This is a genomic window from Hyphomicrobium sp., from assembly GCF_051860585.1.
Taxonomy (GTDB): domain Bacteria; phylum Pseudomonadota; class Alphaproteobacteria; order Rhizobiales; family Hyphomicrobiaceae; genus Hyphomicrobium_C.
This window is the reverse complement of the sequence record NZ_JBHYDS010000011.1, coordinates 57,033-106,638: the sequence shown is the minus strand read 5'-3', so window position 1 is coordinate 106,638 and position 49,606 is coordinate 57,033. Positions and strand designations below refer to the sequence as shown.

General features: G+C 63.0%; 40 protein-coding genes and 2 tRNA genes (1 of these 42 running past the window's edge). 19 read left to right on the top strand and 23 right to left on the bottom strand.

The genetic code is table 11. The features are described from left to right. Positions 1-356: 356 nt before the first annotated feature. Positions 357-1,205, bottom strand: a complete 849-nt coding sequence (locus ACTIFK_RS16625) for a LysR family transcriptional regulator (RefSeq protein WP_439544126.1) — start codon at positions 1,203-1,205, stop codon at positions 357-359. Positions 1,206-1,487: 282 nt separating this feature from the next. On the opposite strand from ACTIFK_RS16625, the gene ACTIFK_RS16620 reads away from it, so the two are divergent. After that, a complete protein-coding gene (locus ACTIFK_RS16620) occupies positions 1,488-1,838 on the top strand; it encodes a hypothetical protein (RefSeq protein WP_439544125.1) in 351 nt (116 codons plus the stop codon). A 73-nt stretch (positions 1,839-1,911) separates the two neighbouring features. Here ACTIFK_RS16620 and lipB read toward each other — a convergent pair whose 3' ends face one another. After that, positions 1,912-2,628: a lipoyl(octanoyl) transferase LipB gene (gene lipB, locus ACTIFK_RS16615; protein ID WP_439544124.1), complete on the bottom strand. Its 717-nt coding sequence runs from the start codon at positions 2,626-2,628 to the stop codon at positions 1,912-1,914. Positions 2,629-2,802: 174 nt separating this feature from the next. Between lipB and ACTIFK_RS16610 the strand changes: the two genes are divergently transcribed. The 4 genes from ACTIFK_RS16610 (at position 2,803) to ACTIFK_RS16595 (ending at position 5,550) form a co-directional block, all read left to right on the top strand. Further along, positions 2,803-2,889 (top strand) — tRNA-Leu (locus ACTIFK_RS16610). Positions 2,890-3,401: 512 nt separating this feature from the next. Beyond that, positions 3,402-3,914 carry a TadE/TadG family type IV pilus assembly protein gene (locus ACTIFK_RS16605; protein ID WP_439544123.1) on the top strand — a complete coding sequence of 171 codons (513 nt, stop codon included), beginning with the start codon at positions 3,402-3,404 and terminating at the stop codon, positions 3,912-3,914. 13 nt (positions 3,915-3,927) lie between these two features. After that, positions 3,928-4,566, top strand: a complete 639-nt coding sequence (locus ACTIFK_RS16600) for a TadE/TadG family type IV pilus assembly protein (RefSeq protein ID WP_439544122.1) — start codon at positions 3,928-3,930, stop codon at positions 4,564-4,566. Positions 4,567-4,929: 363 nt separating this feature from the next. After that, positions 4,930-5,550 carry a TetR/AcrR family transcriptional regulator gene (locus tag ACTIFK_RS16595; protein ID WP_439544121.1) on the top strand — a complete coding sequence of 207 codons (621 nt, stop codon included), beginning with the start codon at positions 4,930-4,932 and terminating at the stop codon, positions 5,548-5,550. Between the two features lie 80 nt (positions 5,551-5,630). Here ACTIFK_RS16595 and ACTIFK_RS16590 read toward each other — a convergent pair whose 3' ends face one another. Beyond that, complete coding sequence (locus ACTIFK_RS16590) at positions 5,631-6,461, bottom strand: metal-dependent hydrolase (RefSeq protein WP_439544120.1); 831 nt, start codon at positions 6,459-6,461, stop codon at positions 5,631-5,633. Positions 6,462-6,732: 271 nt separating this feature from the next. Between ACTIFK_RS16590 and ACTIFK_RS16585 the strand changes: the two genes are divergently transcribed. Together ACTIFK_RS16585 and ACTIFK_RS16580 are read left to right on the top strand one after the other, a co-directional pair. Further along, positions 6,733-7,656: a cation diffusion facilitator family transporter gene (locus ACTIFK_RS16585; RefSeq protein WP_439544119.1), complete on the top strand. Its 924-nt coding sequence runs from the start codon at positions 6,733-6,735 to the stop codon at positions 7,654-7,656. Between the two features lie 221 nt (positions 7,657-7,877). Further along, on the top strand, positions 7,878-8,933 hold the full coding sequence (locus ACTIFK_RS16580; protein ID WP_439544118.1) for a FecR family protein: 1,056 nt from the start codon (positions 7,878-7,880) through the stop codon (positions 8,931-8,933). A 15-nt stretch (positions 8,934-8,948) separates the two neighbouring features. On the opposite strand, the gene ACTIFK_RS16575 is transcribed toward ACTIFK_RS16580, so the two are convergent. From ACTIFK_RS16575 to ACTIFK_RS16545, 7 genes are all read right to left on the bottom strand, one after another. Then, a complete protein-coding gene (locus ACTIFK_RS16575) occupies positions 8,949-11,144 on the bottom strand; it encodes a CHASE2 domain-containing protein (protein WP_439544117.1) in 2,196 nt (731 codons plus the stop codon). A gap of 234 nt (positions 11,145-11,378) precedes the next feature. Then, positions 11,379-12,137 carry a hypothetical protein gene (locus ACTIFK_RS16570; protein ID WP_439544116.1) on the bottom strand — a complete coding sequence of 253 codons (759 nt, stop codon included), beginning with the start codon at positions 12,135-12,137 and terminating at the stop codon, positions 11,379-11,381. A gap of 102 nt (positions 12,138-12,239) precedes the next feature. After that, positions 12,240-13,619 carry a 30S ribosomal protein S12 methylthiotransferase RimO gene (rimO, locus tag ACTIFK_RS16565; protein ID WP_439544115.1) on the bottom strand — a complete coding sequence of 460 codons (1,380 nt, stop codon included), beginning with the start codon at positions 13,617-13,619 and terminating at the stop codon, positions 12,240-12,242. Between the two features lie 108 nt (positions 13,620-13,727). Continuing rightward, positions 13,728-14,378 carry a hypothetical protein gene (locus ACTIFK_RS16560; protein WP_439544114.1) on the bottom strand — a complete coding sequence of 217 codons (651 nt, stop codon included), beginning with the start codon at positions 14,376-14,378 and terminating at the stop codon, positions 13,728-13,730. Further along, a complete protein-coding gene (locus ACTIFK_RS16555; RefSeq protein ID WP_439544113.1) occupies positions 14,375-14,863 on the bottom strand; it encodes a hypothetical protein in 489 nt (162 codons plus the stop codon). Before ACTIFK_RS16555 ends, ACTIFK_RS16560 begins: the two co-directional genes overlap by 4 nt. Before the next feature lie 142 nt (positions 14,864-15,005). Then, positions 15,006-17,093, bottom strand: a complete 2,088-nt coding sequence (locus tag ACTIFK_RS16550; protein ID WP_439544112.1) for a methyl-accepting chemotaxis protein — start codon at positions 17,091-17,093, stop codon at positions 15,006-15,008. A 175-nt stretch (positions 17,094-17,268) separates the two neighbouring features. Then, positions 17,269-18,195 carry an oxidoreductase gene (locus ACTIFK_RS16545; protein ID WP_439544111.1) on the bottom strand — a complete coding sequence of 309 codons (927 nt, stop codon included), beginning with the start codon at positions 18,193-18,195 and terminating at the stop codon, positions 17,269-17,271. Positions 18,196-18,293: 98 nt separating this feature from the next. Here ACTIFK_RS16545 and ACTIFK_RS16540 point away from each other — a divergent pair, with 98 nt between their 5' ends. The 3 genes from ACTIFK_RS16540 to ACTIFK_RS16530 all read left to right on the top strand — a co-directional run bounded on the left by ACTIFK_RS16540 (position 18,294) and on the right by ACTIFK_RS16530 (position 20,650). Further along, a complete protein-coding gene (locus tag ACTIFK_RS16540; protein WP_439544110.1) occupies positions 18,294-18,893 on the top strand; it encodes a TetR/AcrR family transcriptional regulator in 600 nt (199 codons plus the stop codon). Positions 18,894-19,222: 329 nt separating this feature from the next. Further along, entirely contained in the window at positions 19,223-20,317 is a 1,095-nt protein-coding gene (locus ACTIFK_RS16535) for a DUF2817 domain-containing protein (RefSeq protein ID WP_439544109.1), read from the top strand. Between the two features lie 126 nt (positions 20,318-20,443). Further along, the gene (locus ACTIFK_RS16530) at positions 20,444-20,650 is read left to right on the top strand and encodes a DUF2905 domain-containing protein (RefSeq protein WP_439544108.1); all 207 of its coding nucleotides are present in this window, start codon (positions 20,444-20,446) and stop codon (positions 20,648-20,650) included. A 17-nt stretch (positions 20,651-20,667) separates the two neighbouring features. Here ACTIFK_RS16530 and ACTIFK_RS16525 read toward each other — a convergent pair whose 3' ends face one another. Together ACTIFK_RS16525 and ACTIFK_RS16520 are read right to left on the bottom strand one after the other, a co-directional pair. Further along, positions 20,668-20,904 carry a hypothetical protein gene (locus ACTIFK_RS16525; protein WP_439544107.1) on the bottom strand — a complete coding sequence of 79 codons (237 nt, stop codon included), beginning with the start codon at positions 20,902-20,904 and terminating at the stop codon, positions 20,668-20,670. Between the two features lie 220 nt (positions 20,905-21,124). Further along, the gene (locus tag ACTIFK_RS16520; protein WP_439544106.1) at positions 21,125-22,126 is read right to left on the bottom strand and encodes a cyclic nucleotide-binding domain-containing protein; all 1,002 of its coding nucleotides are present in this window, start codon (positions 22,124-22,126) and stop codon (positions 21,125-21,127) included. 1,159 nt (positions 22,127-23,285) lie between these two features. Between ACTIFK_RS16520 and ACTIFK_RS16515 the strand changes: the two genes are divergently transcribed. From ACTIFK_RS16515 to ACTIFK_RS16505, 3 genes are all read left to right on the top strand, one after another. Next, positions 23,286-24,236: a helix-turn-helix domain-containing protein gene (locus tag ACTIFK_RS16515; RefSeq protein WP_439544105.1), complete on the top strand. Its 951-nt coding sequence runs from the start codon at positions 23,286-23,288 to the stop codon at positions 24,234-24,236. A 128-nt stretch (positions 24,237-24,364) separates the two neighbouring features. Next, positions 24,365-24,634, top strand: coding sequence for a hypothetical protein (locus ACTIFK_RS16510; RefSeq protein ID WP_439544104.1), 270 nt, complete (start codon positions 24,365-24,367; stop codon positions 24,632-24,634). 138 nt (positions 24,635-24,772) lie between these two features. Continuing rightward, on the top strand, positions 24,773-26,797 hold the full coding sequence (locus ACTIFK_RS16505) for an autotransporter domain-containing protein (RefSeq protein WP_439544103.1): 2,025 nt from the start codon (positions 24,773-24,775) through the stop codon (positions 26,795-26,797). Between the two features lie 250 nt (positions 26,798-27,047). Here the strand turns inward: ACTIFK_RS16505 and ACTIFK_RS16500 are convergent, their stop codons facing one another. After that, positions 27,048-28,853, bottom strand: a complete 1,806-nt coding sequence (locus tag ACTIFK_RS16500; RefSeq protein ID WP_439544102.1) for a PHA/PHB synthase family protein — start codon at positions 28,851-28,853, stop codon at positions 27,048-27,050. 250 nt (positions 28,854-29,103) lie between these two features. Between ACTIFK_RS16500 and ACTIFK_RS16495 the strand changes: the two genes are divergently transcribed. From ACTIFK_RS16495 to glpX, 3 genes are read left to right on the top strand one after another with little or no spacing between them, the layout of a single operon-like run. Further along, positions 29,104-30,330, top strand: a complete 1,227-nt coding sequence (locus ACTIFK_RS16495; protein ID WP_439544129.1) for an LL-diaminopimelate aminotransferase — start codon at positions 29,104-29,106, stop codon at positions 30,328-30,330. Positions 30,331-30,342: 12 nt separating this feature from the next. Then, positions 30,343-31,677 (top strand): homoserine dehydrogenase, encoded by a 1,335-nt coding sequence (locus ACTIFK_RS16490; protein WP_439544101.1) that lies wholly within the window; start codon positions 30,343-30,345, stop codon positions 31,675-31,677. Positions 31,678-31,698: 21 nt separating this feature from the next. Continuing rightward, positions 31,699-32,697: a class II fructose-bisphosphatase gene (glpX, locus tag ACTIFK_RS16485; protein ID WP_439544100.1), complete on the top strand. Its 999-nt coding sequence runs from the start codon at positions 31,699-31,701 to the stop codon at positions 32,695-32,697. A gap of 44 nt (positions 32,698-32,741) precedes the next feature. Here the strand turns inward: glpX and ACTIFK_RS16480 are convergent, their stop codons facing one another. Next, positions 32,742-32,873 (bottom strand): hypothetical protein, encoded by a 132-nt coding sequence (locus ACTIFK_RS16480; protein ID WP_439544099.1) that lies wholly within the window; start codon positions 32,871-32,873, stop codon positions 32,742-32,744. A gap of 173 nt (positions 32,874-33,046) precedes the next feature. Here ACTIFK_RS16480 and recJ point away from each other — a divergent pair, with 173 nt between their 5' ends. Beyond that, a complete protein-coding gene (recJ, locus tag ACTIFK_RS16475) occupies positions 33,047-34,906 on the top strand; it encodes a single-stranded-DNA-specific exonuclease RecJ (RefSeq protein ID WP_439544098.1) in 1,860 nt (619 codons plus the stop codon). Positions 34,907-35,061: 155 nt separating this feature from the next. Continuing rightward, positions 35,062-35,136: transfer RNA gene (locus ACTIFK_RS16470), tRNA-Glu, on the top strand. Between the two features lie 83 nt (positions 35,137-35,219). On the opposite strand, the gene ACTIFK_RS16465 is transcribed toward ACTIFK_RS16470, so the two are convergent. From ACTIFK_RS16465 to ACTIFK_RS16425, 9 genes are all read right to left on the bottom strand, one after another. Then, positions 35,220-36,263, bottom strand: a complete 1,044-nt coding sequence (locus tag ACTIFK_RS16465; protein ID WP_439544097.1) for a tyrosine-type recombinase/integrase — start codon at positions 36,261-36,263, stop codon at positions 35,220-35,222. Between the two features lie 388 nt (positions 36,264-36,651). After that, positions 36,652-37,767 carry a hypothetical protein gene (locus ACTIFK_RS16460; RefSeq protein ID WP_439544096.1) on the bottom strand — a complete coding sequence of 372 codons (1,116 nt, stop codon included), beginning with the start codon at positions 37,765-37,767 and terminating at the stop codon, positions 36,652-36,654. A 200-nt stretch (positions 37,768-37,967) separates the two neighbouring features. Next, entirely contained in the window at positions 37,968-38,849 is an 882-nt protein-coding gene (locus ACTIFK_RS16455; RefSeq protein WP_439544095.1) for a hypothetical protein, read from the bottom strand. Beyond that, positions 38,836-39,351, bottom strand: a complete 516-nt coding sequence (locus tag ACTIFK_RS16450) for a Pycsar system effector family protein (protein ID WP_439544094.1) — start codon at positions 39,349-39,351, stop codon at positions 38,836-38,838. The genes ACTIFK_RS16455 and ACTIFK_RS16450 overlap by 14 nt, the downstream gene beginning before the upstream one ends. A 1,206-nt stretch (positions 39,352-40,557) precedes the next feature. Continuing rightward, positions 40,558-43,707: an efflux RND transporter permease subunit gene (locus ACTIFK_RS16445; protein ID WP_439544093.1), complete on the bottom strand. Its 3,150-nt coding sequence runs from the start codon at positions 43,705-43,707 to the stop codon at positions 40,558-40,560. Further along, positions 43,704-44,816 (bottom strand): efflux RND transporter periplasmic adaptor subunit, encoded by a 1,113-nt coding sequence (locus tag ACTIFK_RS16440; RefSeq protein WP_439544128.1) that lies wholly within the window; start codon positions 44,814-44,816, stop codon positions 43,704-43,706. The genes ACTIFK_RS16445 and ACTIFK_RS16440 overlap by 4 nt, the downstream gene beginning before the upstream one ends. 241 nt (positions 44,817-45,057) lie before the next feature. Next, positions 45,058-46,566 carry an efflux transporter outer membrane subunit gene (locus ACTIFK_RS16435; protein ID WP_439544092.1) on the bottom strand — a complete coding sequence of 503 codons (1,509 nt, stop codon included), beginning with the start codon at positions 46,564-46,566 and terminating at the stop codon, positions 45,058-45,060. A gap of 481 nt (positions 46,567-47,047) precedes the next feature. Continuing rightward, the gene (locus ACTIFK_RS16430; protein ID WP_439544091.1) at positions 47,048-47,677 is read right to left on the bottom strand and encodes a flavodoxin family protein; all 630 of its coding nucleotides are present in this window, start codon (positions 47,675-47,677) and stop codon (positions 47,048-47,050) included. 221 nt (positions 47,678-47,898) lie between these two features. After that, positions 47,899-49,038 (bottom strand): DUF1116 domain-containing protein, encoded by a 1,140-nt coding sequence (locus ACTIFK_RS16425; protein WP_439544090.1) that lies wholly within the window; start codon positions 49,036-49,038, stop codon positions 47,899-47,901. 205 nt (positions 49,039-49,243) lie between these two features. Here ACTIFK_RS16425 and ACTIFK_RS16420 point away from each other — a divergent pair, with 205 nt between their 5' ends. Then, positions 49,244-49,606, top strand: partial view of a TetR/AcrR family transcriptional regulator gene (locus tag ACTIFK_RS16420; RefSeq protein ID WP_439544089.1) — the beginning only. 414 nt of this gene lie beyond the right edge of the window; only the first 363 of its 777 coding nucleotides appear in the window; the start codon lies at positions 49,244-49,246; its stop codon lies beyond the right edge, outside the window.

The following is a 49,606-nucleotide window of genomic DNA, read 5'->3' as shown; positions in this document are numbered from 1 at the left end:
GCCTTGACTTCCAAACCCCAGCCGAGATCTTTCTTGCTCAACTGTTGCACTTCGAATGTGAATCCACATCCCGGCCTTCGCCGGGATGACGGAGTATGGGGAAACCGGCCTGGACGAACTTTGACGCGTTGGCTGCGTCACGGCGCAGCCCGTTATTATTGGTGGCATGGACTGCAACAAACTCTTCGTCATGTCGGCGTCATGTCGGCGTCATGGCGGAGCCATGCCTCGCGTCACGGCGAAGCCGTGCTCCGCACGGACGACGGCCGGGGCCCACGCAAGTTTCCACAGACGCGGCGGTAGAGGCGGGCGGCATCGCCACATCGATGGTGGTGCCGAACCGAGCCGCAGGGAAGCTAGCCGATCCGGGCGGCGGCGCTGCGCAGGCCTTGGATGGTCTGTTCGTAGGTCTCCTCGTCGCGGGTCTCCGGATAGACCATGTAGACGGGATAGACGAAGCGGCGGGCGCGTTTTGGCTGGCGCAGGCGGCCGCGGGCGACGTGCTGTTTGACGATGCGGGCCGGAAAATAGGCCGATGCCTCGTTCGCGAGCAGGTAGTCGATGCTGATCGAGCCGAGGTCGAGATGCAGGCCGGGGTTGGTCAGTTCGGGATAGGCGGCGGCGTGGTCCTGCTGGAAATCCGGGCCCCAATCGACGAACACATAGTCGCTCGTGGAGCGCCGGCTTGACGGCTTGGCGCTCGTGACGAGAACGAATTCCTCATCGAAGAGATGCTCGACGACGTGGCCGGGCGGCTGAATGGGCCGGTACATGACGGCGAGATCGAGTGTGCCTTCAATGAGGCGCTGGGTCAGCGTCGCGGACGGCGCCGAGATCGCCGTCACGGCGATGTCAGGGCTTTGCGCGCGCAGGCGGGCGACCCATTTCAACAGAAATCCTTGCCACAATCCCATCGTCGCGCCGACGGCAAGGTGGTCGCGATGCTGGTCGGAGAGGCTCACCTCGAGCTGGGCTCGCTGCCAGACGCGCACGAGGGCAAGGGCGTGCTTGCGGAACTGCTCACCAGCGGTCGTGAGGTCGGCGCCGGACTTGGATCGTTCGAAAACGGGACGACCGAGCAGGTCTTCGAGACCTTTGATGCGGGCCGAGACCGTCGATTGCGTGATGTTGAGCTTGGCGGCGGCCTCGATGAAGCTGCCTGTTTCCGCGACCATCAAGAAGGTTCGCGCGAGGTTGATATCCATGGGTACTCGCAACGCGCTTCAAGCGCTGAAATCTATCTATCGAAATCTTCGATAGCAGTCACCGGAAAAATCCGTTTGAAGAGGGGATTGATTCTCACCACATTGAAGCTCGGCCCGTCGATGAGTCGGGTCAGATTCGGCTCAGCTCAGCTGGGCGTTCAATGGAAGGACTACGAAGATGGCTAAAGCTGCAAAGAAGCCTGCCGCGAAGAAGGCTGCTAAGAAGCCTGCTGCGAAGAAGAAGAAGTAAAGAGTTTCTGCCTCGAGCTCTCGGAGCTGGCCGTGAGAGTTGATCGCGTCATTCCGGGGATCCTGATCGCACTTTGTTTCTTAGCCTCGGCCGCTCACGCGGCCTCGATCACAAATCGAGACGACACAGACCGCACGGTCACGGTCGTCGAGGGCAGTACCCAAAAAGGCCATGTTCTCAAGCCGAACGAGGCACTTCGAGGGATCTGTGAGACAGGATGCTTGATCCGGCTCGGCGCCAGTCGAGATGACCCGTTCGAGCTGACTGGCTCGGAGAATACGTCGATCGAGGAAGGCGAGCTCTACGACGACGAGGTGGACGTGCCGTCAGATCCTGCACAAGGCGCTGACGTCCGGCCTTCTCAGCCCACCTCTCGTTGGTAGATGAGGGCTCGTAGTAGTGAATAGGAACCCGGTCCCGCTCGTCGCGGGGCCGGGTTTTCCTTTTCCGGGGAGGTCAGGCGCCTGGCGCCGATCGAGCCGCGGCGGCCGCATCAAGCGGGGCATCCGACGCAACACAAGGGCCGAAGAGGGCGGTGAAGCTCCGCTCAAGTGCTCTATCCACAGTTTTCATGGATGTGGTGCGCCCGAGGTCGGCGAGGCTCGTGACGCCATGATCGGCGATCCCGCAGGGCACGATGCCATCATAATGCGTGAGGTCGGGCGCCACATTGAGGCTGATGCCGTGGAAGCTGACGCCGCGGCGGATGCGAATGCCGATTGCGGCAACTTTGCGCTCTCCGCTTGCAGGATTGGGATCCACCACCCACACGCCGACGCGGCCGGGGCGGATCTCGCCCGTCACGCCGAACTCGCCCAGCGTGTCCACGATCCAGCGTTCGAGCGTGGCGACGAAGGCGCGCACGTCCGAACCGAAGCGGCGTTGAACGTCGAGCATCACGTACGCGATCCGTTGCCCCGGGCCATGGTAGGTGTACTGGCCGCCGCGGCCGGTCGCGAACACGGGCAAACGTCCGGCGTCCTTCAGGTCTTCGGCGCGCGCGCTGGTGCCTGCGGTATAGAGTGCGGGATGTTCCAGCAGCCAGACCAATTCGGAGCTGCGCCCGTCGCGAATTTCGGCCGCGCGGCGCTCCATGGCCGCGACCGCCACGGGGTAGGGAACGGGGCCTGACGTGACCGCCCAGCCGATCGCGCTTCTATCGAAATCCATCATGGATAGAGACCTAACACCGAACTTCGGGGCTGTGGGATGCTTTGCCTCGGCAGGTCGCTCGCGGCGTCGGTTTGGCGCTTGCCTTGGGGCGCTGGCTCTGTTAGTTCGGCGGCTCTCAGGTGCCTCTTGTTCGCCCGTCACGGGTTGGCTATATGGGGCGCTTCGAGCCATGATGCGGTCGTGGCGGAATTGGTAGACGCACTACCTTGAGGTGGTAGCGCTGGAAACGGCGTGGAAGTTCGAGTCTTCTCGACCGCACCATAATTTGGCGAGGCCTCTACCAAGGCCTTGCAACGAGCTTGGCTCCCAGCCGGGCCACTCGCTCCGAGCCGGGTCTCTAGTTCCCGGCCGGGTCACCAGTTCCTAGCCGGGGCTGGCCATTTCGGACAACAGGCGCATTGTCGGCCGTCAGAGTTGTCTCCCGCAAGGGGAGGGGCCGCCGTTCGCCCCGCCTGAGCCGGCGGGCGGCAGCGACGGCTCGGCTGCCATCGCGTTGTCGATCCCTCAAGGCGGCTTCGCAAACTGGGGCCGGACCGGCCGCCGGAGCCTTGCCGCTTTACCCAGGGCGCGGGCTTCGCGGAGGTAAGGGTTCGTTTACGTCGTTGCGCGAAGGCCGGGGCCGTCAACACTTCATAGAGCGTCACACCTCTATCCTGCGCAGTATCGTGTTCCAGATCTGCGGCAGCCCCTCAATGACCGGCATCTCCGTTCCTCCGAAGCGACTGGCCCGCCTTGCGCGGTGCTTCAGACGGTTTGCGCGCGAAAATCGCGGCGTGACGAGCATCGAGTTCGCCATGGTCGCGGCGCCGTTCTTTTTTCTCGTGCTCTCGATCATGACGATCGGCACGCAGTTCCTGACGATGCACTCGCTCGAGAACGGCGTCTCCGAGGCGTCGCGCAAAATCCGGACGGGTGAGGCACAGACGGCCGGCTTGAACCGCGGGGCGTTTCGGCAGCTCGTGTGTTCCTCGGCGGGATCGATGATCAGCTGCGACACGCACCTTGTCGTGCACGTCAAGAGCGCAACGTCCTTTGCCGGCCTCGTGCCGCCGCCGACCTGTACAACGAATGGCAATCTCACGCCTGCCGCCGGCTCCGCGACCGATGCGCTGAGCGCCTCGACCGGCCAGGAGAACATGAAGGTCATCGTGGTCGCCTGCTACAATTGGGAAGCCGGCGTGGGGCTTTGGCAGGTGCTCTGGAATCTCGTCTCGCCGACGCCCCCGGTCCAGGGGAAGACCGTGCTGTCGGCCGCGGCCGTGTTTCAAACCGAACCCTACAAATAAGATGGAGCGCGCCATGACCGGCGGAGCGAATAGTCCTCAGGCCACCAAGGCGAACGTCTCGCGACGTCGCATGGCCCTGGCGAGGATCAAGGCTGCCGCGCGCGATTTCCGGCGGGACGTTCGCGGCATCGCCGCGGTCGAATTCGCGTTTATTGCGCCGATCCTGCTCGTCATGCTGCTCGGCACCGTGGAGGTGACGCGTGCGATTTCGATCGATCGGAGGTTCAGCCTCGTCACGAGCACCGTCGCGGACCTGATTACCCGCGAGGAAGCGCTGACGGCGACGGACGTACGCGCGATCTATGACGTGGCGGCGCAGATCATGAGGCCGTACGACGTTACACCGCTCCAGATTTCCATCGTTCCCGTCGCTGCCATCAGGACCGGAACCAATCTGGTCTATCCGCAGACAGCGAACCGGCCTGGCTACAATGGTGGCGCGGTGCCTGCCCGGTGCGCGGCCTACACGCTGACGACCGGCATGCTCGCGGAAAAGGAGAGCCTTATTATCGTCGAGGGGACTTATACCTTCAGTCCTCTGTTCGCGGGCTTCCTGATGAACGGAGTGAGCTGGACGCAGAAGGCATTCGCACGCCCCCGCAAGAGCGCGTACGTAGATTTCGGCGACAAGTTCGGCACCTGCACGGCCTAAACGGCTTATGGAAGGTTTCCGACCCCAATTTACGCCCCCGGTTCGCCGAACCGGGCCCGCGCAAGCGCGTTAATTCCTTGACGCCGTTGAGCTGATTGCAGTTCACCCTGATCTTCAGTATGCTGCGACTAAAGTCGAAGGTGCGCCTTCTATCGAATGCCGCTTCGGGCGACGGGGTCGCTAAGCCCCGCTCGCGGCGAGTGGATGTGGGGATCCGCTGGTATCCGGGGGGATATCAGCTTGAGACGCGCGGCATGCGCGGAAATTGGGACAAGAACATCGCCGATCGGGTGTTTGTACCCGGCCGTATACGTGCAGCCGAAGTCGGCGAAACGACGTTCGGTCTTCCAGGAAGGGGAGAATATGGGCCGTCGATCCCTTCATACCGCCGATGAGCTGCGGGAACTGATCATCGGTGCATCCACCGATCTTATTCGTGAATCCGGCCTAGAGGGGTTGTCTGCGCGCGAAATTGCCCGCCGCATCGATTATTCGCCCGGCACGATCTACAATTCCTTCGAGAACCTCGACGATTTGGTTCTGACCATCGAGGGACGGCTGCTCGACAGCCTGCTCGACGCGCTCGCGGCGCTGCCCCCTGAGCGCGACGACCGGGTGAGGGTGCAGAAAATCGCCAGCCGGTATCTCGAATTCGTCGCCGACAATCCGAAGCTTTGGAACCTCCTGCTGGAACACAATCTGCCCGCTTCGCGATCGGCGCCCGAATGGTACCGGCAGAAGCTCGAAGCCCTCATGAAAACCGTCGAGCGGGCTCTGTTGCCGTTGGCGAAAGACGGGATCGGCGACGAGGAACTGGCTCGCTCGGCCCGCGTGCTCTGGGCCGGCGTGCACGGTATTGCCTCGCTCTCGACGGCGAACAAGCTGTCGATGGTCGCAAGCGATCACGCGAGCGTGATGCTCGAAGACTTCGTGCGCACCTATCTGGCGGGTTTCGAGCGGAACAAGGACGCCGGTCGCGGCTGAGCGCTTCCGCAGCGCCGGCCATAAGGCTTGGCCGCGCCGCTTTCACACATCGACGTGAGATATCATCTCTAAGGGCTGCGCTAGTGTGCGGGAGCCTGAGGCACGGGCGCGGCCGGCTGGCCGGCCGGCTCGGGCAGCGTTCCCGTGGTGATCGGGCTTGCGGGCGCGGGTGTGCCGGCGATAGCGCTCGGAACCTTCACAACCCCGAACCACGTTTCCTTGGGCAGAAGCTCGGACTTCAGACCGGCCCACATGTCGCGCGAGGACAGGCCCGCCACGAAGACCGTCGGCGAGGGGGCGATCCAGACCGCGAGAGCGAGGGCCGCCGCCATGCCCGCCGAAGCATAAGGATAGCGGCGGTCGAACAGTTTCATGGCGGTGCCGAACGACGCTTTGATGCGCGTGTCCATGACGTCGACCGAGTAGATCTCATCGAGCGTCAGATGCACGAGGTAGCCGACGAACATGAAGCCGCCCGCGAGCCAGGCGACGCCTGCATGACGATCGAGAACGTTGGCGAAGACGACGGTGGTCGCCACGGCACAGAAGAGGGCGGCAAGGATCGAGTGCCAAATGCCACGATGCTTCGCCAGGTTGTGGAAGGCCGTATGCACGCCGTATCGAACGGCGACGAGCGTTCCCAGCCATAGGATCCAGAGCTCGGCGATGGAGTAGCGCCCGGCCGCCGAGAACAGGACCGCAAACGAGAAGAAGATCGCAAGCCCTGCGAAGAGGGCCCGGCTCGGCCGGCTGTCCTTGAGGTCGATATCGGGAAGAACGGATCCCAGGACGCCTGCCAGCGTAACGGGGATGAGGTTTTCCGGTGCGATGACGTTGGCTGCGAGCGTCAGCGTGGCCAGCGTTCCCGCGACCACCGTGCCGACCGCGATATGCGTGGTGAAATTGGCCATGGTGATCCGCTCCCGTTCAAAAGCTCTGCGCCCGCTTCGAGCGCATGGGCAGTCAGGGCTCTCTTGGGACCAGATTCTCGGGGTCGCAGGGAGGCTGGGCCGCTCAAACGATGTGGATAAGGGGCGGCTCCGCCATTTCACCGGTGTGTCATTGGAACGCTGGGCCGAGGTGGACGTGACGCTGGCGCAATCGGGATATCTCTGGCAGGTCTCCTTTTCGTCGTTCAGCAGCGTGGCCAGAGCGGGCGCCACCTATTGTCAGGTTGGATCCATGACGACTGCTTCCGTGCCCAATCGATCCGTCCGCACGCTTCACCTGATCGCGATGGGAAGCATTGCGGTGGCTCTCGCCGTGATGGCGCTCAAATACGCGGCCTTCGTTCTGACCGGGAGCGTGGCGCTCTATTCGGATGCGCTCGAAAGCATCGTCAATCTGGTGACGGCGGTCGCCGCGCTCGTCGCGATCAACGTCAGCACGCGGCCCGCCGACAAGAACCACCCCTTCGGGCATCACAAGGCGGAATACCTGTCGGCCGTGCTCGAAGGCGTGCTGATCGTCGTGGCGGCGATCCTCATCTTCAAGGAAGCCTACAGCGCGCTCGTCGCGCCGCGGATGATCGAGGATTTCGGGGCAGGCGCGGCCGTCAGCGGTCTCGCCACGCTGATCAATGGCGGCTGGTCGGCGTTTCTGATCCGGCGCGGGAAGGCGTTGCGGTCGCCCGCCCTGGTCGCGGACGGCTGGCATCTTCTCTCGGACGTGATGACGTCTGTCGGCGTCATCGGAGGGCTGCTGCTGGCGTACGTGACGGGCTTCAATATCCTCGACCCGCTGATGGCCATTGCCGTCGCCGCCTACATTCTCTGGAGCGGGTCGAAGATCGCGGTGGCGTCGATGAGCGGACTTCTGGACGAGGCGGCCGACGCCGACATTCAGACGCGTATCCGCGAGGCCATCAAGCGCAGTGGCGACGGCGCGCTGCAGGCACATGACGTGCGGACGCGGCAGGCCGGGCGCGTTATTTTCATCGAGTTCCATCTCGTGGTGCCTGGCCGCATGACGGTCGATGCGGCCCATGACATCTGCGACCGGCTCGAGGCCGCTTTGGAGGCCGAGATCGAAGGGTCCGAAGTGGTGATCCATGTCGAGCCGGACCATATGGCCGAGGGGCGGTCGAGCGGCGCCATTCCCCTTTAAGTCTCTCGTCTTTACGTCTCTCGTCGTCGCCGCAATTGGCCGGGTGTTCCCTGGGGGACAGCGCGCCTTTGCGCAGGATGCTTTGGCTTGGGTTGGTGTGTCTGGTATATTGACCAGCACGCCACCTGACTTGATGTCGCCGGTGCGCCGCAATCGCAGCCGGGCGGCTTTCGCCCCTGCCACGCCGGTATCCGGGAGACTGAACACGAGAGTGCGCCGCCATGAAAACCGCTTCCATCCTGCTTTGCGTGCCGATTTTGATGGCGCCCCTCGCCGGCGCGCGGGCGGCGCCTGCGAACCCGGTCGGGTCGGCCGTGCAGGTGGTCAATCTCGTCACGGCGGAGTTCAATCGCGATACGCGGACATTGCAGCGCGGCGACCGGGTGCATCAGGACGAGTCCATCGAGGTGGGGCTCGACGGTTCGAGCGAGCTCAAGCTCGATGACGACACCAAGCTCGCGCTCGGTCCCGGCTCGCACCTGACGCTCGACAAGTTCGTCTACGACGCCGAAAAGGCGAAGGGGTCGATCGTGCTCGATCTTGTGAAGGGCACATTCCGGTTCATGACCGGCGTCGCGGAGAAGCCGACCTACATCATCAAGACGCCGGCCGCCGCCATCACCGTCCGCGGGACGATTTTCGACGTTTTCGTGCAGAACAACGGGCCGACCTGGATCTTGCTGCATGAAGGCGCGGTACAGGTTCGCAGCGCCAAGGGCGTTTGCAAGGATCTTTTCGAGCCAGGGAAATTGATCCGCATCGATAACGACGGTGCAGTCGGGCCGCCAGTGCGCTGGGCATCGCTGCCAGGCAAAGAGTCCGTGCCATTCGACGATGCGTTTCCGTTCGTGGAAAAGACGCCGAGCATCGATCCAGACCCCGTGCTGACGCGCGAGGCAATTTTGACCGGCACGCTCCCGGCCGGCAGCCCGAAGGGCGAGGCGTGCGACGGCAAGTCGGAAGACATCGAGCCCGCGCCGAACAAGGCGACACCCAATAAGGCGGCGCCGAGGAAAGCGAAGCCGACGTACGATGAACCGCCGCCGAAGTATCAGAAGATCAAGAAGCGCGACAAATACAAAGAGAAGCAGCGCGAGGCGGACAACGAGAATGTCAAGAAGGGCATGGGGGCCGCGATCGGGCTAGGGATCATTCTCGGTGCCGGCAAGTACAAGGGCGGCGGCGGCGATTACGGCGGTGGCATGGGTGGTCGCGGAATGCCGGGCCGCGGCATGGGTGGCGGCGGAATGGGCAGCGGCCATGGCGGCAAGTATTAGTCTCGCCTGTTCGGCTCAGCTTTGAAGGCGCGCCCGATAGTGGTCGAGCAGCGCATTGATCGGCATCATTGCCGGATGTGACGCCATGAGCGCGCGTGCCTTGACGCGGGTCGCATCGATATTCGCCTCGGCCGCAGCGCTATCTCCAGAGGCCAGGGCGGATTGGGCCTGCTTGTAGCTTGTTGCGAATTCCGAAAAATCGGCGGCCGCCGCGAGGGCTTCATCACCAACCAGCGCGAAGAGGCGCTCCGGCCGATCCTTGCCGCGCAGGCGAGCCGCCGTGTCGATTTCCAGGAACGCAAAGCCGGCCGCTTCGCGCGCCGTGCGTTCGCCGGCGATGATGGAGGCACCGTAGAGCTTGGTCGCGCCTTCGATGCGGGAGGCGACATTGACGGCGTCGCCCAGCACGGAATAGTCGAAGCGCTGGGGCGAGCCGACATTGCCGACGCAACACGGCCCGGTATTGAGACCGATGCCGATGCGGATCGGCGCGAACGGCTCGGCCGCCGCGGCGCGGCGGGCGGCTTCCTCGCGGTTGAGGCGGATCATGCGCGCCTGCATGGCGAGGGCGGCGCGGCAGGCTTGCGCCGCGTGCGCCGGGTCGGCGACCGGCGCATTCCAGAACGCCATGACCGCATCGCCCATGAATTTGTCGATGGTGCCGCGATGATCGAGAATGATCTCGGACATCGGCGTAAACAGACGGTTGACGAACAAGATCAGCGTTTCGGCGTCCATGCCTTCCGACAGCCGGGAGAATCCGCGCACGTCAGCAAACAGCAGCGTGACGTCGCGGTTTTCGCCGCCGAGCTTCAGGCGCGAGGGATCGGCGGCCAATTCCTCAATCACGGGGGCGGCGACGTAGTGGCCGAAGGCGCGCTTGACGCGGGCGCGGTCCGTCTCCGTCTTGATGAAGGATAGGAGCGAGCCCGCGAGGTAGACCGCGAGGAGCGAGATCGACGGGTAGACCGGGTCGAACAGGTATCCCGCGGCGCTGAAGGCCCACCAGGACGCGGCGACGACGAGCGCAATCGCCGCGGCGCCGATGGCCGCTGCCAAAAGGGCGCCGGAGCGGCGGATCAGCCAGGCGACGAGCGCGCCTGCGAGGACAAGGAATGTCAGCTCGGCGCCCGTCGCGAGCGGCGGGCGAATGAGATGGTCGCCGGACAGCATCTGCTCGACCGCCTGGGCGTGGATCTCGACGCCGGGCACCGAGGACGCGAGGGGCGTCGCGCGCAGATCGAGGAGGCCGGTGGCGCTTGCGCCGATCAGGATATGATGCCCGGCAACGTCGCCCGGCGCGAAGCTTCCGTCGAGAACGCGGTGGGCCGATATGAAGCGGCGCGCGTCGTGCGGCGCGAAGTTCAGCCAAAGCTGGCCGTCGCCGGTCGTCGGCAGTACCGTCTGGCCGACGCGAACGGTTTCGATGCCCACCTGCTGCCCGAACGCGCCGACGCCGCTGCCGCCGGACGCGCGCACGAAGGCCGTCGTTTCTCCCATGCCGACGCGCAGGGACTCGAGCGCCAGGCCCGGGACGAGGACGCCGTTGAGAGCGATGAGGAGCGGCACGTGCCGCACGATCTGGTCCTTGGCCGGGACCCAGTTCACCGCGCCTGCGCCGCGAGCCTTATCGGCGAGGAGGGACAGGGGTTCGATGGCACCGCTGAAGCGAGGGACGAACAGCAGCGGATCGTCTCCCGCGATGGCGAAGCGCGCTTTTGGCGTTCGCGGGGTGCGCCCGGTCGCGGTTTCGCCGGCGATGCCAAGCACGACGGGGGCTTTCGCCAGCGCGGTTGCAAGCATTTCGTCGTTGGAGGGGAGCTTGGCGAGTTCGGAGAGGATCGGCGCGAGGTCGCGTCTCGCCTCGAGCTGGCGGGCGAGCGTGGCAGGTGACAGACGGTCCGGCTCGGACAGGATGAGGTCGATCGCGATCGACTTGGCGCCGGCCTCGGAAAGCCGCTCGACGATGCGGGCGATCTCGGAGCGCGGCCAGGGCCATTGGCCGACCGCGGCGAGGGACGCTTCGTCGATGTCGACGATCCGCACCGGAAAAGCCGGATCCGCTTCTCGCGGTTTCAGGTTCAGGTAGCTGTCGAAGATCGACAGGCGAAGGCGCGCCACGGGGTTGGGATCGAAGATGCGCAGCGCCACCGCAAGCACAAGGATGCTTGCGGTGAGGACGAGGTGGAGCGATGGCCGGCGCAGTTTCATGGCCCGATTGAACCGTTGCATGCCCTGAAACTGGCGTGGGTCCCGGCCTTCATGCGAAGCATGACTTCGTCATGACGCCGGGATGACGTCGAATGGAGGCAGGCGGCCGGCAGCAACGTCATCATGCCGGCATCCACGCTAGTTAGCCAGGAGCCCGACACCGCATGCGTGCTCATTGCTTTTGACCCAGCATGCCATCGACAAAGGCGAACCGCGAATTTTAGATGACGCACCTCAGATCACGACGGTCGCCTTCTGGCCCATGGCAGATTGCACGGCCTTCAGCGGCGTCGAGGCCTTCCAGACGTTCTCGACGCGGAACTGCTCGTGGCCGCCGCCGAAGATCGAGAGCTTGGCGTCGATGTCGCTGGTGCCGAGACCCAGGAAGCCGAGGGCCAGGATCTTGTGGGCGATGAGATCGTCGCTGTAGCGAGCGAGCCGGATGTGCAGCACGGACCAGCTTTCCGGCGCGCGGCCGAGGGCGCTGCCGAACAGCTGCACGCGTTCGACCTGCGTGCCGCGAACGCGCAGGTAGCTCAGCCGGTCGACAATGAAGACAATGACGAACCAGACGAGGAACAGGATCGACGAGATCATCAGGTAGAACGCCAAGTTCATATGCAGGAGCAGGTTCGGCGGCGTCACCCAGAGGCCAGGCGTGTTCATGACGAGGTAGGTCGCGACGCCGGCGCCTGCGAGCAGGGCCATCAGCAAAAGCGCATTGAGGCCGCGGGCGCGCACGGACGTGGCGACGATCACGAGCAGGAGCAGGAGGGTGAACGAGAGGCCGACCCAAGCGCTCGGGTGGACCAAGATCGGCTTCGGGCTGGCGGGAAGCATGAGCGGCACGCCCTGGACATACGTGAGGGCGGCGCAGACGAAACCGTAGGCCCAGATGGGCCACCAGTAGATGATCGGCGAATGGCCGTAGATGCGAATTTCGGGAGTGCTCGACGGCGACGCGGCGCCACCCCCCTGATCCGGCGTACCCATCTGCGCGTGCTCCCCATTTTCGTCCGGGGACTGTCGCATCGGCCGCCGTGGACTGTCAACGCGAGGCGCGGCCGGGACCGCGCTGGCGAGGGTTAATGCTCATCAGGAGCGCGCGGTGACTGTCGCCCAAAGGTCATAATCGTCGGACTCGTCGACATGCGCACGCACGATGTCGCCGGGCTTCAGGCCTTCGCTCGCGGCCAGGAACACGGTGCCGTCGATCTCGGGCGCGTCCCACTTCGAGCGGCCGACGGCACCGTCCTCGTCGACGCTATCGATGAGGACGTCGATCGTTTTGCCGACGCGGCCGGCGTTGATCTCAGCCGAGATCTCCTGCTGGGCGGCCATGAACCGGTGCCAGCGATCTTCCTTGACGTCCTCGGGCACGGCGCCGGGCAGGTCGTTTGCTTTGGCGCCGGCGACGGCTTCGTACTTGAAGCAGCCGACGCGGTTGAGCTTGGCTTCGCGGAGCCAGTCGAGCAGCAGGGTGAAATCTGCTTCGGTCTCGCCGGGGAAGCCGACGATGAAGGTCGAGCGGACGGCGAGATCCGGGCAGACCTTGCGCCAGTTGGCGATGCGCTTGGCCGTCTGCTCCTGGTGCGCGGGGCGGCGCATCGCCTTGAGAATGGACGGCGAGGCGTGCTGAAAGGGGATGTCGAGGTAGGGGAGGATTTTGCCTTCCGCCATCAGCGGGATGACGTCGTCGACGTGCGGGTAGGGGTAGACGTAGTGCATGCGGACCCAGGCGCCGAGCTCGCCGAGCGCGCGTGACAGCTCGAGGAAGCGGGCCTTCAGCGGTGCGCCCTTCCACATGCTTTCCGCGTACTTGATGTCGAGGCCATAGGCGCTCGTGTCCTGGCTGATGACGAGCAGTTCCTTGACGCCGGCCTTCACGAGGCGTTCGGCCTCGGTCATGACGTGGTTGGCGGGGCGGCTCGCCAAGTTTCCGCGCAAACTCGGGATGATGCAGAACGAGCAGCGGTGGTTGCAGCCTTCGGAAATTTTCAAATACGCGTAGTGGCGCGGCGTGAGGCGCAGGCCCTCGGGCGGCACAAGATCGAGATAGGGGTCGTGCAGTGGCGGAACCGCATCGTGCACGGCGGAGACAACCTGCTCGTACTGGTGCGGACCGGTGACGGCGAGCACGCCCGGATGGACCTCGCGGATGCGGCCTTCCTCGACGCCCATGCAGCCGGTGACGATGACGCGGCCGTTTTCGGCCAAGGCCTCGCCGATGGCATCCAGGCTCTCCTTCTTGGCGCTGTCCAGGAAGCCGCAGGTGTTTACCACCACCACGTCGGCGCCGGCGTAATCGGACGCGACTTGGTAGCCCTCGGAGCGGAGCTTGGTGATGATCCGCTCGCTGTCGACCAGCGCCTTGGGGCAGCCGAGGGAGACGAACCCGACCTTCGGGATCGCTTTCGGCGCGCGCGGAGCGGGCGATGGAACGGATGCGGCGCTGGCTGGTGCTTCGGTTGTCATAGGCAGCCTTGATGGGCGGAAAGACGGCCTTCTAGCACATGGGGCGGGGCCGTGGAGCCCCAATGGCGCGCGCGAGTGAATTTGGCGCGGGCGGGGGCCTGAGGCAGTTTACTGCGCCGACAGGGTTCCGAAGAAACTCGTCGTGACCTTCGATCCGTGCAGCACGACGGTCCAGGCCGTAAAATGGCCGGCTTCAGTACAATTTCTGCCGTGCCCGTGCAGGATGAGGGTCGCCTGCTGGTCGCCGCCGGTGACGGCCGCGAACAGGCCGGTGCCGCGCGCCGGGGCCGTCATGCGCCACTCCTTGTAGAGGACCGGGCCCAGCCCGCCGGAAGGCTCTGTTTCGCCCGAAGGCCTTGGGCCACCGGCCGGCGGTTCGCGGGGGTCCACCTCGAATTTGGTCATCGCTTCCGGCATGGCGAAGGTTAGCGTGCCCGCGGTGCCGGGCTGGGTGAAGGTGAACGCCCACGACGCGCCGGCTTTCGTGACGGCGAGCTGGAAGTCCGGGCTGTCCGCGTGCGTCCAGCCGCCGTCGGCATCGCCTTCGCCGGTATAAAGATGAGCGGCGGCATCAAAACGGACGTCCGCCAGGATGCCCGCGGCGAAATCGTCGACGGGCTGGGTTTGCACATTGCGCTGGCCTTCGTTGCTGCAACAGGCGCAAGCGCGCGCGGGGCGGCCGGGAAGCGCGAGCGCGACGGCCAGCACGAAGACGCTCAGGGTCGTGAGGCTCACGACCTTGCAGCGATGCTTTTTCATGAGCCCTCGGGTTTTCTTTTGCGGACGTAGGCGAAGAGCGCCAGTCCAATGCCGATCACGAGGCAGGTGATGGCGGACCCGTAGGCTGCCGTCTCTTCGGTCTCGATCATGCGAACGGTATTTCGATACGTGACGAGATCGATGCCGTCAGATTTCAAATCGTAGATCAGCCCGCGATGGAACGTGGCGGACACGGTTCGTCCGACAAGTGCGCGGAGCGCGTTCGGATCGACCGGATGCTTGACGACATGGAGGCGTAGGGGCGCCTGGCCATCGCTCTGGATGGTCAACGCGAACGACGCCGTTCCCGACGGGTCGCGGGTGTAGTTGCGCGTGTCGGTGGCGTCTTCGACAATGCCGGAGATTTGGTAGAGGTCTTCCCGGCCGGCGGGCGGCGAAATGAACCACCACGCGGCCGCGAGCATGGCCAAGCCGCTGCCGGTGAAGACGAGCGCCAGAAGCGGGATGGTCGAGAGGCGTTTCATCCGGTCCAGTTGGCATGCGTCCTGGGCGGAATGACGGCGATTTCACCCTCATACAGTCGACCGCTCCGCATGCAGATACGATTTCGGGCGCCCGCTGCGATAGGGGGCGCCCGATGTTGCTGTCTTCGAAGGGTGAGGCCGCTTAGGCCGCGCGAACCGTCGCCAGGAAGGTCTCGACCTTGGCATGCAGGTTGCCGCTTTCGCTGGCGAGCTGCTTGGCGGAGGTCAGCACCTGGGACGATGCGGAGCCGGTGTGGGCGGCGCCCTTGGTCACGTCGGTGATGCTGCTTGCGACCTCGGAGGTGCCGCGTGCCGCTTCGGTGACGTTGCGGCTGATCTCCTTGGTCGTGGCATCCTGCTGCTCGACGGCCGCGGCGATGGTGCCCGTGATCTCAGAGATCATGTTGATGGTGCTGGTGATCTCCTTGATCGCTGCGACCGCTTCGCGGGTGGCGGACTGCATGCCCGAAACCTGCGAGGCGATCTCGTTGGTGGCCTTCGACGTCTGGGCGGCGAGTGCCTTGACCTCCTGGGCCACGACGGCGAACCCCTTGCCGGCATCGCCCGCGCGCGCCGCCTCGATGGTGGCGTTGAGGGCGAGCAGGTTGGTCTGCCCCGCAATCGTGTTGATCAGGCTGATGATGTCGCCGATGCGGTCCGCGGACTGCGACAGCGCCGTGACCTGATCGTTGGTCTTGGCGGCCTGGTGGACGGCCTGGGTCGCGATCGTGCTGCTCTCCTGAACCTGGCGGCTGATCTCAGTCACCGTCGAGGCGAGCTGCTCGGATGCGGCGGCGACGCCTTCCACGTTGGCCGACGTTTGTTCGGACGCAGCCGCGGCTCCGTTTGATAGCTGCTGCGTCGTCTCCGCCGTCTCGGTCAACGACAGCGCGGCGCCTTCGAGCTGGCTTGCCGTGGACGAGACCGTCTCGACGATGCTTCCGACCGCCTGCTGGAACTCGTGGGCGAGGCGATGCATCTGGGCCTTGCGGTCCTTTGCCGTCGCCGCTTCGCGCGCAGCCTTTTCGTCCGCCTCGATGCGGGCCTTGTCCTGCAGGCTGTCGCGCAGCCGCAACACGGCCTTGCCGATGCTGCCGATTTCGTCCACGCGGTCGGCGCCGGGTACGTTGGTGTCGAGATCGCCACCGGCCATGCGGTCAAAGGATTTTGTCAGCGCTTCGAGCGGTGTGCCGACTAAGGACCTGAGCGCGAGGAACAGAAGCCCGGCGACGATGACGATGCAGGCGGCGGAGAGGCCGACCATCGAGGTCTGCGTCTCGGTAATCGTCGCCTGGAGGGTCGCCTCGGGGACGGCGATGACGACCGCCCACGTGTCGGCGCTGCCGCCGGCTGCGATCGGCGTCGCGAGGAAGCGCCAGTCCGCGCCGTCGGCGCCGGTGCCATGGGTCGAAACGGCTGTGCTGGTTTCGATCGCCTGCTTGGCGGCCTGAGCCGAGGGCGCGTCGAAATCGGCGAGCGGCTTGCCGACGCTCGCCGTGTTTGGATGCGTGACGGCGAGGCCGGCCTTCGAGACCAGCGTGACGTAGCCGGTTCCGAACGGCTTGATCTTCTGCATGCTCTCGTTGAGGCTCTCGAGATTGATGTCGATGCCGGCGACGCCGAGCGTCTTGCCATCGACGACGATCGGGAGGCTGAACGTGGTGATCAGCACGTCCTTGCCGTCGATCGGGTAGAGGTACGGTTCGATCGCCACGGCACGCTTCTGCGTGAACGGCTGGATGTAGTAATCGCCGGCGCCGGGCTTGGTGTAATCCAGGAGGACGTCGCGCACGAGCTTGCCGCCGGCGCGGTTCCAATAGGGCATGAAGCGACCGGTCGCGTCGTAACCGGCGTGGCCTACAAATTCGCTGTCGCGGCCGTCGAGCGCGTTCGGCTCCCAGCCCGTCCAGGTGCCGAGCACATTGGTGTTCTTGTCCAGCAGCGAGCGGAGCGTTTCGTCGAGGACGGCGCGATCGACGACGCCGGTCGATTTGAGGGCGCTGACGACGGCGGCGATGTTCTCTGCGGTGCGCGCTGCGACATTCAGCGTCTTGCTGGCGTCGAGGGCCTGGCTCTGGGCGATGCTGTTCTGGATCTCAGTGTTCTGCTGATCGATCACGCTGCCGGCGTTGGAGGCCAGGAAGTAGGTGCCGATGCCGAAGACGGTTGCAATCGTGGCGGCGGCAACCAGCGCTATTTTGACGGGAAGCGAACGCATATGCATGGTCATGATCCAAGAATCTAGATTAGGCTATGCGTACAAGTGTCCGAAATAAATGGATAAACACTTAACCTTTCATGGCAGGAAAAAATTTAGCGGGGTTTGCTCGCCCTAGCAGCGCAAGCGCGTCCGGATAGCCGCGAGGGGGCACGTCACGAATGACTGACAGCTGGCGGGTGTCCGTTCAGGCCGCATTGTATTGAAAGGTCGCGCCGGTCAGCCGGCCGGAAACGTCCCAGAGGCGCGCCGCCATTTCGACATCCAATGCTTGTTGCGGCGGCTTGGCTGGCGCCGGATACCCCCGCGTCTCGCTCAACCTGTCCGGACCGTAGTACCCGCCAGCGCGCGCCGTGGGCGAGGTCGCCGCAAACAACGTCGGCAGCGCTCCCCGTTCCGCAGGTTGAAATAAAAACCACATAAACGATCGTGCGAAACCGGCGGCACTGAAGCGTCCGGCGCCGTTGTGAATGAGATCGGTACGCGAGATGCCGGGGTGCGCGGCGATGCTGGCGATACCCCACCGTTCCGCGTCGCTTCGGCGCTGCAGTTCGAACGCGAACATCAAATTGGCGAGCTTCGATTGAGCGTAGACCGATATGGGTCTGTAGGCGCGTGTCGCCTGCAAGTCGGCTAGGTCGATCGAGCCGCTCCGCGCTGCGACGCTCGAGACCGTCACAACACGCGGGCTGCTTCCCTGAACCAGAAGCGGTAGGACTTCGGCGGTCAGCGCATAGTGTCCAAGATAGTTGGTGCCGAACTGCAGTTCGAAACCGTCGGACGTTTCCATCCGAGTCGGCGGCGTCATGACCGCGGCATTGTTGATCAGCAGGTCGAGGCTCCTGCGCTTGCCGCGCAAGCGCTTTCCGAAGGCCTCGATAGATTTCAGGCTGGCCAGGTCGACAAGTTCGAATTGCACGATCGCATTCGGCACGGCGTCGCAAATGCGTGCGACCGTTGCTTGCCCTTTAGCGGGATCGCGCCCCGCGACGATCACATCTGCGCCGGCGCGAGCGAGCACGAGGGCCGTCTCGTATCCCAGGCCGCCTGTGCCAGTGATGACGGCCGACCGGCCGCGCTGAGGAGATAAGTCCGATGTCGTCCACTTGGTCATAAGCTTCGCCCTTACGCCGAAATTGTTACACTCAGTGCAAACTATTTATGCACTAGGTGTAATTTTGCAAGGGGTGCGATTCATGGCAACATTCGGGCATGGAAAATGACCCGCCGGGCGAAGAGCACGAAGGTCTGCGCGAGAAAAAGCGCAGGGAGACACTGCAACGTATCGCGGAAACCGGACTGAAACTTTTCGTGGCCAATGGCTATGAGGCGACGACCCTCGATGCCATTGCCGAGGCAGCGGGCGTCTCGCGGAGGACCATCTTCTATTACTTCAAGTCGAAGGAAGAGATCCTTCTCGCGTATCAGAGCGGCATCGGGGACATGATCCACAATGCCGTGCTTCTGGAATCCACGGACCAGGCCCCGCTTGACGCCGTGCTCAATGCGCTCCTGAAGCTGAACTCGCGTTTCGACTCCGAACACTTGATCGTCATAGATCGGCTGCTGCGCTCCACGGAGCGGCTGCGCGCAAGCAAACAGGCCAAGTATATGCAGCAGGAGCAGGTGCTGTTCGAAGCGCTATGCCAGCTCTGGCCTCAGCCGAAAAGACGAAATGCTCTGCGTGTCGTGGCGATGGTTTCGATCGGCGCGCTACGTCTCGCTATCGAGGCTTGGGTTGAGGCGGGCGGTAAACGATCCCCCGAGAAACATCTGCGTGACGCCTTCGCGGACCTGAAGTCGGAGATCTGAGAACACTCAATCTTCGGCGCGCGTCATGGCTGATCGGCAGTGCGGGCGGACGGCGCGGGTTGGTCAAAGGGCGTGGTTGTGGCTGGCTCAACATCGGCCTAGGCCGCGTTCGACTCCGGGAGCCCAGCTCGCAGGTCATGCTGGACGCATGCATCAAAGGTGCATCCCGGATTGTGTGGGATGGGCTGAGCGTATGCGGAGAAATGAGGGCTGCGTTTTGGTGGCTCGGCTTCTGTTCTTCATGATATTATGGAGCTTCGGCCGCATGTCAGGTCGGCAACGGTCCCACAGTCGCCGACCAAGCTGAGAGTTCTGGGCCAGGATCAGATATGGCGCCGCGAGACTTCAAGCCCGATCGATGCTTTCCGCATGACTACGCCACGGCGCGTAGCGGTTTTCTCAAGGCCGTTGAGAGCGCAGGGGGCACGGTCGCTTCCTATGTGCACACCGCACGCGGCCCATCCGGGGAAGATTTGGCAACGGACGTCGCGCTGCTCGGTAGCCCTCATGCTAAAAATGTCCTCGTCCTTGTGTCGGGTACGCACGGAGTTGAAGGTTTGGCTGGATCAGGGCTGCAAGTCGCTCAAGTGCAATCCGGCCTGCGCCCACCGCCCAACGCGGATCTGGCCATCCTTCTCGTTCACGCCCTCAACCCATACGGCGCCGCGTTCAAGCGCCGGGTCAATGAGGATAGTGTCGACCTCAATCGCAACTTCGCAACTTTTCCGGCCATTCTGCCCAATCCTGCGTACGACGAACTCCATGGCGTGCTGACCATGCGACCAGGTGGATTAACTCGTGTGCGCCGGGGGATCGCATTCGCCTCTTTCGTCGCCAGAAGAGGCAAATGGGCGCTGCGGGAAGCCGTGACCAAGGGCCAATACAATCATCCTACCGGTCTTTTCTTTGGCGGGAACAAACCATCCTGGTCTCGCAACACGTGGGATCGGATTCTCGCGGGCCTGACGGACAAGCACAAGGTCATGGTCGTGGACTATCACACGGGCCTTGGACCTCGCGGCAGCGGACAGCTCATCAGCCAATGGGGCTCTTCCTTCGGTTCGGGATACAGCGACGGGCGTTCAGCCGTGCTGGCAGACTGCTTTGAAAACGACGAAATCATAAACCCGGAGAAGAGCGATGCCGTATCGACCGGCTTATCGGGCGACCTGCTGAGCTATACGCGGAACAGCGGCAATCATCTGTCCGCCGTTGCGCTTGAGTTTGGCACCTACCCGATGCTGCAGGTCCTCAATGCCATGATCAATGAAAACTGGGCCCATCATTCCAGGGATCCAGGCGTCGAGACGTATCGCAAACAGCTGGTCGAAGTCTTTTCTCCTGACGACGTTTCGTGGAGAGAGGCCGTCTACGAACGGGCGCATGCAGTCACTCAGGCTGCGATCCGCGGGTTGTTGAAGTGAGGCCATAGAGTGGAAGGCTCTTCCAAGTTAATCGGATGACGCAACCGCGAGTCGAGGCTCCCGCGCGTAAGCCGGCTCGGGCGTTTGTCCGGTGTCGAAGTACAAACCAGCGTGAGGATCCGCCTTATGCATATATCGAAGTTGCTCATCATCTTCGGCATAGTGCTTATTGCCGTCGGGCTTCTCTGGCCAGTCCTCACCAAACTCGGCCTCGGCCGGCTGCCGGGCGACATCGTTATCGAGCGCGAGAACTTCCGGCTCTATGCGCCCATCGCCACGTCGCTGCTTATCAGCGTCGCGCTGAGTCTCATCCTGTGGCTTCTGAGCCGATAGCAGCGCGGTTCGCAAGATTAGGTGAGGTCGCCCGCCTCCATGGCCAACGGTTCATGCGCATATTTGTCTGCCATCCGCGCGAGCGTCATGAGCATGATGCGGGCGTCGCCTTTCTTTCCCTGCGCAACATGCGCCTCAATGTGCGAGACTGTCGCCCGCAGGACATCCACGCGCGATTTGAGAACCTCCAACTCCGGCTTGCCGCTTTGATAGGCCTTCCGCGCTTCATCGACTAACTTCGCCAGATCGTCCACGATGCTCTCCTATGCAAAATTTGCCGCTCAAAGCCTACGGCCGCTTCCGCGTCCGCAACTCTACCAGTCTATCGAGAATCTCGACCTGCCCCATGAGGATTTTCCTGCGCGCCACATTAAGCCCGATCCATGCCGCCCAATCGATCTCAGTAAACGCCTGCACCCCGCCCGTAGCGTGGCGGCCTTTCCCTAGAAAGGCGCTGCTGGCAAGGACTTCCGGCTAGCGAAGCACAAACCCCGTGAGGCGGTTGATGCGCGGGGCGTAGCGCTCGACGTCGAGCATGAGCGGGATCGACCGGCCGTTTTCGCGGTGCAGGAATGCCGGCGCGCTCTGCCGGAATCCCATCGACATGTAGAACGGCAGCAATTGCGGGATGCAGTCGATGAAGCTTTCCTTCACTTTGGTCCGCATGCCGACCTCCATCGAGGTCGCCATCAACTTGAACGAGGCCTTGCTGTAGCGGTGCGCCTTCCTGACGATGAACTTCGTGCAGATGGAGGTGGCGGTGGGGTGATGCGCTGAGTTCTGCATGCCGTAGAGTTCGACGAGCGGGCCGAGCGGGCCTTCTGCAGCCCTGTTGAGGCGCATCGTGCCGACGGGCTCGTCGCCCTGCAGCGCAATGAGCACATGCGCGAAGCTGTCGAGCTCGTCGGCGATGATCCTGTTTTCCACGTCCGCAAAGGGCGACGTGCGTCCCAGTTCCTCACAGTAGACTTCGTACCGGATGCGCTGGGCCTGGTGGAGCATCTGCGCGTTGCGGCAGAGGCGGACCTCAACGCTTGCCTCTTGTGGCTTGCCGGAGGCGTCCTTATGAAACAGCAGATTGAAACTCTGCCGTCCGTCCGCGACTTCGGCGAGTTGACGGTAGAGGCCGGCCGCGAGTGCCGGATGGTCCCTTTCCAGCATGGCCCACACTTCATCGTTTATGACGAGTGCCTTGGTCGTTGTGCGGGCTGTGACGGTTGCCGTGGCGGGCCGTCCCGTTAGAAAACTGATCTCTCCGATGGGCGAGCCGCGCTGGCGGGTCAGGATCGTGGGATCCGTTCCCATCTTTTCGAGCGCGATCTCCACCTCGCCGTCGGTCAGCAGGTACATGCTTTTGTAGTGCAGGCCTTTGCGGCGAAGAACCTCTCCGGGCGCGAAGGACACCTCTTTGCAAAGTTCCCCGATCGCATCCGGATCGATGAAGGTTTCCGAGTGCGACGGCTGCTCGCTCTCCATCGGGGACTCCAAACTGCTCAGGCTCAAGTGGCCATTCGCCGGAGGCTATGAGCCGGTAACGGCCGGAGCAAGTTTTTTCGGCGCAGAACAGCGTCGCCTCAAGGGCAGCGTGCAACGGGAGTGAGGCAGTCGGCAGTAGGCAGTCGGCAACAGGCACGCTTGGATAGCCGCGAGGGCTCGGTTTCGCGGGGTTCAGGTCGGTTGGGCTCAAAGAGCGGGTGGTGCCCGGGAAAATCCGGGGAGCGGAGCGGTAGGCGCTGAGTTTACGCGGGATGCTTCGCCGCTGCTGCGCATCACCGCGAAATTGATGCCCTAATGAATGGGCCCCGCAGGGATGCAACCTCACCGGCGCGAAGGCGTGTGCGCTCATGGATTGCGCGCCTTCGGCACGACCATCCATCGTGCACACGTTGGCTTTCACGGTCCATCCAACCGAGAAATCCACTTCGAACCTTTCCAGCCTAGCTGATGGTACTAGTGTTAAGGGAGGCGCAGCTCCCGCTCACGTCATGATGAAAGCATGCCTCTGGCATGACACGCCCAGCTCGCGCCGGCCCCCGAATGAGCGGGATGCGGTGAGCGTATACGGAGGAATTAGGGGCGGGGATAGGTTTGTTGTAACACGCAACGTCATGGCCGCGCCATGGCGAAGCCATGCTGCGCATGGACGGCGGCCATCTCCGCAAGTCTCAGCACGTTCTATGCGCGTTGAGGCCCACTGCGTTCACAGGTGTAAACTGTGACTAAGGTTGCCCGTGCGTTTCCGTGTCGTGGATGGCCGCCTGCGCGGCCATGACGTTGGGGCCATGCGGCTGATTTGGAAATGCCGCCATCGTTGAGGAGGCGCGGCTCCCGCTCATGCTCATTTGCGCTCGCCTTCGGCAAGATACGCCCGCTCGCAGGTCATGCTGGAAGCATGCATCAAGGAGCGTCCCCGAATGAGCGGGATGGACTGAGCGTATGCGGAGAAATGAGGGGCGGGGATAAAGTTTTTGGAAGTTGGCTGGGCCAGAAGCGGACCAACTGCCGAAGGCAATCCCCGGTCATCGACATGCGCCCGACATATCGTCGTAGGACTAGCCCGCGCCTGCGCCTAGGTGTGCGTCTAAGGGCATCTTTTCGGCTTGCGGGGCCGATCATTCGCAGGCAAAGGTGCAGCATGCTGACGTTTTCCACCGACGACCTGCCGGCGAAGGAGCGCTTCGACCATTGGGTCGAGGTCAGGGGGAAGCAGCTTTTCGGCGTCACCATCGAGCTCGAGAAGGCGAAGCGGCTCGACTTCAAGGGACGCTTCTCGGCCGTCGCGATCGGCGGCGCCACGCTCGCCGAAATGCACGCCTCCACCTATCATGTCAGCCGCACGCAGGCCGATATCGACCGGCTCGCGAGCGACAGCCTCTGCATCGCTGAGCAGGTGCGCGGTCCCGGCTGGATGGACATTGGCCGCGATCGCATTCGCGCCATCACCAACTCGACGCTGGTCGTCAGTCATTCGGACATGCCCTATGCGGCGATCCCTACGCGGACCGACGGATTTCATTTCCGCGCCCTCAAGATTCCGCTGAAGGGGAGAGACAGTCTCGCCGCAAGCGCACGCAATCTCGATCATGAGCCGCTCGCCGCGGGACTACGACTAACGAAGCTGATCGCGGCCGGCTTTGCGGCGTTGGTGGGGCAGGGGCCGCGCATCGCCGATCAGGCAGCGGCGGTGGCAAACCTTGGGCAGCTCGCCTTGTTGGCGCGCGGGCGCGTGGCGCCGGGCTCGCCGGAAAGCCGGGCCGCACTTCACTTCGGCCAGTATCACGCTGCGCGGCACGTCATTGTACAGAATCTCTTCCGCCCCGATCTCTCGCCCGCGCTCGTCGCCACATTGCTCGGCGTGTCCGTGCGCCAGATCCATCTCCTGTTCGAGCCGACCGGCGAAAGCTTCTCGCGCACGATAACCGCAATGCGGCTCGACGAGGCGCGCCGGCAGTTGCTGGCCGACGCCGCCCGCCCCGTTGCCGACATAGCTTTCGCATGCGGCTTTGAAAGCCTGGCGACGTTCTACCGCGTCTTCCGCCGCGCCTACGGTCTCACACCCGGCGACGTGCGCGCCGCCGAAAGCTGATTGCTCGGTTATCTGAGGTATTTCCGCCACCGATTTCGTGCACCGTCGCACTTTGCGCGGAATGAGATGACGCGCCCCGATTCGCTTGGGCATAGAGCTTCGTCCAATCCCGGATGGAGGAATAAGAAATGAAACGTCACGTAGCCCTGATCGCGATGCTTGCATGCTTCGCCACGCCTGCCCTCGCCGACAAAAAATCCGACGATTCGAAGTGGATCGGCGACTGCGTGATCGAGAACAAGGACGAGGGCCAGCCGGCCGACGTCGTCACCAAATATTGCACCTGCATGAACAACGAGATGTCCGACGATGAATCGCGCTCGGTCACCGAGTGGGAGAAGGCCAACCCCAAGGTGATGGAGAAGTGCAGCAAGGATGCGGGCTGGACGGGCAAGTAAGCGCCTGTCAGTAAGTGAATGTGCCTCGGCACGACGCTTTGCGCGGAATGAGACGACTACTGTTCATTCGTACACGATAATAAAGTTCGATTCGGCCTGCCGATCTGCGACGGCAGGCCGCTTTTTCCAGGGGGGCGAGTGATCCGGTCAAATTGGATTGTAAAGGCGGGCCTGCTCGCGGGCACGGCGCTCACGACGTTTGCCATCACCTCGCCGGCGAAGGCGCTCGATTGGGTCCAGGAAACGGGATCGATACCCGGCGCCCTCTATAACATGCTCTCTGGTATGAGCGGCGATGGCAAGGTGTTGATCGGGATGACCGATACGCAGATATGGGTCTGGTCCAACGGCGTCTATACGTTTCCGGTCGGCTTTGGCGGCTTCGCAGCCCAATTTGCTGCGAACTTTGACGGCTCGGTGATTGTCGGCAACGCGGACACCGGTGGCGGCACTTTTCACGGGGTGATGTGGACCGCCGGCAGCGCTGTCCCGACCGACCTGCACTTCGGCGCGGCATTCGACCCCGGCGGCACGCTCAACGGCTATGCGACCAGCCGCGCCGACGGCGTTAGTGGCGATGGCACTGTGGTGACCGGTTCTGCCACGAACGGAGGCGGGATCGACCAGGCTTACGTCTGGACGCAGGCGACCGGCATGGTGGGCATCGGAACGCTGCCCGGCTACACCGACAGCTTCGGCAAGGCCATCAGCGGCAACGGTAAGGTCGTGATCGGCGATGCGGCTGACCCAACAACGCAAGCCTTCCGTTGGTCTCAGGCCATGGGCATGACCGGCCTCGGTTTCCTGAACGGCGGCACCGTCACGTATGCGCACGGGGTCAACCATGATGGCTCTGTCATCGTCGGCCACGGCGACAGCAGCCGCTCCACTGGGGAGGCCTATCGCTGGACGCAGGCGACCGGCCTCGTCAGTCTCGGCTTCGTTTCCGGCAATACCCGGAGCCTTGCGACTGCCGTCAGCGCCGACGGATCGATCGTCGTCGGCTACAGCTCGGGTGGCGGCCCTACGCAAGCGTTCCGCTGGACCGCAGTGACCGGCATGCGGTCGATCCAGAGCCTCCTCGCCGAATCCGGTGTCAATCTCGGCGGCTGGCAGCTCTGGTTCGCCCAAGGCATCTCCGCGGACGGCAGCATCATCGCCGGCCGCGGCCTGAACCCGGCAACTGTGACCGACGATATCTGGCTGGTGCGCTGCGTCTCGATGTTCTGCCAGGGGCTTACTACAGAAAGTGAGCTTGCGAACTCGTACAGCGGTCAGGCGGCCGTGGGCCACACCGCCAACGCCGCGATCGGCGGTGCGCTCACCACCATGCAGGAATACGCGACGCAGGCCCGCGCTTCGCAGGGCTCGCGCAGCTCGCCGTATTCCGTCTTTGCCTATGGCGCCTACGACAGCGATCCGGTGACGTCCGGTACGCTCGGCATAACGGTCGATCTTCCGGACCAGATGATTGCAGGCTTCTCGGTGTCGGCCGCGCGTGTCGAAACCGAGATGGTCTATGACGGCTCCGCCGATATGCGCGGCGGCGGCCTGTCGGCGTTCCTCGCCCGCGTGCCTGACACCGGGCTGCAATGGCTCGTCGGCGTCAATGGTCTGCTCCTCGATGGCGACATCGAGCGCGGCTACACGAACGGAGTCGGGCGCGTATACTCGAAAGGCGAGACATCGAGCGACGGCTTCGGAGCCATCGCCCGCGTCGGCTGGACCGAGCAATTCGGCGCGCTGCAGCTGACGCCTTTTGCGTCCTACACGTTCTCGCAGACGACCCTCGATGCCTACACCGAGACGGACGGCGTGTTCACATCGTCGTTCGAAGGGATGAAAAGCACGGCGGAGACGGCGCGCTTCGGCGCCGACGCGCGCTACACCTTCAAGCCGGACACCTGGATTTGGGGCACACTGGCCTGGGGCCATCGCCTCGACGGCGGCAAGGGCGCAGACGTCACGGCCACGCTGGTCAATTGGGTTCCCATGAGCGTGCCTGGCGTCGCGGCCACGGAGGACTGGCTCGAGGTCGGCGGCGGCGTGCGCCTGCCGGCCTGGGACAAGGGCGCGATCACAGGCTCGGTCACCGCATCGATCCCCGAGGATGAGGGGGATACCACCTACCTCGCCCGCGTCGGCCTCTCGCAGGATTTCTGAAATCGTCGCTGCAGATTGTGCTTCACGTAAGCTTGTTCGCCGTCACAGCTCTGCCACTGCTGCGGGTCAACCCGGCAGCTTGGTTGCGCCAAGTGGGATCAGGGGGATTGCTCAAATCTCATCGATGGCGCGAACGCTTCGCTAAAGGGCCATTGTCTGCAATGGGTCAGGAGCAGACATCCGCGGTCGTGACCTGCGACGTCCGGCTTGAGCGTCAATTCGGATGCGCGCGAACGCCCCCGCTCCCCACTCAAGACTTCGTCTTGACGTAGCTGCCGGGGGCGTCTTCGATGACGCCGAGGGTTTCGCCGGGCTCGCGCGGGATGGTCCAGTCGCCGGAGTGCTTGGTCACCCATTCGACCCAGTAGGGCCACCAGGAGCCGGGGTGCGTCTTGGCCATGCCGATCCACTCTTCGAGCGTGTCGGCGGCGGCTTTGTTGGCGGTCCAGTACTGATACTTCATCTTGTCGGGCGGGTTGACGACGCCGGCGATGTGGCCCGATCCGGCGAGCACGAACTCGACGGGGCCGCCGAGCATCTTCGAGCCGATGAAGACGGACTTGGCGGGCGCGATGTGGTCTTCCTTGGTGGCGACCTCGAACACCGGCAGCTTGATCTTCTTGAGATCGAGCTTGATGCCCGCGAGCGTCATCTCGCCCTTGGCCAGCTTGTTCGCGTTATAGAATTCGCCCAGGTAGAAGCCGTGGTTGGCGGCGGGCATGCGCGTCGAATCCTGGTTCCAGTAGAGCAGGTCGAACGGGAACGGCTTCTTGCCCAGCATGTAGTTGTTGACGATGTACGGCCAGATGAGGTCGCGCGGGCGCATCATGTTGAACACGTTCGCCATGCGCGAGCCGTCGAGATAGCCGCGCTCGGCCATCATTTTACCGAGCGAGGAGAGCTGGCTGTCGGTCGTGAACAGGAGGAGGTCGCCGGCTTTCGAGAAATCGAGCTGCGTCGTGAGGAAGGTGACGGAGCGATAGGGCTCTTCGCCTCGGGCCGCGAGATAGGCGAGCGTCGAGCCGACCAGGGTGCCGCCGACGCAGTAGCCGACGATGTTTATTTTCTCGACGCCGGTCTCGCGCGTGACGGCGTCGGTCGCCGTCAGCACGCCTTCGAGCATGTAGTCCTCGAAGCTTTTGTGCGCGAGGCGTTCGTCCGGATTGACCCACGATACGACGAAGACCGTGAAGCCCTGGTCGACCGCGTATTTCAGCAAGCTCTTCGGCGGCGTCAGGTCGAGGATGTAATATTTGTTGATCCACGGCGGGACGACCAGCAGCGGCACCTCGCGCACCTTATCGGTGGTGGGCGTGTATTGGATGAGCTGGAAGATGTCGTTCTGGAAGACGACCTTGCCCGGCGTGGTGGCCAGGTTGCGGCCGACCTCGAACGCGGCCGTGTCGGTCTGGCTGATCTTGAGAAGATCGCCCGACTTCTCCATGTCGTCGACCAGGTGCGTCATGCCGCGCACGAGGTTGCCCGCGTTGGTCGCGAATGTCTCGCGCACGACTTCGGGGTTGGTCATCGGGAAGTTGGAGGGCGAGAAGGCGCTCGAAAGCTGGCGCAGGTAAAACTCCGCTTTCTGGCGGGTGGGGCCGTCCAGGCCTTCGGTCTGCTGCAGCACGTCCTCGGCCCAATTGGTGGTGAGGAGGTAGGCCTGCTTCCAGAAATCGAAATAGGGGTTCGACGACCACTCCGGATCCTTGAAGCGATTGTCCGACGGTTCCGGCTCGGCGACGGGCTGGACCTGTTCGCCGAGGAGCTTGCGAAGCGCGTTGTTCCAGAGGTCGATGTAGGAACTGACGAGCGCGCCCTGCGCCTCCGCCAGCTTGGCGGGATCGGTGAACCAGAGGCGGGCGATGTCGGTCAGGGTGCCAATGGCCTCGGTCGCCTCGCTGGCGGCGGAGAACGGGCTGATCTTGGCGTCGGGCCGGTCCAGGAGGTCGCCCATCGCGCGGCCGCCCTGCTCGAAGAGGCGCAGCATGTTGCGCGCAAATTCTTCGGGATTTTCGATGCGATAGGGTGTCGTAGGAATGTGCGGCTGCTCAGTCATGAGGCAAAGATAGGACGTCCCTGCTGGATCGCCTAGTAGGATCAAAGGCGAATGCTCATCGAGGTGTGAACATCACTTGGGCGGCAATTGCGTGACACTAGACGATGATGGGCCGCTTGGCGTAGATATCATCCGAAACCGACCTCGCTTTTATGACGCATCGCGCGTGCCCGGCCGCTGGGGGCCGACTGCGCGCCGACCACGTGGGCGTCACGCATGGGCAGGTCCTAACCGCCAAGAGACGCTCGTGATCGACGACGATTTTCACCGCATCAAGCGCTTGCCGCCTTATGTCTTCGCGGAAGTGAACCGCCTCAAGGCGGCGGCGCGGGCGCGCGGGGCGGACATCATCGACCTCGGCATGGGCAATCCCGATCTGCCGACGCCGCAGCACATCATCGACAAGCTCGTCGAGACGGTCGCCAAGCCGCGCACGCATCGCTATTCCGCCTCCAAGGGCATCCCGGGGTTGCGGCGCGCGCAGGCCGCCTACTACCAGCGCCGCTTCGGCGTGAAGCTCGATCCCGAAACGCAGGTGGTGGCGACGCTCGGCTCGAAGGAAGGCTTCGCCAACATGGCGCAGGCGATCACCGCGCCGGGCGACGTGATCCTGGTGCCCAACCCGACCTATCCGATCCACGAGTTCGGCTTTCTGATTTCGGGCGCGTCGATGCGGCACGTGCAGGCCGGCAACGGGGAGGATTTCCTGCGCGCGGTCGAGCACGCGGTGCGCCATTCGATTCCGAAGCCGCTGGCGGTCGTGCTGTCGTATCCCTCCAATCCGACGGCGATGACGGCCGATCTCGACTTCTACAAGGACGCGGTGGCGCTGGCGAAGAAGCTCGACCTCATCATCCTTTCCGATCTCGCCTACTCCGAAATCTACTTCGACGGCAATCCGCCGCCGTCGGTGCTGCAGGTTCCGGGCGCGATCGACATCACGGTGGAATTCACGTCGCTCTCCAAGACCTACAACATGCCCGGCTGGCGCATGGGCTTCGCGGTCGGCAACGAACGCCTGATCGGGGCGCTGGCGCGCGTCAAATCCTACCTCGACTATGGCGCGTTCACGCCGATCCAGGTGGCCGCGGCCACGGCCCTCAACGGGCCGCAGGATTGCGTCGAGGAGATCCGCAAGACCTACAAGAGCCGGCGCGACTGCCTGGTCGACAGCTTCGGGCGGGCCGGCTTTCCAGTGCCCCCGCCGCCGGCCACCATGTTCGCGTGGTGCCCGATCCCGGAGCCCTACCGCGCCATCGGCTCGGTCGGGTTCGCAAAGCTTTTGATCGAGAAGGCAGACGTCGCCGTATCGCCGGGACTGGGCTTCGGCGAGTATGGTGAAGGTTTCGTGCGTATTGCGCTGGTGGAGAACGAGCATCGCATCCGGCAGGCGGCTCGCTCGATTAAAAAGTTCCTCGCGCAATCTCCGGAAACGCTGCATAACGTCATTCCCATCCCACAGAAAGCCAGCCGCTAGGCATCTCAAGCCATGTCAGAGCCTTTGACCCTCGGCGTCGCCGGACTTGGCACCGTCGGCACGGGTCTCATTCAACTTCTTGCCGCTCACGCTCCGCGCCTCGAAAGGATGCTCGGCCGCTCCATCGTGGTCACGGGCGTCTGCGCCCGCTCGCGCGACAAGACGCGGGACGCTGATCTCGGGCAGGCCCGCTGGTTCGACGACCCGATCGCGCTGGCCACGGACCCGTCGATTGCGGTGTTCGTCGAGCTGATGGGCGGCGACGAGGGGCCTGCGAAGGCGTCGGTGGAAGCAGCCCTGCGGGCGAAAAAGCACGTCGTGACGGCAAACAAGGCGCTGCTCGCCAAGCACGGGCTCGCCTTGGCACGGCTGGCCGAGGAGAACGGCGTCGCGCTCAACTTCGAAGCGGCCGTCGCCGGCGGCATCCCGATCATCAAGATGCTGCGCGAGGCGCTGGCGGCCAACGAGGTGCGGCGCGTCTACGGCATTCTCAATGGTACCTGCAACTTCATTCTCTCGAAGATGACCGACGAGAAGCGCGCCTTCGGGGATGCCCTCAAGGAAGCGCAGGACCGCGGGTTCGCCGAGGCGGATCCGACGTTCGACATCGGCGGGTTCGACGCGGCGCACAAGCTGTCGTTGCTGGTCAGCCTCGCGTTCGGGACGACCATCGCGTTCGACCAGATCGACGTCGAGGGCATCGAGCGGATCACGACGGCCGATATCGAGGCGGCCACCGAGCTCGGCTATTGCATCAAGCTGCTGGGTGTCGCCGTGTCTTCGCCCGACGGGGTCGAAGCGCGCGTCACGCCGGTGCTGATCGACGAGGAATCGGCGCTGGCCGAGGTGTCGGGTGTCACCAACTGCGTCGGCATCGACGGCGACTACGTCGGCAACCTCCTGCTGGTCGGCCCTGGGGCGGGCTCGAAGCCCACGGCCTCCGCGGTCGCCAGCGACATCGTGGACATCGCGCGGGGGCTGGTGATGCCGCCGTTCATCCGGCCCACGGCCGCGCTCGCGACGGCCAAGCGGCTCACGGGCGCGGCGCGCCAGGGTAACTATTACGTCCGGCTGTCCGTTTACGACCGGCCCGGCGCCATGGCATCCATCACGCGACGGATGAGCGACGAGAACGTGTCGCTCGAAAGCATCGTGCAGCGCCGGCATGGACCCGTTCACCCGGGCCAGGCGGGCGAGCCGGCGCCGGGGCATAAGGAAACGGCGGCGAACGTCATACTGATCACGCACGACACGACGGAAGATGCGATGCGCAAGGCGCTCCGGGCGATCGAGGACGACGGCAACGTCACCGAGAGTCCGCAGATGATCCGCATCGAAGACCTCTAGACTTCAGGCAAGGACACGGCGATGGCGAATGGTAACGGGAGCGCTGGGCTCGACCGCATGTTGGTGCTGGAGGTCGCGCGCGTGACCGAGGCGGCGGCCATCGCTGCGGCGCGGTTCAACGGGCGCGGCAATGAAAAGGCCGCAGACAAGGCCGCCGTCGACGCCATGCGCTACGAGCTCGGCCGCGTGTCGCTGCAAGGCACGGTGGTGATCGGCGAAGGCGAGATGGACGAAGCGCCGATGCTCTACATCGGCGAGACGGTCGGCAACGGCACGGGGCCGGAAGTCGACATCGCCGTCGATCCGCTCGAAGGCACAACGATCTGCGCCAAGCTGATGCCGAACGCGCTGGCGGTGCTCGCGGTATCGGAGCGCGGCGGGCTGCTGCATGCTCCCGACATGTACATGAACAAGATCGCCGTCGGCCCCGGCTATCCTGAAGGCGTTATCAGCCTCGATGCTTCGGTGGAAGACAACCTCGCTTCGCTTGCCAAGGCGAAGGGCGTCAAGATCAACGAGATCACCGCGTGCCTGCTCGACCGGCCGCGTCACGCGGACATGATCCGCGCGGTGCGCCGGGTAGGCGCGGCGGTGCAGCTCATTCCTGACGGCGATATCGCAGGCGTCATCTGGACGACGGACCCGGCGGAGACGGGCATCGACATCTATCTCGGATCGGGCGGCGCCCCCGAGGGCGTGCTGGCGGCGGCCGCGCTGCGCTGCATCGGCGGACAGATCCAGGGGCGGCTGATGCCGTCGAACGACGACGAACGCAAGCGCGCCGCTAAGATGGGCATCGAAGACATCGACAAGATCTTCCGGCTGCAGGACCTGGCGTCGTCCGACGTGATCTTCGCAGCGACCGGCGTCACGAGCGGATCGCTGCTCAAGGGCGTGCGGTTCCGCGGCGACACGGCCGAGACAGAGACGCTTATCATGCGCTCGAAGACCGGCACGGTGCGCCGGATCTCGAGCCGGTTCCGCGATGTCGGATTGCGGTTCGCCGAAAGCCGCGACTGACGCGCTTCAGTCGCGCCGCGTCGCAGCGGGCCAAGGTTTATCGCTTACTTGGCTTCCAGCTTGAAGCCAGGCACGTCGATGCGCACGTGGGACTGCTGGCTGTCGTAGTAGAGATAGCCCAGCACCGCGACGCCGATGACCAGAAGGGCAATGACAAGGTTTTTAGGGTCGCTCATTTGGGCGCCTCGGTTTTGTGTGTGGTCGTGTGTGTCTGGCCCACCTCTGCCATAGCGTCAGTCTCCGGACAAGCATGCTCGGCTGTTGATAACATGAGTGGCGGCCTCGCCTGGGGGCGGCTCACCTGGGACGTTACGCTTTTCGGGAACGAATCAGTGCGGGGCAGTTCGGCATGACGGCAGTTCGCAAGATGCGCGTCGGACCTCAAGCGGAGGAGCCCGGCGACGGCGCATTTCTCGGGGTTTCGCGCTCGGCGCGCGGCAATCGCTGGCAGGAGATGCTGGAGCCGGCGCGGGCCAAGGACGCCATCGCGATCAGTCAGCATCACGGATTGCCGGAGCTGCTCGGGCGCGTGCTCGCCGCGCGCGGGGTGGGCCTCGACGACGTGCCCGTGTTCCTGGATCCGACCATTCGCGCGCTGATGCCCGATCCGTCGTCGCTGACCGATATGGACAAGGCGGCCCGGCGGCTGGCGGATGCCATCGAGCGCCGCGAGCCGGTCGCGATATTCGGTGACTACGACGTGGACGGCGCGTGCTCGTCCGCGCTGGTGGCGCGTTTTCTGGCGCATCACGAGACGCCGTCGCGGATCTACATCCCGGATCGTCTCACCGAGGGATACGGCCCCAATGCCGCCGCGCTCGAACAACTCATCGCGGAAGGCGCGAAGCTGATCGTGACAGTCGACTGCGGCACGACCAGCGTCGACGTGCTGGCCGGGCCGGGACGGCGCAACATCGACGTCGTCGTCATCGACCACCATCAGGCGGATGAGGTGCTGCCGGCGGTGCATGCGCTCGTCAATCCGAACCGGCGCGACGACATTTCCGGGCAGGGGCATCTGTGCGCGGCGGGCGTCGTGTTCCTGGTGCTCGTCGCCACGCAGCGTGAATTGAGACGGCGCGGGCTCTACAACGGCGGAGCGGCCGAGCCGCCGCTCATTCGCGATCTCGATCTCGTGGCGCTGGCGACGGTTGCGGACGTGGTGCCGCTCAAGGGGCTCAACCGCGCGTATGTCACGAAGGGGCTCGCGGTGATGCGCGGGCGCGATAACGTCGGCCTGCGGGCGCTGGCGGACGCTGCGAGCCTGAGCGAGGCGCCGACGGCGTATCATCTCGGCTTCATCCTGGGCCCGCGCATCAACGCGGGCGGGCGCATCGGGGACGCGGCGCTGGGCGCGAAGCTGCTGTCGACGGACGACGAGACGGAGGCGGCGCGGATCGCCATCCTGCTCGACCGCCTCAACAAGGAGCGCAAGGAGATCGAGCAGGCCGCGCTCGAGGAAGCCTTGGCGATGGCCGACCGGCTGCTCGAAGCGACGCCCGATCTCGCGGTCGTCGTGGTTGGATCTCCGGACTGGCATCGTGGCGTCGTGGGGCTGATCGCGAGCCGGCTGACGGAGCGTTTCAAGCGGCCGTCGTGCGTGATCGCGTGGGACAAGAGCCCCGTGGATGGGATCATCGCCGGCACCGGGTCGCTGCGGTCCGTGTCGGGCATCGACATCGGCGGCGTGGTGCGTGAGGCGGTGGCGGCCGGTCATCTGCTCAAGGGCGGCGGGCATGCCATGGCGGCCGGGCTGACGGTCGACCAATCGAAATCGGAAACGCTGGCCGCGTTCTTTGCAGCCGCGCTGACGGGCTCTGCGGCGCGGCTCGCGGCGCGGGCGTCGCTCGCCATCGACGGGGCGCTCACTCCTTCTGCAGCCAACGAGGCGCTGATCGATCTGCTCGAGCGTGCAGGGCCCTATGGGCAGGGCAATCCGCAGCCGCGGTTCGCCTTCCCGGCGCATCGCGTGAAATTCGCCAAGCCGGTCGGCACGGCGCATATCCGGTGCGTGCTGGAAGCGGGGGACGGCTCGCGGCTCGATGCCGTGGCGTTCCGGGCCGCCGGGCAACCGCTCGGCGAGATGCTGGTCGCGGCCTCGGGTGGCTTTCCGCTGCATATCGTCGGGCAACTGCGCCGTGACACGTGGGGCGGGCGTAATCGTATCGAACTGCAGATCGAGGATGCGGCCGACCCGCGGGCGCAATAGGGTGCAAGGCGTTGCTCCGTGCGGGGAATTTCCCATGCGGCAGCCGGATTTGCCCGGCGCGACACTGGTGACGCCCGTGAAGCTGAGGCTCTGCTTGCGTCGCCCGGCAAACCTTTCTATATCAGGCCGCTGTCTCGGCGCATGACGCCCCGGACGGTCCCTTCGTCTATCGGTTAGGACGCGAGATTTTCAATCTTGAAAGACGGGTTCGACTCCCGTAGGGACCGCCATCTCTAAAAAATTTCCCTTTCATATCTAGTGGTTAGCAACCGAACTGGCAAACCCAGACTTGAGTTTGCCACTCGGATGTTCGTCATCCCTTCCTACCGAACTTCAAGACCACCGCATCCATTGCGGTTTGCGCCATGCGTTCGCGGTTCGCTGCGCGCGTATAGCGCTCGACCTCTTGAAGGCTTTTATGGCCGCTGATCGACATGATCTCGTGAGATGAGCAGCCCGCCTCTGCGAGGCGGCGGCAAGCCGCCTTCCGCAAGCCATGCGCGCTCAGACCCTTGGGGAGCCTGGCCGCGTCAACGGCGTCGCGGAACCAATTCCCGAAACCGTTCGCCGTAAACGGCTTGCCAAACTCGGTCACGAGAAAATGCGAGAGGCCCACGGGCCCGGTCGCGATGGTGGCCGCGAGATCCGGGTGCATGGGTATCGCGACCTCGGTGCTTGTCTTCGACTGCACGATCGTGAGGACGCCTTCTCGGACGTGCTTTCGCCCCATGCGCACCACGTCGCCTCGACGCTGACCGGTGTAGAGGAGCAGCGCCATGGCGAGGCGCTGCCGGGTCTCCAAACCGAAATGAGCCTCGAACTTGACAATGTCGGCCTCGCTCCACGTTGCGAAGCCATCGGTCTTAGCCCGGAGGGTTTTGAGGCCATGAGTGGGATCGTCTGCGCGGAACCCGCGCTCGACGGCAAAACGCGCGATAGTCCGAATGGTCTTCAGCAGTTCGTTCGCCACACCCGGCCGATCGGCCACGCCGTCGATAAGCGTGCGGATGTGAACAGTTTGGATGTGGGCCCAACGCTTCTCTCCGTGGGCCACTCGGAAACGTTCCAAGCGGTTGCGGTAAGTCTGTTGAGTTACCGGAGCGAGCTGCTTGAAACGAGAGGACAGATAAAAAGCGGCGATCAGCGCGGAAACGGTCCCGGCCGTCGTCCTAGGAGCGCCGATGTCGCTGCGCGGCTTCGAGACTTCGTCCAGGGCGTCCTGGTAGGCCTCCATGAATTCACGGGAGCCGGGCGGGCCAGAGAGCGGAACGCGCCTGCCGGCCTTTCTGAAGTAGCGACGCACGGTCCCGTGGCGATCGGTGAACTCATGAACAAACTTGAGCTTGATCCGCGCCATCGCATTTACTCCCAGTCATTCGCTTCGGAAGGGGGCCTTCCTTCATTAGGGAGTTCCTCGAAAGCCGCGTCCAGCTCTAAGCGATCCCAAATTTTGCGGGCGTCGATGCGCCGGGGCGGCGGCATCCGACGCTCGTGAACGAGTTGGTCAAACTTCGAAGGAGATATACCGACGTAAGCCGCCGCTGCGATCCGGCCGAGGCCGCGCGGGAGAATAAGCGATTGTGGGCTGAGTTTTTGCATTCGACCCCGGCTAGTTGCGGGGTGTCTGCCGACGCCCCGACGCGTGTCTGAGGCCAAACTTATATTTGTAAAAGGCTTGAAAAAGTCAACACCCTAATTTTCCTTCGGGGACATGAGGCTCCGCGCCTCTCCAACTGCGTCGTCGGTCAGCCGTCGCCACGGAAAGCCTGCCTCCAGAGAGATTTGGGCGCCGCTAAACGGTGCATCATGATGTCAACTCTATCAGGATCCGTTTCGAACACGCGAGACACGTGTTCGCGCATTTGATTACGAGACGAATTGAGGTAGTTCGCAACTGGGCGATGCAGGGGTCTTAGCGCTCTCAGTTGGGCTTCGTTGTAGATATCCTTGAGCACGCCGGCTCCGTCCTTAAACGCCCCTGCCCACTCGCCGGTACACAGGGATTTCACAACTAGGCCGCTGCGAATGAGCAGCGCGACCGAAGTGTTGGCTACGTACATGGGAGATGCGAGCGCGGTATTCCACGACATCCTCCATCTGGTTTCCCATTCTTGAATGAGACGGTCGAAATCTTCGAAGGGGGTCGCCGGATCGGAAAGTTGCTCATTCAGGGCGCGCGTCTCATTTCTCAAATCAGTAAGTGCAGCGCGAAGGTCAAGTATCATTTCAATGACCTTCTCGAAGCTAGCGGCCCTCTCAAAGACGGCAAGCGCTAGCGGCGGAAGGTTGAGGTTCACGAAGCCCCTTGCAGGAGGGCCGTACCTCAGAATTTCTCCGTGAAGTGACTGCGCATCCCTGGCGAGCTTTTTGTTCCTTTCCACTAAATCACACAGTACGTGCTCAAATCGGGGGCGGCGAGCCACTCCGAAATTGTGGAGGTTGCGAAGGAGGACCGTGGCCGGAATTTTGAGGTCCGCTTCCGCTCCTAAGAGGCGCGTGATCTCAAGATCTGCATCCGTGATGGTGGACTTCGTAAGTCCCTGGACGTACGCCGAGTGCGACGCATTAAGAGCGGAAGTTGACGGGCGCTCGATCCGACCTATCGGCGTCGATTTCAAGTTAAACTGGAAGACCTGCGCTCTTATCAGCGGCTCAATGGCGTCGACATAATGCTTTGGCGTGGTAGCCCCTTTGCCGATAAGCAAAATATGATCGCGAAGAACAATTTCTTCGATCAGCGTGCAAAGGTCGGCGAACTCGACCGGCAAAAACCTGTATCGAAGATGATAGAAAATCTTCCCAACACCGCTCAGGTCGGCAAGTCCGACGTTCGTTGGGAGCGCATTGGTCGGTGTTCTCATTGGGATCTGCCAGGGATGCGCTAATACTTGAGGCCGAAACCAAGACTGCGGACGCGAACGGCGCGTTCCGCGAGGTCGCCGTTCTGATGGTCAGCGAAGGTGCCTCATGGCCAGAACCGCGCGTCCTCGCCCAGGTTCTCTCGCTCGCGCAGCGAAAGCGTTGGTGGTCCAGCTCGGGCCACATACGCCTCGTCGCTCCGTTAGCTCGCGCGACGCGACTGATCTTGGTCGTATTTAACGATGGATTTACAGAACGCCTTACCGTGGTGTTTGCACCAATCGCTCGTCAGGACGTGAGCGTTTTCGAAGTCGAAGCGATCGTCGTCCTTGACCGATATCTCGCTCCAAAGTTTGGTTCTCACGCCGGTAAACTGCCCGCCAACGCAGCCGCAGGTCACAAGCGAGTTCTCGCCCCACAAGAATTTATGGAAGCGATCCGATACCCAGATCTCGCCGTTGCTCGATCTGCTGGCCAACTTGGCCGCCATGTTGATGGGTTTTCCGGCCCACACCTCGTTCTGCCGGTGAAGGTCGTTGTTGTAGAATTTCAGGCCCATCCGCCGGACCAGCACGTTTTTACGATCAATCCCGTAGTGCCCGCCAATATTGAGTTCCGTCAGCTTCTTGATGCGCGGTGTGAATTCCCTACTGACGAAGTCCTTGAACGACACCGTCGCCGCCAGGGCCGTGTGTGGCCGGTCGCCGTTAAACAGCGCGAACACGCCGTCACCGCGCACGTCAATGTATTGCGCGTCGAAGTCGTCGAAGATGCGGATCGCCGTGTTGGTGAAGTAGCGATACGCTTTTGCCGTCGTCTTTGGATGCGTGGTCGCGCTCAGCTTAGTCGAGCCTTCCATGTCGACGAAGCATGCGATCACGTCCGGGATTTCGAACCAGCTGGTGGCGTTCTGAAGCGGGATCTCGCTGGTCGCTGGAATGGCGTTACGCCGCGTCACCCCAACCGCCTCACCCAATATGCGTGTTTCGTCGTCGATAATTGCCTGCACCGCGTCCGTCCGTAGCCCGACTACTTCTGCGGCCGCTTCGGCGATGTTGGTCACCACATTCCTAAAGTCTGTCATCGCATAAGCTCCAGTAATACAGGAGCGCGCCGACGGGCGTCACGGCAGCCGCGATCGTTAGCATCAGCGCGCAGTTAAAAAGAGCAAACTTCCGTCGTGCAATTTTTGAATTGATGATGATCTGGTCGGCGAGGTCGTCGAGATGCCGGTTGGGAGTGGCCGGATCGTAGCCGTCGATCAAACGCGTCAACACCTCGGAGCGCGTCATGTCCGCCAAGTGGCCGTAGTAAAGGGCGTTCGTCGCGCCGTCGCCGGTGGCCTGCTCGATGTCGAACCCGAACGTTTTTGTTCGCGCGTAGAAAGACGCCAGCCCGACTAGCATTGATGTTGCAAAGAACGCTGTCGCCATCCACGTAAAAGCGTCGAGGAGGCCGGGCCGCTGGTCGTGCCAGTCCAGCATTTGGTGTACGCCCAGGATGAGCGCGCCGTTGATGGTCAACAGCGCGCCATTTTTGACTTCCGCGTACTTCAGCCAGTCGTTGACTTGCCCAAGCACGGCCATCAATTGCGACCCGGGAGGGCTCTCAGCCATACTTTACTATTACGCCGACATCTTCCCCCTCGCACGCAACGCATCGTGGCAATCCCCGTAACTCACAGGCCTTGGTGATATGTTTTACAATTTGGCCCCTGGCACTCGCTACGTGCCGCGCTTGGGTCGCTAAGCCGTCTCGCTCAGCGGGGATCAGAATGGCCCCCGCAGCGAATGATGTCGCTCAGCAGCCACCGGTTCGAAAATGCGAGGTCAAATCGGCAGTGCCTCGCAGAAACGAAACGAAGCGGGAAAATACAATTAGGGAAAACGCTCAAAACCTGGGGGGCCGCGCGCCGCAGGGGGCGAGGAAGGCCGGAAGGACCCGCAGGGGCGGGGGGCCGTCGCCTCGCATTAGGCCCTACGGCTGACGTGCAAGGCCGTGCACGGGCGAGGGGGTGCAGGACAAGGGGGCGCAGACCCTCGAAGGACACGTGCCTCGTTCACCTGATGTGTGGGGCGATCGTTGCAAGCGATACCACCGGTATTGAGGCGCGGGCTTGCCGCTGGCGGGGCTCCGCCCGCCCGGTCGCGGGGCGTTGCCTTCTCTACGGGGGTAGGGGCAAGGGCTTGGTGTTGGTCTATAGGGGCAAGGGGCACGATCGGCCTCGATCTGTAGGGGCACCGGGGCAAGATCGCGAAGGATAAGGGTCTTCGCTCGTTCACCACGGCTCACTTTTCGGAAATCGAAGAGATTAGCGTTCCTTCCGGTCGCGTACGCGATCCGACCACCACGTTGTGCGACGGAACGGTTGCCGACCAGCCTCGCAGCCTGCGGCGCGTGGTCCAGCGGGCCGGTCTCGCCACGCGCGTTGTTACTCGCGCAAGACGCCGCGCTCAAGGCAATCTTAGCGCTAAGGCGAAGTAATCTCGCCAAAGGGAGGAGCGAAAGTCGAGGCTAACAGGTAGCCGTACTTGCCGAACCGCTAAACCGCCCATCACCACGCCACCAATCTCGGTAGGTCGGTTGTTCCGGTCGCTCGCGACCGCAGGGATGGTTTCCGCTCCCGACCCCAAGAACACTTTCCCCTCGCCTCATCGTCACGTCTGCAATGCCGAGACAGCGGAAGTCAGCCTGGTGAGCGTTGTCAGTGCATTCGTCCCGTCCGGGTGATTTCCGCTGCGCCTCAAAGAGCTGACGCTGGCATCCAGCGCGTGCTGCGTATTGCGAGGTCGTCATCCCAACTGAGGGGCCTCGACCTTTGCCGCGCCTTTTTTCCCGCCCCGCCATTCTTCAAATTTCTGAACTACGACGAACAGGGAGGGAACGAACAGGACCGCAAGGCAGGTCGACGCGAGCATGCCGGTGAAAACCGTGATGCCGATGGATTTACGCGCCGAAGCCCCTGCTCCTTCTGCAAGTACGAGCGGCAGTACACCTAATGCGAATGTGAACGATGTCATGAGGATCGGACGGAAGCGCGCGCGCGCGGCTTCAATCGCCGAGTCCAAGATGGGCTTTCCGGCATGGCGCAATTCGCGCGCGACCTCGACGATCAGAATGGCGTTCTTGGCCGACAGCGCGATCAGGAGCACGAGACCGATCTGCGCGTATAGATTGATCTCAATGCGCAAGAGCAGGAATACCAGAACGGGTCCAACCAGAGAGAGTGGAACTGCGAAGAGAACCGTCATCGGCGCAAACCAGCTCTCGTACTGACCTGCGAGGACGAGATACACGAGCAGCATCGCGAGCGCGAAGACGAAATAGATCTGCCCGCCAACCAGCTTTTCTTGATAGGACAGCGCCGTCCAGGATGAGCCCACTCCCGTCGGCAACGTATGCGCCGTGATCCCATCCATGAGCGCGATCATATCGCCGGACGAGAAACCTTTCGCCGGCACGCCGACGACCGTTGCGGATGGGTAAAGATTATAGAGGCTGATCAATGACGGCCCGAGGCTGGGCTCAATGGTGAGAACCGTGCCTAGCGGGATCATGTCGCCGTTCTGATTGCGAGCTTTCAGGCGAAGAACGTCGTCCGGGTTCATACGAAAGCTTGCGTCGCCCTGAACGTAGATCTGGAAGACGCGACCGAATTTGTTGAACTGGCTCACGTAGCTTGAGCCCATGTACGTGGCCAAAGTCGAGAACACCTGATCGGTCGTCAGTAGCAGCGCCTGCACCTTCTCTCGATCGATATTGACCTTGTACTGCGGTGCGCTAGCCCGGAAGGACGTCGAAATGCGCTGAATGCCGGATTGGGTGCTGGCGGCGGCGACGACGGCGGTGGTCGCGCTTCCCAACTTGGAAAGATCAAAACTGCCGTCGCGCAGCTCGATCTGAAGTGTGAAGCCACCCGCGTTTCCGATGCCCTGGATGGGAGGTGGCGGCAAGACGAGTACGTTTCCGTCCTTCATATTGGTGAGCTTGTCGTTGATCGTCTTGTAGAGAGACGCGAGATCTTGTCCCTTGCCGCGCACACTCCAGTCCTTGAGCATGATGTAGGCGACGCCGCCGTTTGCGAGCGAGGCGCTGTTGTCGAGCACCGAAATGCCCCCGATCGTTATGACCCGCTCGACGCCGTCAACCGAGTTCGCGATCTGCTCCACTTGTTGCAAGGTCTTCTGCGTGCGGTCGAGGCTTGCGCCATCCGGAAGCTGTACGGCGGCCAGCAGGTAGCCTTGGTCTTCGATGGGCAGGAAGCCGGTCGGCGCGCGCGACATTCCGTAAATCGCCGCGCCGACGATCGCGGCCGCGATGAGCGCCATTACGCCGCTGTGCCGGACCATGGACCCGATGAGCCGCGAATAGCCTTTCTCGGCGCGGTCGTAGATCGCATTGAAGCCGCGATAGAAGAAGTTGCGCTTCTCTGGCGGTACGGGAGGGCGCAGCCAGAGCGCGCATTGCGTGGGCTTCAGCGTTGCGGCGTTGATGGCGCTGATGAGTGCGGTAGCTGCAATCACGAGGGCGAACTGGGCGTACATCTGGCCGGTCAGGCCGGGCAGAAACGACGCCGGAAGAAACACCGCCATCAGGACCAGCGTAATGCCGATGATTGGCCCCATGAGTTCGTTCATGGCGCCGATAGCCGCGTCGTGACCCGACAGGCCCTTCTCGATCTTGTGCGCAGCGCCCTCGACGACGACGATGGCGTCGTCCACGACGATGCCGATTGCCAGCACGATGGCGAACAGCGTCGACAGATTGATCGAGAAGCCGAGCGCAGCCATGGCGGCGAAGGCACCGATGATCGTCACGGGCACGGTGGTCGCCGGAACAAGAGTTGCCCGCCAGTCCTGCAGGAATACGAGAATGACAATCAGGACCAGCACCGCAGCTTCGAGAAGTGTTTTGTAGACCTCCGATATCGCCGCCTGGACGAACAGGGTCGTGTCGAACGGGATGGAATACGCCATTCCTTGCGGAAACTCGTGCGACAAGACCCGGATCTTGTCAGCTACGCGCTGCGCCACATCGAGCGCGTTCGCGCCAGGCGTCTGAAATATCGCGAGCCCGGCGGCCTGCTTGCCGTCAAGGTTGAAGACTTGGCTGTAGGTCTGCGCGCCGAGTTCCACGCGTCCGACATCCCGCAGGCGCGTCAGATCGCCGTTCGCGCCCGTCTTTACGACGACATTCGCGAACTGAGCCGGGTCATCGAAGCGGCTGACGACATCGATCGTGTACTGAAACGACTGGGTCGACGGCGCAGGCGGCATACCGAGCTGTCCGGCCGTGACCTGCTCGCTCTGTTGCTGAAGGGCCTGGATGACGTCCTGGGCGTTGAGATTGCGCGCCTGCATGCTGGCTGGGTCGAGCCAAATGCGCATCGAATACTGGCCAGCACCGAAGACGTTGACGTTACCCACGCCCGGGAGACGAGCGAGCTCGTCCTTGAGCTTAATCGTTCCGTAATTGCTGAGGTAAAGGCTGTCGAAGCTGTTGTCCGGCGAGGTCAGGGTGATGATCTGCAGGATGGCCGTCGACTTCTTCTGAACCACCACGCCCTGGGTCTGGACGGATTGCGGCAGAGACGCCATGGCCGACGAAACGCGGTTCTGTACGAGAACCTGCGCCGCGTTGAGATCCGTGCCGATCTCGAAGGTCACCGTGAGTGCGTACGTGCCGTCGGACGTCGCGAAGGACTGCATGTAGAGCATGCCCTCCACGCCGTTCACTTGCTGCTCAATCGGGAGTGCAACGGTGTCGATAACAGTTCGCGCACTCGCGCCGGGATACCGCGCTGTCACCTGGACCGTCGGCGGGACGACGTTGGGGTATTGCGAAACGGGCAGGCGGAAAACGGCGACCGTACCGATGACGACCATCAGGATCGCGATGACGTTCGCAAGGACCGGGCGCTCGATGAAGAATTTTGAGATCATTGCGGAGCGCCTTGCTCAACGCCGGATAGGTCCCGCATGACCGGATCGATCTTCTGTCCCGCAACCACGCTCATCAAGCCGGTTATCAGGATGCGGTCGCTGACCTCGAGGCCCTTGGTGATGACGCGCAAGTCCCCTGCCTGCTGGCCGAGCTCGACCTTCCGCTGGGCAACGACATCGTCCTTTCCTGCAACGAGCACGTAGCGCCCGCCCTGATCGCTGCCTATCACGTGGTCCGGAACCAGAAGCGCGTCTGGCTGGCTTTGCAGAGGTACGCGCACGCGGACAAAGTAGCCGGGCAAAAGCTGCCGCTTGGCATTCTCCAGGATCGCACGAACCAGCAATGTGCCGGTTGTCGCGGTGACACCGGGCGTCGCATAGTCGAGCGTCCCTCGATGCGGAAATCCCGTCTCGGTCTGCAGCCCGACCTCGACTGGAATTTTCTTCAGGTCCTCAGGAGTAATTCCGCGCGCCTGGAAGTTGGCGCGAATGCGCTGCACCTCGGTTTCGCTGACGGAAAAATTGACGTAGATCGGATTGAGTTGGACGATCGTGGCCAGCGTCGTGGCGGAACCGGCCCCGACGTACTGGCCGAGCGAAACCTCTCGCGCCGTGACGATACCGTCGAACGGGGCCTTCACTTCCGTGTAGTTGAGGTTGAGCTGGGCCTGCTCGACGTCCACATCCGCCTGCTTCTCCTTTGCAACTGCGGATTGCTTGGAAGCGGTGGATTGATCGAGGGTCGCTTGGCTCGAGATCTTTTGCGCCGCGAGCTCCGACTGGCGTGCATAGTCCGCCTGTGCCTGCTTTGTCGACGCCACGGCACTCGCTTGTCCAGCCTGGGCCTGTTCGAGCGCAAGCTGGTACGGCCTCTGTTCGATGACGAACAAGACGGTGCCGGCTTTGACCGCGTCGCCGTCCTTGTAGTTGATCGCCTGAAGGAACCCGGGAACGCGTGCAACGAGCGATGTGCTGTTAACGGCGGCCGTGCTGCCGGTGGACAGGAGGTACTGCTCGACGGTCTGCTTGAGCGGAAATGCGAGGTCGACCTTCGGCGGAGGCGGGGGCACATAGGTATTGTTTTGGCCGCAGGCTCCGACGGCCAACATTGCTGCCAAGAGGATTGACCCTACGAGATATCTGCGGACGACGATACGTGGAGCGCGACCGGCGCCTTGCGCGAACTTGGTAAATGACAGGAACGATAGATCGCATTCCATGGCAAACCGCATCTTGTATTCACGTTACGCGACGCAGCGTAGGCTATTCAAGATGCTCCGTACAGCTCCGGACCGGTGCTGCCGGCGGCCAGCCTGCGGGTCTCACGCGATACCGCGAAAAGCACCGGTCTCACTCCACGGCTGCGATTAGGCTTGCATCGCTGTCCCACCAGCCGCCACCGAGGGCCTGAAACAGGGCGGCCGTATCCGCGAGCAGTAGCGCGCGCGCTTGAATGACGGAAAGCCTCGACTGCTGATAATTCTGCTGAGATGTGAGTAGAACGGAGATCGCGACCTGGCCTGCTCGCAACTCCGTCTCCACCATGTTCAGAGCCTTCTCGGATGCTTTCGCATAGGCGAGCGCGGCGCGGACGGCATTGTTGTCTGCTTCGATCGCACGCAGGACATCGGCCACGTTCTGCACGGCAGTCAGAACTGTCGAGCGATAGGCGGACGCCGCCTCGAGGAATGCTGCCTCGGCCGCGCGTTTTTGTGCCAGCAGTGTGCCGCCCTTGAAGATCGGCTGTATGATGCTACCCGTGAGTGACCACACGAGCGATTGAGGCGTGAACAGATCCGACAGCAATCGCGCGGAAGATCCGACATCGCCGCTAATCCCGAACTGCGGCAGCAGGTTCGCTGTTGCAACGCCAATTTCCGCGCTTGCGGCGTGGACTTGCGCTTCCGCACCACGCACATCGGGACGCTGCTCGATGAGCTGTGAGGGGAGGATGACGGGCAACTCGCGCTCGAGACGGATACCGTTCAGGCTCGTCGGGGTCCAATCCGCGTCAGCGGGAAAGTTTCCTGTCAATACTGCAATCAGATTGCGCTGCTGCGCATAGGCTTTTTCAAGGGGAGGCAGGAGCGATTGAGCTTGCGCGAGCTGGGCTTCCTGGGACGCCACGTCGAGCCCCGATGCGGTTCCCGCTTTGAATTCCTTGTCGAGCACGCCGAGAATGCGTTTGTTGATATTTACGATATCGCGCGTGGCCGCGATCTGCTCGGCGAGCGAGGCTTCTTCAATCACTGCCACGACGACGTTCGTTGCAAGTGTCAGATAGGTGGCTTCCAACTCGTAATATTGCGCATCCGCGACGGACATCAGAGTTTCGACGGCGCGGCGGTTCTTCCCCCATACGTCAGGAAGGAACCCCACATTCACCTGCGGCGTATGGAGCGTGAAGATTTCGCCTTTGAATCGCGGAGGAGCGGTCTCCGGGGCCGCCAGCTTCTGGCGTGTTGATGCCCACTCTCCGGTGATTTGCGGAAAAAAGGCTCCTTCCTGAGCGCGGACATTCCATTTGGCTTGTTCCAACGCGGCGATGGCTTCGCCGACAGATGGATTTTGCGCAAAAGCCATATCCACGAGGGAGTTGATCTTGTTGGACCCAAACACCAGCCACCATCGCGCGGGCAAACCGCGTGATTCGACAAAGCGCTGGGCATCATTCTTGACCGCCGGTGGTTCGTTACCGGGGAGGTAGGCTGCAGGAAGATTGAGATCGGGTCGAATGTAGTCGGGGCCGACCGCGCACCCGCCGGCCAACAACGCCCAACAAGCAGTCCCGCACCGGAACAGCGTGGCCGCGCGCGACAGTTCGATTCGCGTTTGGTGCTTGCAAGCCTTCCTAGGCATTGAAGGTCCCCACCGAGAGCGACCAAAGCCTTAACGCGAGTCGGACACCTAAATGAGAGGAACACCGAAATTATCCCTTGGACTGAGAATTTTTCGTTTCAAGCCACTCGTTAGCGGATCGACGAGAAGACGGTGCGAGCCGAGGCCCGCACGATCGGTTGCTTGACCCCAAAATCCGGATCTTTTGGTCCGTGACGCTGACCTCGCGCAGGGCAAGTCGAGCGCAAGCCTGACGAGCTGATTCGGCTAGTTTTTCAATCTTGGCCGGGGGTGATATTTGGTTCCCCGCTGTGATGGAGATCAACTCCACCCCGTTCTGCGAAGCTGATGCACGTAGGGCCGAATGACACGAGTCGCAAATAGCGTCATCGGCATTCAAAACCGAACATCCCAACTCTCTCAGAAGCGCGGCGGATACCATTCTCTCTCATGCGGATCATTTTCCCCGGGAACCGGAGCGCTCGCCGGCCGCACGTAGGGTCTAACCCCAAACACGTCCCGAGCGTGGGGTGTCGAGCTGATAGTCCGTGGCATGGCGCGTGAAAAATTCGTGCCCGAACCGGCGCGCGCATCCGACCGGATCAAGCGGATCCTTGTGGACGTCGCCTCGCGCGTTGCCAACCCCATGCACGACGCCGACAAACGTCGAACGCGTGTAGCGCGAAAACTCCTGGATCTGGCTGACGATGCCGCCCGAGACCATGGGAAAGGTCTCTTCCGAGCTCAACACGAGACCGACGCGCTTGCCGAGCATGCCCTCAATCACCTCTGCAGATTGAGGGTGGGATGCGGCGTAGTAGCAGAATGCCCGATCGAAAAAGGCCTTGAGCTGCGCTGCTGCGCCGTACCAGTAGATCGGCGTCGCGGCGATGAAGCCGTCCGCCGGGAGATACCGCTCGAAGAAGACGGAGCGGAATCCGTCGTCGATTGCGCATTCCCCGTCCGGCTTGCGGCATTGTCGGCAATCCCGAAGGAAGGAGCCAATGAAGTCGTCAGCGTAAGCGAACTCGACATCGTGGCCGGCCTCGTTGAGACCATCGCGAACGGCTTGCGCCAGGATCGACGAATTGCCGTTGCGGCGAGGACTCGATGACAGAACGAAAGCCTTCATTCCTATCTCCATTGTGGCTCGGCGCCGACTTGTCGAAATCGCGGACAAACCAATTCGTTCGCAAGGGGGATCCTACGCAATTTGTCGCCAGCTGCGCCACTCTGCAGGGTGTGCTTTGGCTTTGGAAGCGAGCTTGCAACACGATGCGTCGCGCTGATATTGGCATCACTGGAGCGCCTCACCGACGACATTGCAGCACAGGTAGCCTTGGCGCGCATCCATCAGGCGTAGCGCTCTCGATAGGCCGCCGCTGCGGCCTCGAAACAAGCCAGCGGCGCACGTACGATTCCAGCGCCGATCTGGCCTCCGTCACGGCCGGCAATGCCGATGTCCATCGTCGGTAAAACTCCGCTTTCGACGACCTTGAAGATATCGATGCCTGTCGGTGTGCCGCGATAGTCGAGAGCCGCGACGAGGTAGTCCGGGTTCTCGCCGAACGTAATGCGGTAGAGCTCTCTGTTTCGCGCGATCATCGGCTCGTAAGAACCGCCTTGGTAGTTCTGCAATGCAGGCGCGGCCGCCTGTGCAAATCCTCCGAGCCCAATTGTCTCGGTGATGATGCTCTCTCCGCCCATCCAAGTGATCTCGTCCTCGGTATGTCCTTCAAAGAGCTTGGCTTGCACTGTTGCGCTTGGTCCTTCGTACCATGTGTCGCCGAGGCCGCTGACGCGAATGGCGAAGCCTCGGCAATTGAATGCCATGGCCGTAACGATGCTCGATCGCTCGACATTTCGCGCCGCGTCGGCAGTTGTTTTCGCCGCGGCCATCGACAGGCGCAGGAAGAAATACTGGTCATCCGTCATGGCCTGGACAGCGCGCGCGATCCTGCCGGGTCCGGTTGTCGCCATCGAAAGCAAGGCCGGCATCAGTTCCCTGAGGAAAAGCAAGGCTGCGGCCACGTTCCTCGAATGAAGCTCGTCGCCCATGGTGAGCGCTCGCTTCATGATCGGCTTGAGGGGGATGCCACCAGTCTTGCGAACCGCTTCGGCAATGACGGGCGCGACTTCATTCTGCACGAACATGAGCCGATCGCGAACGCCGTCGTCGTAGACGCCGTAGTTGAGGCGGCGAGGATTGCTGCCCTCGTACATATTGCAGAACGCCGTGTTGTCCGCTGCCTTGTTGGTGACGACAAAGACTGGCATCGACGCGGTATAGATGCCTGCCAGCGATCCCACGCACGCGTGGTCGTGGCAGCCCGCAAGGGTGATTTCGCCGGCTTGGAGCTTTGCAATCGCTTCGTCACGATTCGAGGCGAGGCCTTCGAATAATATTCCACCAAGGATCGCATTCCTCTGGCCGCCTGTGTATTTCTCCCACGGCATTGGGGGGCCAGACGTCAGGATCGTGGTTCTCGTCATTCCTGGAACGACATCAATCGCAGGCTGCACGTCCAACAGAACAGGGTCTGCCGTAACCAAAGAGTTGAAGGCATGGGCGTTTGCATCGGATCGAAGATCGGTCCCGTCTTGCATCTTCTCCACCTTCCAAAATTAATTGGTTGTTTAATTAAATAATTGCTCAGCATTGAACCGAAAGCAAGCGTCAGTTTGAATTCGGAGCGGGATGCGCGCTAAGCTCCGGCTGCACTGCGCAGCACGACAAGACCTCACGAGTTATTTCGAAGGCGAAGGGGAACTGATGTCGAACCGGAAATCCAAGGATGCCGCGCGTTCGGTTCGAGTGGCTTCCGCTGCCCGTAAGGCGGCGCTGGCGCCCGCGGCGGCCGAGAGGCCGAAGGGCCGGGAAGCCGAATTCCTAAAAGCAGCGCTCAACCTCTTCGCGGAGAGCAACTTCGCATCCGTCACGATCAAGGACATCGCGCAGTCTTTAGGCGTCAACACGGCGCTGATCTATTACTACTTCGAGAACAAGACGGATCTCTTTCGGGCGGCAATCGACTTCGCCTTGGAGAATGCGTTTGCGAAC

What these genes read in the sequence shown, in the direction of transcription:
- glpX (WP_439544100.1), top strand. Translation starts at nt 31,699, where the DNA reads ATGGCGAATGGTAACGGGAGCGCTGGGCTCGACCGCATGTTGGTGCTG.
- ACTIFK_RS16590 (WP_439544120.1), bottom strand. Translation starts at nt 6,461, where the DNA reads ATGGCCAATTTCACCACGCATATCGCGGTCGGCACGGTGGTCGCGGGA.
- ACTIFK_RS16425 (WP_439544090.1), bottom strand. Translation starts at nt 49,038, where the DNA reads ATGACGAGAACCACGATCCTGACGTCTGGCCCCCCAATGCCGTGGGAG.
- ACTIFK_RS16540 (WP_439544110.1), top strand. Translation starts at nt 18,294, where the DNA reads ATGGAAAATGACCCGCCGGGCGAAGAGCACGAAGGTCTGCGCGAGAAA.
- ACTIFK_RS16535 (WP_439544109.1), top strand. Translation starts at nt 19,223, where the DNA reads ATGGCGCCGCGAGACTTCAAGCCCGATCGATGCTTTCCGCATGACTAC.
- ACTIFK_RS16480 (WP_439544099.1), bottom strand. Translation starts at nt 32,873, where the DNA reads ATGAGCGACCCTAAAAACCTTGTCATTGCCCTTCTGGTCATCGGCGTC.
- ACTIFK_RS16455 (WP_439544095.1), bottom strand. Translation starts at nt 38,849, where the DNA reads ATGACAGACTTTAGGAATGTGGTGACCAACATCGCCGAAGCGGCCGCA.
- ACTIFK_RS16520 (WP_439544106.1), bottom strand. Translation starts at nt 22,126, where the DNA reads ATGGAGAGCGAGCAGCCGTCGCACTCGGAAACCTTCATCGATCCGGAT.
- ACTIFK_RS16570 (WP_439544116.1), bottom strand. Translation starts at nt 12,137, where the DNA reads ATGGGTACGCCGGATCAGGGGGGTGGCGCCGCGTCGCCGTCGAGCACT.
- ACTIFK_RS16550 (WP_439544112.1), bottom strand. Translation starts at nt 17,093, where the DNA reads ATGACCATGCATATGCGTTCGCTTCCCGTCAAAATAGCGCTGGTTGCC.
- ACTIFK_RS16580 (WP_439544118.1), top strand. Translation starts at nt 7,878, where the DNA reads ATGAAAACCGCTTCCATCCTGCTTTGCGTGCCGATTTTGATGGCGCCC.
- ACTIFK_RS16490 (WP_439544101.1), top strand. Translation starts at nt 30,343, where the DNA reads ATGTCAGAGCCTTTGACCCTCGGCGTCGCCGGACTTGGCACCGTCGGC.
- ACTIFK_RS16440 (WP_439544128.1), bottom strand. Translation starts at nt 44,816, where the DNA reads ATGTTGGCCGTCGGAGCCTGCGGCCAAAACAATACCTATGTGCCCCCG.
- ACTIFK_RS16510 (WP_439544104.1), top strand. Translation starts at nt 24,365, where the DNA reads ATGAAACGTCACGTAGCCCTGATCGCGATGCTTGCATGCTTCGCCACG.
- ACTIFK_RS16445 (WP_439544093.1), bottom strand. Translation starts at nt 43,707, where the DNA reads ATGATCTCAAAATTCTTCATCGAGCGCCCGGTCCTTGCGAACGTCATC.
- ACTIFK_RS16555 (WP_439544113.1), bottom strand. Translation starts at nt 14,863, where the DNA reads ATGAAACGCCTCTCGACCATCCCGCTTCTGGCGCTCGTCTTCACCGGC.
- ACTIFK_RS16625 (WP_439544126.1), bottom strand. Translation starts at nt 1,205, where the DNA reads ATGGATATCAACCTCGCGCGAACCTTCTTGATGGTCGCGGAAACAGGC.
- ACTIFK_RS16500 (WP_439544102.1), bottom strand. Translation starts at nt 28,853, where the DNA reads ATGACTGAGCAGCCGCACATTCCTACGACACCCTATCGCATCGAAAAT.
- ACTIFK_RS16435 (WP_439544092.1), bottom strand. Translation starts at nt 46,566, where the DNA reads ATGCCTAGGAAGGCTTGCAAGCACCAAACGCGAATCGAACTGTCGCGC.
- ACTIFK_RS16465 (WP_439544097.1), bottom strand. Translation starts at nt 36,263, where the DNA reads ATGGCGCGGATCAAGCTCAAGTTTGTTCATGAGTTCACCGATCGCCAC.
- ACTIFK_RS16575 (WP_439544117.1), bottom strand. Translation starts at nt 11,144, where the DNA reads ATGAAACTGCGCCGGCCATCGCTCCACCTCGTCCTCACCGCAAGCATC.
- ACTIFK_RS16600 (WP_439544122.1), top strand. Translation starts at nt 3,928, where the DNA reads ATGACCGGCGGAGCGAATAGTCCTCAGGCCACCAAGGCGAACGTCTCG.
- rimO (WP_439544115.1), bottom strand. Translation starts at nt 13,619, where the DNA reads ATGACAACCGAAGCACCAGCCAGCGCCGCATCCGTTCCATCGCCCGCT.
- ACTIFK_RS16545 (WP_439544111.1), bottom strand. Translation starts at nt 18,195, where the DNA reads ATGACCAAGTGGACGACATCGGACTTATCTCCTCAGCGCGGCCGGTCG.
- lipB (WP_439544124.1), bottom strand. Translation starts at nt 2,628, where the DNA reads ATGATGGATTTCGATAGAAGCGCGATCGGCTGGGCGGTCACGTCAGGC.
- ACTIFK_RS16585 (WP_439544119.1), top strand. Translation starts at nt 6,733, where the DNA reads ATGACGACTGCTTCCGTGCCCAATCGATCCGTCCGCACGCTTCACCTG.
- recJ (WP_439544098.1), top strand. Translation starts at nt 33,047, where the DNA reads ATGACGGCAGTTCGCAAGATGCGCGTCGGACCTCAAGCGGAGGAGCCC.
- ACTIFK_RS16515 (WP_439544105.1), top strand. Translation starts at nt 23,286, where the DNA reads ATGCTGACGTTTTCCACCGACGACCTGCCGGCGAAGGAGCGCTTCGAC.
- ACTIFK_RS16595 (WP_439544121.1), top strand. Translation starts at nt 4,930, where the DNA reads ATGGGCCGTCGATCCCTTCATACCGCCGATGAGCTGCGGGAACTGATC.
- ACTIFK_RS16450 (WP_439544094.1), bottom strand. Translation starts at nt 39,351, where the DNA reads ATGGCCGTGCTTGGGCAAGTCAACGACTGGCTGAAGTACGCGGAAGTC.
- ACTIFK_RS16560 (WP_439544114.1), bottom strand. Translation starts at nt 14,378, where the DNA reads ATGAAAAAGCATCGCTGCAAGGTCGTGAGCCTCACGACCCTGAGCGTC.
- ACTIFK_RS16430 (WP_439544091.1), bottom strand. Translation starts at nt 47,677, where the DNA reads ATGAAGGCTTTCGTTCTGTCATCGAGTCCTCGCCGCAACGGCAATTCG.
- ACTIFK_RS16530 (WP_439544108.1), top strand. Translation starts at nt 20,444, where the DNA reads ATGCATATATCGAAGTTGCTCATCATCTTCGGCATAGTGCTTATTGCC.
- ACTIFK_RS16460 (WP_439544096.1), bottom strand. Translation starts at nt 37,767, where the DNA reads ATGAGAACACCGACCAATGCGCTCCCAACGAACGTCGGACTTGCCGAC.